We start from the raw sequence: 57,671 nt of genomic DNA on the forward strand, positions 1-57,671 counted from the left end.
TGAACTGGCCTAATGATTTTGGACACTTCAATCGGGCGCTATGATAGCGCCCAAATCTGAGGTGTTTGGTTATGCGTAAATCTTATTCGAGTGAGTTCAAGCTCAAGGCTGCCAGCATGGTGTTGGATGAAGGTCAGCCGGTTACCGAGGTGTGTGCCACCCTGGATATCGGCCCCACAGCCCTGCGCCGCTGGGTCGATCAAGTGCAAAAAGAACGCTTGGGCTCGACCCCGGTAGGGGCCAAGGCGATTACTGCTGATCAACGAGAAATCCAGAGGCTCAAAGCTCTGCTCAGAGAGAAAGACCTGGATATCGAAATTCTAAAAAAGGCCAGTGCTCTCCTGCTTTTGGACGCCAAAGATCATTCACGTTGATCGATGAGCTGGACGAGCAGTACGGCGTTAAAAGGTGTTGCCAGGCGTTTGGGGTCAACCGCAGTAGCTTCTACGCCTGGCGCCAGCGCCAAGGCAGAGCAAATCCTGAGAGGGATAAGCTCAAAGCCGCGCTGGTCAGGCACCACAAGGCGTCCAGAGAGTCGGCCGGTGCACGTACGTTGTCCAAGGAGCTACAAGCCAAAGGGCATCGTATCGGGCGTTATATGGCTCGCAGTTTGATGCGCGAAGCTGGCATCGCCAGCCGTCAGCGCAGGCGCCATAAGTACAGGTCGCCGGGCGTGGAGGCCTTGGTGGCGCCGCACGTGCTCAAGCGAAAATTTGATGTGACGGCGGTTAATCAGGTGTGGTGTGGCGACGTGACATATATCAAGGTCGGCAAGCGGTGGATGTACTTCGCCGCCGTTCTGGATTTGTACGCTCGCAGGATCGTGGGCTGGTCGTTCTCGATGATTTCTGATGCCAACCTGACCTGCGAAGCGCTACGCATGGCGGTTGAGCTACGCGGCCATCCCCAGGATGTGTTGTTTCATTCTGACCAAGGTTGTCAGTACACCAGTCATAAATTCCGAAACGAGCTGCTGAAACAGGGGTTTAGGCAGAGTATGAGCCGTAAAGGCGAATGCTGGGACAACGCCCCGATGGAGCGTTTCTTTGGCAGCTTGAAATCAGAGTGGGTGCCTGAAACGGGCTACAAACTGGAACATGAGGCCCGAGCAGACGTGCAGCGCTATGTCTCGCGCTACAACATCAGCAGGCCTCATAGCTACAACGACTACCGGTCGCCGGTCGTGAAGGAAAGGTTGGCGGCGTGAACCTTAATCAGTGTCCAAGATTACTTGACCAGTTCAAGCCCCCTCCCACATGTGGACCGAGGTGTAGCAGATGGGTAACCGTTGGTTGACAGGCCGCCATCGGCAGCAAGCCCCCTCCCACACTGAATCTGCATCCAGTCTTCAACAGTTCATTCACGCACGTTCATTTAGCAAACGCGTACTCGCCGCCCTGCTCTACCGCCTTGCGATAAGCCGGTCGCTGCTGGAGCTTGTCCACCCACGCCGCAAGGTTCGGATACGCCTGCAACTTGCCCTGGGCCTTGGCGATTTCGCCGATAAAGCTCATCTGGATGTCCGCGCCGGACAGTTCGTCACCCACCAGGTACGGCGTTTGCCCGAGTACGTCATTGAGGTAGCCGAGGTAATTGGCCAGCTCCGATTCAATGCGCGGGTGCAGCGGTGCGCCAGCTTCACCCAGGCGCCCGACGTAGAGGTTGAGCATCAGCGGCAGCATGGCCGAGCCTTCGGCAAAATGCAGCCATTGCACGTAGTTGTCGTAGGTGGCGCTGGCCGGATCGGGTTGCAGTCGGCCCTGGCCGTGGCGGCGGATCAGGTAGTCGATAATGGCAGCCGATTCGATCAGTACGCGGGGCCCGTCCTCGATCACCGGCGATTTGCCCAAGGGATGAATCGCCTTGAGCTCGGCTGGCGCGAGGTTGGTTTTCGGGTCGCGTTGGTAGCGCTTGATTTGGTAAGGCAGGCCCAGTTCTTCCAGAAGCCAGAGGATGCGCTGGGAGCGGGAGTTGTTGAGGTGGTGAACGGTAATCATAGGGGCACAGCTCCGTTGGGGTTAAGGAGAAGACTACACGACGGCGATGGAGTGCCCTCAATTCGCTTCATCCCAGTCGAAACCGCGCCGTGTTGTCGCTCAACGCCCGGCTGCCCTGGCTCAGGCTGTCGGCAGCCTGATTGACCGCCCGCGCGCCGTCGAGCAGACGTCCGGCAGCCTGGTCGACCTGCTGGATATTGCCGCTCACTTCGTCCGCCGTCGCAGCCTGCTCCTCCACGGCGGCGGCGATGTGCGCCAAGGTGTCGGTGACGTGCTGCACGGCACCGGCAATTTCCCCCAGGCGCGTGCCCAGGCCGGTGACGGATTCGGCATCGGTGAGCGCCTGCTCGCACGCGGCGCCCATCAGGCTGACGGCCTGGCTGACCGTGGCGCGCAGGCTGTCCACCGTGCCGGCGATCTGCGCAGTGGACGCCTGGGTGCGTTGCGACAGGCTGCGCACCTCATCGGCGACCACTGCAAACCCGCGGCCTTGCTCGCCGGCGCGGGCGGCTTCGATGGCGGCGTTAAGGGCCAGCAGATTGGTCTGTTCGGCAATACCACGAATGGTATCGACCACCGATTGAATCTGCTGGCCTTGTTGGCTGACCTGTTCCAACGCATTGGCGGTGTCGGACAGGCGCTGGTTGAGTTGCTGGATACTGGCCGTGGTGCGCTGGCTGTCGCGGCTGCTGTCTTCGGCGATACGGCGGGTGTGCCGGGCGCTGTCGGCAGCCTGCTCGCAGCTTTTGGCAACGCCCAGGGAGGTGGCAGCCAGTTGGGTGGCGGCCGCAGCGATCTGGCTGATCTGGTGCCGCTGGTCTTCGACGTCGGTGAGGGTACTGCCCGATTGCGTGCTGAGGGTAAGCACGGTGGCGCCCAATTGCTCGGTTTCATGATTGACCCCGAGCAGGCTGGTGCGCAGTTGCACCACGGCAACGTTGAGCGCCGTGCTGATGGCAGCGAGTTCGTCGCGCCCCTGCACCGCCACTTCGACGCGCAGGTTACCGTCACGCAGGGACTCGGCGAGCGTGGTGATGCCACTGGCGCTGCGACGGATCGAGGCTTGCAGGCAGATGAACAGGTACAGCGCCGCCAGCGCCAGCAGGCTGAACGTTGCCGCCACGGGAATGAAGTGCTGCAACGATCGCTCACGGTAATAACTCAAGCGTGCATCGAGCGAATGCAGCGATTGGCTGCGCAGCGCGCCCAGCGCCGCGAGCATGGCGTCGACACTTTGATCGAACGCAGCACTGTCGAGCTTGATGGTGCCGCCGAACACGCCGTCGTCCAGGGTTTTGAGTTCGCTGTCCAGGCGTTGCAGGCTGGCGTCGTATTGTTCGGTCCAGGGCTCAAGGCCGGGGTATTGCTTGGCCTTCAGCGCGGTGGCGGCCTTGACCAGTTGGTCCCGCGCATCGCCGATGCGGCCGCGCAGGTCACGCATCTGCAAGCGGCTTTGCAGGGTGAACTGGCCCGAGGCAATCGAGGATTGGCCGACGCTGGCCGTGCGGCCGATGCGCTCGATCAGGTCCGGTGCGTGCTGGCTGGAAATCTGCATCAGCAGATAGGTTTCCAGCCAGGGATCGAGGATCAGGCCGGTGTCCAGGGTAATCTGTTCGCGCAGCGACTGCATCGCGGTCAGCGCGGCGGTGAAACGGTCATAGCCATCCGGCCACCAGCCGACGGTGCGCAGGGCCGGGGTGTCCATGCCCTTGACCGCGGCCTGCAGCGTGTCGAAGCGCGCCTGGGTAGCAGCGCTGGCGTGATGGGTTTTGAGTGCGTCCCCCAGGGTTTGCAGCCCTTGCTGAATCAGCGGACTGCCTGCATCCACCCTGGCCATCGCGGCCTGAGCGGCAGGGGTCGGGGTATGCAGAATATCCAGGGCTTTCCAGCGGGCGGCCAGGTTGCGCTGGGCGCTCAGTTGCACATCGAGCGGGTCCAGCGCCAACAGTTGGTGCACGCCGGACTGTTCGCTGGAAATCACCGCGAGTTTGTCGTGGTAGTCCTGGCCGATCATCCACAGGCTGCCGGCGAGCGGCAGCATGAACAGTAAGAACAGCACCTGGAACTTACGCGCGAAACCGAACCGCCCGAGCAGACGGATACCGGGTGATAAAAATCTTTGCATGCCCTACAAACTCCCCTGAACAACCCCATACTTCACAGCCGGGAATGACTAACGGCAAAATGCCATGTCATTGATTATTCTGGCTCAAGCAAGATCTGGGCCGTGGGATACAAGCGTGACGACACGTGCCATGGCGCTAAGAAACCTTTGATCGGTGCGCGAAAATGGGGCGAAAGCACTCATTACCGGGCACGCGCCTGTAACCGCCAGGGACACGGTCTGATGCGAGAGCGGTCGAGCGTTGACGATCCCGGGCGGTCTTCAGGTCAACAGTTGAGTGATCCACTGAATATGCCGGGCGATCCCATGGATTTTTTCTTCCGGCACCGACTGCCTGGCTTTCTCGAAACTGGCCAGGGTCTTTTGTTTCTGGTGCAACAAGCGCTGCCACTTCGCCACGAACACCGGACTGCGCTCCAGCAAATGCAGCGGCCCGAAATACAGCTGTTTTTCGGTGTAGGACACAGGCCCGGTGCGTTCGGCGACGATGATTTCGTAGTAGAAGCGATGCTCGTGCAGCAGCTCTTCGCGCACGATTCGGTAGCCGTTGTGCATCAACCAGTGGCGCAACGCATACTCGCCGCCATTGGGTTGCAGGATCAGGCGCTCCTGGCCATTCAACTGCGCCTTGCCGCTGTCGAGAATGTCACGAATGGTCTCGCCGCCCATGCCGCACAGACTGAGGGCCGTGATGGCGTCGCCCGGCTCGATGGCCGCCAGACCGTCGGCCAGGCGCACGCTGATGTGCGCTTCAAGGCCGTTGTCGCGCACGGTGCGCCGGGCCGCATGAAAAGGCGTGGTCGCAGCCTCCCCCGCCACCGCGCTGGCAATTACGCCACGACGCATCAGCGCCACCGGCAAGTAACCATGGTCCGAGCCGATATCGGCCAGGCGCGCGCCGGCCGGTACGTGCGCCGCCACGCGCTCCAGGCGCATGGACAATGTGTGTGGGTTCAACGCGGGTTCCTTTTCATTCGCCGGAGAATCGATCCCGGCTATTGGTCAAATGCAGCACCATTGCCGCCCGCGCGGCATCCGGGTCCTGACGCTTGAGCGCATTGAAGATCGCCTCATGCTCCAGGCTCGCCAGTTGACCCAGCCTGGCAAAATCCGCTCCGCCGCGTTCGTCAGCCTTGACCTGGGTGCGAGGGATCATTGCGCTGCCCAGGTGCTGCATGATTTCACTGAAAAACGTGTTGCCGGTAGCCTCGGCGATGAGTTGGTGAAAGCGCTTGTCCTCTTCCACACAACTGTCGTTGTTGGCCAGGGAAGCCTGATAGTCGTCCAGCGCCTGGCGCATGTGGGCCAGTTGCGCGTCGGTACGGCGCAACGCGGCCAACGCCACCGCCTGCACTTCCAGACCCAGGCGCAGTTCCAGCATGTTGCGCACGCTGGCGACGGTGTCGACGTGCAGGCGCAGGCCCTGCCGGGCGTGTTGCTCCAGCACGAACGTGCCGATGCCGTGGCGCGTCTCCACCAACCCCGACGCCTGCAGCTTGGAGAGGGCTTCGCGTACCACCGTGCGGCTCACGCCATGCTCAAGCACGATGGTGGATTCGGACGGCAGTTTTTCGCCCGGCTTGAGCTGGCCGAGCAGAATGCGCTGGGTCAGCGCGTCGACCACGCCTTGGGCCAGGTTGGTGGAGCGTCTGCGCACAGGGGGTGCGTTTTCAATGGGCATCGCTAACGGGTCCACGGGGTTGGGCTGAGGGGAGCTTAACATCCTGCAGACGGACGGCGCCGAGTTGATTGACGAGGCGACCAACTTGTATGACAACCAACCTGATAGACCGGCATTACGCTCTCCCCCTCCTGCGAACCAGACAGGACTTCGCTGACACGCAAGCCCTTATAACGCTGGCAAATAACCAAAATCATCACCCCACAAGCGCGCTTATGAGAAGAAATACTCCCTGCACCGCATTGCGATTTATAAAAAACAACTTGTATGATGTCTGTTAACAAAACCCACAACCCGCATAAAAACAAATCAGGGGGCGTTTTCCATCGTGAACCATTCCAGTCGTGCATCCGCTGCACCAGAAACCGATTCGGTGCTCACCCGCGCCGTGAGCAAAGTGAAGGGCCATGTGCTCCCACTGTTCGTGGTCATGTTCATCCTCAACTACATCGACCGGGTCAATATCGGCTTCGTGCGTACGCACATGGAGCACGACCTGGGCATCGGCGCGGCGGCCTATGGCTTCGGCGCCGGCCTGTTCTTCATCGGCTACGCGATCTTTGAAGTACCGTCCAACATGCTGCTGCAAAAGGTCGGCGCGCGCATCTGGCTGACCCGCATCATGTTCACCTGGGGCATCGTCGCCACGCTGATGGCGTTCATCCAGAACGAAACCCACTTCTACATCCTGCGTTTTTTGCTGGGTGTGGCTGAAGCGGGCTTCTTTCCCGGGGTGATCTACTACTTCACGCGCTGGTTGCCCGGGGTTGAGCGCGGCAAGGCCATCGCGATCTTCCTCAGCGGTTCTGCGGTGGCGTCATTGATCTCGGGCCCGCTGTCGGGTGCGCTGTTACAGATCGAAGGTCTCGGCTTGCACGGCTGGCAATGGATGTTCGCCATTGAAGGCCTGGCCTCGGTGGCGCTGGGCTTCTTTGTGTGGTTCTGGCTGGACTCCAAACCTCATGACGCCAAGTGGCTGAGCCGCGAAGAACAGGACGCGCTGGTTGAGGCCATCGATCAGGAACAGCGTGACCGCGAAGCCCTGACCACGGTCAAACCGACCCTCGGCAAGCTGCTCAAGGATCGTCAGATCCTGCTGTTCTGCGTGTTGTATTTCTGCATCCAGCTAACCATTTATGCAGCGACGTTCTGGCTGCCGAGCATCATCAAGAAGATGGGCGACCTGAGTGATATACAAGTCGGCTTCTTCAACTCGATTCCCTGGTTGATCTCGATCATCGCCATGTACGCCTTCGCAGCGCTGTCAGGCAAGTTCAAGTTCCAGCAGGCCTGGGTCGCGGCAGCCTTGTTGATCGCAGCGGCCGGGATGTTCATGTCCACCACGGGCGGGCCGATCTTCGCGTTCGTGGCGATCTGCTTTGCGGCCATCGGTTTCAAATCCGCGTCTTCGTTGTTCTGGCCGATCCCCCAGGGCTACCTGGACGTGCGCATCGCCGCTGCAGTGATCGCATTGATCAATTCCATCGGCAACCTGGGCGGCTTTGTCGCGCCGACCACCTTTGGCTTTCTGGAGCAAACCACCGGCTCGATCCAGGGCGGGCTCTACGGCCTGGCCGGCACCTCGGTGCTCGCAGCCATCCTGGTGTTTTTCGCCAGGACCTCACCTTGCGCCGGGCTGACGTCGCCCAGCATTGCGCCCACCGCCAACGCCATCAGCAAACCTCTTTGAGCGTATTAAGGACCTTGCCATGAATACTCCCGTCATCACTCACTTGCACGTCATCCCGGTCGCCGGTCACGACAGCATGCTGCTGAACTTAAGCGGCGCCCACGGCCCCTACTTCACGCGCAATATCGTGATCATCAAGGACAGCAGCGGCAACACCGGCGTGGGTGAAGTGCCCGGCGGCGAGCGCATCCGGGAAACCCTGGAAGACGCGCGCAGCCTGGTGATCGGCCAGCCGATCGGTCAGTACCAACGCATCCTCAACCAGATGCGCAGCACCTTTGCCTCTCGGGACGCGGCCGGCCGCGGGCTGCAAACCTTTGACCTGCGGATCACCATTCACGCCGTTACCGCGATGGAGGCGGCGCTCCTGGATTTGCTCGGTCAGTTCCTCGAGGTGCCGGTGGCCGCTCTGCTCGGCGAGGGCCAGCAACGCGATGCGGTGAAGATGCTCGGCTATCTGTTCTACGTCGGTGACCGCACCGCCACGGACCTGGCCTACCGCAACGAGGCAGAATCCGACGACGACTGGTTGCGCCTGCGCCATGAGAAAGCCCTGACTGCCGACGCGGTGGTACGCCTGGCCGAAGCCGCCAAGGCCCGATACGGTTTCAACGACTTCAAGCTCAAGGGCGGCGTATTGAGTGGCGATGCCGAAATCGAAGCGGTCACCGCCCTGGCCGAGCGCTTCCCGGAGGCGCGCATCACCCTCGACCCGAACGGCGCCTGGTCACTCAAGGAAGCCATCCGCCTGTGCCGCGACCAGCATCATATTCTCGCCTACGCCGAAGACCCCTGCGGCGCGGAAAACGGCTATTCGGGCCGCGAAGTCATGGCCGAATTCCGCCGCGCCACCGGCCTTAAAACCGCCACCAACATGATCGCCACCGACTGGCGCGAAATGGGCCATGCGATCCAGTTGCAATCGGTGGACATTCCCCTCGCCGACCCGCACTTCTGGACCATGCAAGGCTCGGTGCGCGTGGCGCAAATGTGCAATGAATGGGGCCTGACCTGGGGCTCGCACTCCAACAACCACTTCGATATATCCCTGGCCATGTTCACCCAGGTGGCAGCGGCCGCGCCGGGCGAGATCACCGCCATCGACACCCACTGGATCTGGCAGGACGGCCAACGCCTGACCCGGAAGCCGCTGAAAATTGAAGGCGGCTACGTGAAGGTCCCGGCCAGGCCTGGCCTGGGGGTGGATATCGACATGGACGCCGTGGCCAAGGCCCACGAACTGTACAAAGGCATGGGGTTGGGCGCGCGGGATGACAGCGTGGCGATGCAGTTCCTGATTCCGGGTTGGCGTTTTAACAACAAACAGCCTTGCCTGGTGCGGTGAAACCGCTTTATGCAGGAGCGAGCTAGCTCGCTCCTGCCAATGGTAGGCGCGGCATCAAGGTCTGCGGGCATTTTTGCTCACAATCGGCTGCACCGTCAGCTCCACCCCCAATGCCACCATCAACTTCTGGATCGTTTCATAGCGCGTCTTGGACCCGCCTTTAAGGGTTTTATAAAGGCTCTCCCGATTAACCCCCGCCGCCTCGGCCACCTTGTTCACACCCTGGGCCTTGGCGACCTCAGCGAGTGCTTTCATAAGGATCTGCGGGTCTTGCGCCTTCATGGCCTGCGCAAGATAGGCGCTGATGGTCTCCGGGCTGTCGAGGAAGCGCGAAGCTTCGTAGACGCGGGTACCCGATGTATCAAGATCGAGGATTGGCATGTCCTCGGGTTTGAATGTCGATTCGCTCACTTCATCTACCTCTCAGGGCATCGAGGATCTCTTTTGCCCGTTTGATTGCTCTTTTTTGATCGGTTTTATCGCCGCCCCATAACATCAGGTAAGCGGCGATGCCCGTGCGTACAAAATAAATCCTGTAGCCTGGCCCGATAAAAACACGCATTTCGCTCAGGCCGTCGCCGACAGGCGCGCAATCGCCAAAATTGTTCTCTTCGGCTCGATCCAGCCGCGCCAGCACCGCCGTTTTTCCCCAGATATCCTTCATACCGTCGAGCCATGTGTCGAACTCGGGCGTCCTGCCGATCGTATTGGTCACAGATTCAAATGTAGCCTACTGGCTACTCCTTGTAGATGCCAGTGAATTTTTATTCCGTTGAGTGCCGCAAGAAAAAATCCTAGACCAGCATCCGCGCAGGCAGCCGAACGATACTATTAGCGCTTGTTTCCCTTGCGCTTAAAGCGCCCGGCCAGCCCTCCAGACAATTCCGACCTGAAGCTCAATCTGGCGACGCATCGCGATCGGGGCATGGGTATCTACACAACGTTGTAGCGCCCAACGCTAACCCGCTAACCACGATGCGCAGCGAGTTGATCTTGATCTTGATCTGGCTGTTGATCTTAAGCGCCCCGTTAAACCACGCTGGCCGAACGCAGGCGAGATGCCGAGTGGTGGGGCAAGAGCACTTTGCTTACTTTGGAGCTTTTTCCAAAGTAAGCCGCCGTCAGGGCGGAACCCTAAGTGGCTGTTACCTGAATAATGGATAGGTACTCAGTCTGATCCAGCATCCTGGTCGGCCCTGAGGCTGCCATCGGGGGCAAGCCCCCTCCCACATCGCGGCTTGCGCGCCCTTGGCCAAATCCGGGGCCGACCATTATAAGATATGGCCTGAGCCCGCCGCGCGGCGCCTACCGCCCTCTCACTCACTGGAAAAATTCTCCATGAAGCTCCCTGAGATCAGCACATTCATTGCGCAATGGCACTCGCTTGACCTGGGCCCTATCGCCGCCTGGCAGGTGACTCAGGACTGCGAAAACCACGTCCTGGCGTTGCTTTCACGCCTCGGCGCAGGCTACCGCCGTCACGGCAACTGCGCCATCCATGAAAGCGCCACCGTCGAAGAAGGCGCCGTGCTGAAAGGGCCGATCATCATCGGCGAAGGCTCGTTCGTCGCCGCAGGTGCCTACCTGCGTGGCGGCGTTTATCTGGGCAAACAGTGCATCGTGGGCCCAAGCTGCGAACTGAAAAGCAGCTTCATGCTTGGGGCAAGCAAGCTGGCGCATTTCAACTTCGTCGGCGATTCGGTGATCGGCGAAGGCGTCAATATCGAGGCGGGAGCGATCATCGCCAACTATCGCAACGAACTGGATGGGGCGGATATCAGGATCCGCTATGCCGATCAGGTCATTGAGACGGGGGTGAACAAATTCGGCGCCCTGGTGGGCGATGGCTGCAAAATTGGCGCAAACGCCGTTATAGCTCCCGGCGCACTGTTGCAGCCCAACAGCCGTATTCCGCGTTTGGGGTTGATTGATCAGTTCGCCTACGACTAAGCAGCGCCAGCACGATCTACCATGTGGGCGCGGAACAGGGATCACGCCACTTGCGCGCTACCCAAACGGCCTGTTTCAGATCATGCTGCGCCTCTCACTTCAAGGACGATAAAAAACAGTGAAAACCACCCTCGCCGCCTTGCTCCTGGTTGGCCTGGCCACTCCCGCATTCGCCAACGACAACCCCATCGGTTTCAAAACCACCAACCTGCCCGACGCACGCAACCAGCGCGCGCTGGAAATGGTCGTCTGGTACCCCACGGCAGTCCGGGCCGCTCCCCAGTTGATCCGAGACGACGCGGTGTTCTTCGGCGCTCTGGCAGTGCCCGATGCGCCGCCGGCCGGTGGTGAATATCCGTTGGTGGTGCTCTCCCACGGCTATGGCGGCAATTGGGGCAACCAGGTGTGGCTGGCGAGTGCGCTGGCACAGCGGGGTTATATTGTGGCGGCGGTGAATCACCCAGGCACCACCAGCAAGGACCGTAGTGCAGACGCAGCGGCGCAGTTATGGCAACGCCCCAAAGACCTGAGCCGCGCCATCGATGCAGTGCTTGCGCGACCGCAGCAATTTGGCGCGGTCGCGCAACACCGGATTGCGGCAGTGGGCCATTCTCTCGGTGGCTGGACGGTGCTGGAAATCGCCGGTGCGCGTTTCGACGCTGATCTGTTCGCCCAGGACTGCCTGGCACATCCCAAGCTGGGCGGTTGCATCGGCTACGCGCAGATGAACCCCACCGGAGCTGCAGATGGCAAAGCCCAACTGGCCGCTGACTTGAGCGACAAGCGCGTCGCCGCCGTGGTGTCTTTGGACCTGGGCCCGTCGCGGGGCATGACCGATGCCAGCCTGGCCGCGCTGCCCGTGCCGGCGCTGGTGATTGCTGGAGGCGTACCTTCGGAGGACATGGCTGTGGGGCTGGAATCTGCCGACTTGGCCAGACGGCTGCCGAAAGCATCCACGCAATACGTGGAGATCGGCGATGCGAGCCACTTCAGCTTTATGGCGCAGTGCAAACCCGGCGCGGCGGCGATACTCGACGAGGATGTACCCGGTGACAGCATGATTTGCCGAGACGGCGAGGCAGGAAGGTCCAGGGCGCAGATTCAGCAACAGGTGATCACGCTGATCAGCGCGTTCCTGGCACCTTGATCGGTGGCATCCTCGCCAGGTAAACCTTCCAATCCACGGTTTTTTAGCTGGTATCATTCGCGCCTTTACCTGCCAGGCCAACGCACATGAACCGCCAGAAAAAACTCCAGCAGCTTTTCAAGGCCAAAGCCAAGAAGGCCAACGCCAAGCTCGCGCCGAAAAGCAAAGATAAATACATCAGCAAGGCGGACCGTTTGAAGCTTGCGGCCGAGGGTGACCTAGAGTCCGTTACGCCTCCCGAGACGCCTGCTCAATAAGACGCATCGCCGAAGGCGTACCCGCTTCATATTTGCCCCAGATACGCCGCAGATGGCGCGCCGAACCAAAGCCTGCGCGCTCGGCGACGGTTTCGATGTCCAGGCTCGACGCCACCAGCAACTCGCGGGCCACCGCCAGGCGCAGACGGTGCAGGTAGTCCAGCGGGCTGATGCCGACATGCTCGTGGAACAGGCGCGCCAGGTGGCGGCTGCCGGTGCAGGCCAGGTTCGCCATGCGGGTGACGGTCCAGGCGTCACAGGGCGCGGCGGCAATGGCGTCCTGTACGCGATGGACAGCCGGGTGCAGGTGATTGCGTCCGGTGATCCACGGCGATAACTGCGGGTCAGTGCCGCTGCGGCGCAGGTACACCACCATATCCCGCGCGACGGCGCAGGCCAGTCGGGGCCCGGCGCGCTCGGCGACCAGGTGCAGCATCATATCGATACCGGCGGTGATCCCGGCGCTGCAACTGACCGGCCCATCGGTGACGTACAGCCGGTTTTCCAGGACCCGGGCCTTGGGTGCCAGGGCCTGGAGGGTAGCGCACAACGCGTGGTGCGTGGTGCACTGGCGTCCGTCAAGCAGCCCGGCGCGGGCGGCCGTCAGCGCGCCGGCGCACACGCAAATCAAATGCTCGGCAGAGGGCGCAAACACCGTTTGCAGCCACTGCACCAGGCTGTCGCTGGCGGATTCGAAGGCGCGCTGGCCGGCCTTGTCTACCTTCATGCTCGAGCCCACCAACACCACCAGGGTGCCGGGCGCCAGGCTGGCCGGCAAAGGTGCCAGGCCCGTTAACGGCAAGCCGATGGAGGTGTGCAGGGACGGCACCGGGCTGACGTACTGCAGCGCAAAATCCACCGCCGCCGGATCATCCATCTGCGCGGCCAGGCGCAGCACTTCGGCAGGCCCGGCCAGATCCAGCATCAGCACATTGGGCAACAACACGAACAGCACCGGCACGCTCATCGAGTCACCCCGCCAATGCCTGGGCGACGGTGACGATGCGCGCAAACCGGCCTTCCAGTACCAGCTCCGTACGCTCGCGAATCTCTGCCGGGGTGTACACGCGGCCGCTGCGGGCGTGGGTCATCGGGAACGTCAGCGTGGCCTCACTGACGAAATCGACGCTGAACCCGCTGTCCGAGGCCTGTCGCGTAGTGGTCTCGCAGCACTGTTCGGTCCGAATACCACTGATGATCAATCTGTTGACGCCCATCTCGAGGAGACGCGCGGCCAGCGGCGTACCGGCGAAGGCGCTGTGGTAGTGCTTATGGATGACCAACTGCGGATCGATTGAAAGCTCGCTCAATACCCTGACGTTACCCGATGCCAGCGAAAAGTGGTCTTGGTCCTCCACATGAAACACCTGCACCACCGGGATACCTTGTTGAACGCAGCCATCGATCAGGGCCTGCTGGTTTTCCAGGTAAGTTGGCAGGTCGTTTTCGGACCAGTAGGGTGCATGCCGAAATGAATGCTGGGCGTCGATTACGATCAGGGCTTTGCGGCTCATGGTAGGTCCTTTAGGCTTGGATTAGGGGCCGATGCTGCAAACCATGGTAAAGCCCTCAACAGGTTCGCAACAGGCGCAAGGCGGACTGGCTAAGGACCGATTCGGACATTCCAGGCAAACCTTGATCCGCTCGTTCAGCAACCGCTCAAGGCCACTTGAGGCCGTTCGCCAGCGAAGAACAACGGTCGCAGCCGCACGCCCACGCTATTGCCGATAAACGCAGCCACCAGCCACAGCCAGCCGTGCAGGCTACCCGAGGCGATGCCGCTGAAGTAGGCGCCGATGTTGCAGCCATACGCCAGGCGCGAACCATAACCGAGCAACAGGCCACCAATGACCGCCGCGATCAACGAACGCGCCGGTATCTTCAAGCTCGGCGCAAATCGCCCGGCGAGGCCCGCGGCCAACAGCGCGCCAAGCACGATGCCGATGTCCATGACGCTGGTGATGTCTTCCCAAACCGGTGCGGCCAGGGCCTTGGCGTTGGCCGGCATCTGCCAGAACGCCCAACTGGCTACGTCTACCCCCAGCCCACTCGCCACCTTGGCGCCCCACAGCGCGAACGCTGAAGTAATGCCCCACGGCCGCCCGGCCAGCGCCAGCGTGGCATAGTTGAGCAAGGCCAGGCCTATCGCCCCCCACACCAACGGCCAAGGCCCACGCAGGAAGCGGCGCAGCCCCGCGTGTTCGCTGGCCACGCCAGCCTCAAGCCCGCCATGACGACCCTTCTCCAGACGCACAGTCACCCACGCAATGAATGCGAACACCGCCAGGCTCAGGAGCAACGCCGGCAGTACACCGAAACTTTTGACGATTGAAACCGGCGGGAACGACGGCAAGGCAAACCACCAGTCGACGTGATGGGTAGCAATCAACGAACCGCAGATAAAGAACAGCAGGGTCACCAGCATGCGCGCATTGCCGCCGCCTACGGTGAACAGGGTGCCCGACGCGCAACCGCCGCCCAGCTGCATGCCGATGCCGAAGATAAACGCGCCGAAGACCACCGACACCCCGGCCGGCGCCACCAGCCCGACCACCGGCTGGCCGAACAGGGTCCCCGCGCCCAGCGCCGGGAAAAACAGCACCACCGCCACCGCCAGCATCACCATCTGCGCGCGCAACCCGGCGCCGCGCCGATCCTTGATAAACACGCGCCAGGCCGAGGTGAAACCGAAGGCGGCGTGGTACAGCGTCAGGCCCAGTGCGGCGCCGACGATCAGCAACCAGACTTGGCGCATGCCCACTGCGCTTTGCAGGAACAGGGCGCCTGCCACCAAGATGATAAAGGCCACCAAGGGCGCGACCGGCTTGCGTGCCGGCGTCAGGGAAACAGAGGTGCTCATGGGAATCTCGACGTGTTTGAAGGTGGCCAGTATAAACCCGGCGGGATGGCGGTCAGGCGCTGACGTTGCCCGCCTGGGTCTCGCGTGGGTTGATTGAGCTCCACGCGGCCTCAGCCAGCAGTTCACGATACTCCCAGGGGCTCATCCTGACCTTCGCCGACAACCACGCACGCGAGTAGCTTTCTGCCGCGCCAATGATCAGCGAAGGGATCAGTTCGGCGGGCAAGTGGCTGAAATGCTCCTTGCGCCCTGCCCCACTCAGCCAATCCTTGAACTGCTGGTTACGTTGTTTATTGCGTGAAACCAGCTCGTCACTGAACGGGCCATTGGACACGGCGAAGCGGCTCTGGAATACGAAACGCGCCCAGTCCGGTTGTTCAGTCACCCATTCTACGTAGCTGTACACCAGCGCGGTCACCCCCGCCTGGGCGGTATCCGCCGTTTGCAAATAACGTTCGCGCAAGCTGGCCTGGTCCTCCAGCGCGGCGAAGAAAAGCGCCGCGACCAACCCCTCTTTATTGCCGAAGTGGTGGTAGATGGCACCCACGCTGGTCTCGCAGCGGGCGCGGATGGTTTCGATATTCGTCGCTTCAATCCCCGCCTCGTTAAAACACGCCAGCGCCTCGCGCAGGATAGTGCGTTTGAGGTCGCTGCGCCGGCCCGGGAAGGTGCGCTCGATAAGGTCGATGGAATGCATGCACAGGGACGCCAAATGAACAGAGTCTATAGGTTCTGCGGGCGGCAGATAAAGCCTGGCTTGACACGCAGCGAATTGACGGAATATTGTTCCGTTACAGAATATTATTCTGTAAACCCATCATGAGGACACCCAATGAGCCAAGCACTCAGCATGTTCAACAGCGTAGGCCCTGCCGCGTTCAGCAACCTGGCCTGCCAAATGGCACCGTACTTCAGCACGATCACGCCCGAGATCGCTGAGTTGCGCCCCAACCACGCGGTGGTCAACGTGCCGTTTCGCAAGGAAATCACCAACCATCTGGCTTCGGTGCACGCGATTGCGTTGTGCAACGCCGCCGAACTGGCCGGCGGGATGATGACCGACGCGTCCATTCCCCCTGGCGCCCGCTGGATTCCCAAAGGCATGACCGTGCAATACCTGGCCAAGGCAAAAACAGACATCCGCGCGGTCGCCGATGGCAGTGCCATCGACTGGCAAACGGCCGGGGACAAAGTTGTGCCGGTGGACGTATTTGATGAGGGCGACGTCAAAGTGTTCACGGCCCACATCACCATGAATGTGAAACTCGCTTAACTCAGTGCCCCACCGCCGCAGGCCCATCGGCAGACCGCCGTCCCGGCTTGAAGCCATGGGCATGCGCCGACCACGCGATCACCAGCGCCACGCCCGCCAACAACAGCATTACCCAGGCAAACGAGGCCACACCCCAACGGTCAAGCAGTACGCCCCCCACCACCCCGCTGCCGGCAATCGCGCTGTTCCACGCCACGACATTCAGTGACAGCGCGACATCCGCACCCTCACCTGCGGCATCGGCCAGGGCGGTTTGCAGCAAGGTGGCGGCACCGCCGAAACTCAACCCCCAGACCGCCACCCCGAGGTAGATCACCGGCGGCTGGTTGCCTAGAAAACCGAACACGCCACTGATTGCCGCGAAGGTCGCCAGGCTCACCAATACCGTCTTGCGCAGCATCGGCTCGACCAGTCTGGCCGTCAGCCAGATACCCGCCAACGCGGCGATACCGAACACCAGCAGCACCAGATCCACCCGCTGCGCCAGCCCGGCCGGTGCCAGGAATGGCGCGATGTAGGTGTACAGAATGTTATGGGCAAGCATCCAACTGATGACCACGGCCAGCACCGGGCGTACTCCGGGGGTGGTCAACACCTTGACGAGGGAGAGACGCTGGTGCGCGGGCTGCGGCGGGTAATCCGGGACTTTCACCAGTACCCACACGATCAATCCCAGCGTCAGCGCCGACATCAGGCCAAAGGTGGTCCGCCAGCCCAGCAACCCGCCGAGCCAGGTACCCAGCGGCACCCCCAGGGACAGCGCAATCGGCGTCCCCACCATCGCCAATGCCAGCGCTTTACCCTGTTGCCCGGGCGCGACCATGCGCCGTGCATAACCGGCCAGTAGGCTCCAGGCCAACCCTGCCGCCACACCGGCAAAAAAGCGCGCGACCAGCGTGACGCCATAGTGGGACGACAGCGCCGTAATCGAATTGAACAGGAGGAAGCCGACGATGGTCAGCAACAGCACATTGCGTCGGCGCCAGCCACGGGTGGCGATGGTCATGGGGATCACCGCCAACACCGAGCCCAGCGCATAGGCGGTGACCATTTGCCCGGCCATCGACGGTGAAATCGCCAGGCCCTTGCTGATCAACGGCAACAGCCCGGCGGGAAGTGTTTCAGTGACGATGCAGATAAAGCCGGTCATGGCCAGGGCGAGCAAGGCGCCGATGGGCAGACGTTCGGATGACGCCGATAAACTGAGTGAGGGGGTCACGAGGGAAACTCCTTGGGCGAACTTAAATACTGATCGATACAAATGTTGCAGGCGAGTACAGTCGTTGTCAACGACTTATGTATCGACTAGTATTTATATAGGTATTCAGAGGACTCTCGCTATGGCACAAATGGGCCGGCCCCGTACCTTCGACCGTGAACAGGCCGTGGAACAGGCCATGCACCTGTTTTGGCAACACGGCTACGACGCCACGTCGCTCGCCCAGCTCAAGGACGGCCTGGGGGGCGGCATCTCCGCACCGAGTTTTTACGCGGCATTCGGTTCCAAGCAAGCGCTGTTCGATGAGTGCGTGCAGCGTTACCTGGCGACCTACGCCCAGGTCACCGAGTGCCTTTGGGACGAAACCCTGCCACCGCGCCAGGCCATCGAGACTGCATTGCGCCAGTCGGCGCGCATGCAGTGTGACAACGCCCACCCCAAGGGCTGCATGGTGACACTCGGTGTGATGAGCGCGCCGAGCCCCGAGAACGCCCGCGTGGCGGATGCGCTGACCCAGTCACGGGCACGCACGCGGGCCGGGATTGTGGCGTGCGTTGAACGCGCAATCAGCGGCGGATACCTGCCGGACACCCTTGACGCCGCGTCGATGGCGACGGTGTTTGACAGTTTCCTGCAAGGGCTGTCGATCCAGGCGCGGGACAACGTTCCTCATGCCGTTATCGATGCAGCCATCGGCCAGATCATGCAGACTTGGGATATCGCCGCCGCGACTGTCCCGCCCCATCGCAACGTTGCGTCATAGGGAAACCCAGCGGGTATCCGGTTATAAAGGGCAATGCTGATTCAGCTCAGCCGTCAGTCGATATTTCGGTTATGGAGAACGCATCATGTTCGCAGTAGGCGTGGCGCTAGTCGCAGTAGGCTTGGGCACCGCAAACCCTGGTTTTTGGATACCAGGCTGTGTCTTCATGGCGATTGGGGCCGCTCGAAGAGGCAATCGTCGAGACTGATGGCAGGGGTAAGTGAGGGCCGCATGACTCTGCACTGGATCAAATTAATGATTGTCGCTGTGTACTTTGGTTGACGGGGCAAATCCCACGCAAAAAAAAGCCTGCATCGCTGCAGGCTTTTCTCTATCTGGCTCCACGACCTGGACTCGAACCAGGGACCCAATGATTAACAGTCATTTGCTCTACCAACTGAGCTATCGCGGAATGCGCCGTATGTTACTGATTAAAAAGAAGAAGTCAAGCCTCCTCTGACATTTGTCACGACTGAACAGGCTGGCCGGTCGAAACCGCCTGCTCCCCGGCCAGCTCCAGCCACGCCCGGGCTGCCGGTGGCAGGTGGGCACTGGCACGCCAAGCCAGGGCGATGTGCCAGTCGGTGTGAGGTTCGTCCAGGGGGATCAGGGCAATGCCAGCATGCTGGTGCTTGTGCGCCAGCATCCGTGGCAGGAAGGCCACGCCCAGGCCGGCGGCGACCAGGTCGACGATAAAATCGATCTGCCCACTACGTGCCGTTACCTTGGGCACAACGCCCTTGCGTTCGCAGGCGGCGAGGATTTTCGCGTTGAGGGCGAAACCGGCTTCGAACAGGATGAACGCAGAGTCCGCCAGGTCAATGAAGTCGATGCGTTCGCGGCGCGCCAGCGGGTGGTTGATGGGCAGCACGGCGATCAGCGGTTCGTTGCGCACGGGCTGGTAGTCGAAACACTCGTCAACGGGCAGCAGCAGGGCCGCCAGGTCGACCTCCCCCGCTTCCAAGCATTCGCGCAGTTTTTTGCTGCCGTACTCGGTGAGTTCGATGTCGATGTCGGGGTAACGCGTGCGGTAGGTGGCAAACATTGCGGCAAACAATACGCCGCAACCCACCGGCGGCAGGCCGATGCGCAGCACGCCGCGCTTGAGGCCGCGCAGGTCGTTGATCTCGGCTATCAGGTCGTTGCGCTCAGCAAGCATAACCAAGGCACGCCGGTAGGCAATTTCGCCAGCGGCAGTGAGTTCGTTCCTGTGGCCGAGACGATCAAGCAATGGGGTGCCCAGTTCCTCCTCCAGCGTCTTGACCGCTTTGCTGACCGTGGACTGGGTCAGGGACACCACTTCAGCCGCCTGGGAAAAACCGCCCTGACGCACCACTTCGACAAACGCCCGCAGTGTTCGCAGATTCATCAGTATTCCTTTTGCGACTCGATTGCAGCGATAAAAGTTGTTTTTATCATGACAGAATTTTGCTTATCGTAGAGCGCTTCGCCGAGTGGAGCCCCTCTACATGATCATTTCGTCCGCATCCGATTACCGCGCTGCCGCCAAGCGCAGGTTGCCGCGCTTTCTATTCGACTATATCGATGGCGGCGCCTACGCCGAGCACACGCTGCGGGCCAACAGTTCGGACCTGGCCGAGATAAGCCTGCGCCAGCGCATCTTGCGCAATGTCGATAACCTGAGCCTGAAAACCTCGTTGTTCGGCCAGGAGCAGGCCATGCCGGTCATCCTCAGCCCGGTCGGCTTGACGGGCATGTATGCACGGCGCGGTGAAGTGCAAGCAGCCAAGGCTGCAGCGAACAAGGGGGTGCCCTTCTGTTTGTCGACGGTGTCGGTGTGCTCGATTGAAGAAGTCGCCTCGCAAAGCCCGCAGTCGATATGGTTCCAGTTGTATGTGCTCAAGGATCGCGGCTTCATGCGCAATGCGCTGGAGCGCGCGCAGGCGGCGGGCGTGACGACACTGGTGTTTACCGTCGATATGCCGACCCCGGGCGCGCGTTATCGTGATGCCCACTCCGGCATGTCCGGCCCGTATGCGGCGCAACGGCGGATGCTGCAAGCCATGACCAAGCCGCAATGGGCGTTCGATGTGGGGTTGATGGGCCGTCCCCATGACCTGGGCAATATTTCCAGGTACCTGGGCAAACCCACCCATCTGGAGGACTACATAGGCTGGCTGGCCAATAACTTCGATCCCTCGATCAGTTGGAAAGACCTGGAGTGGATTCGCGACTTCTGGAAGGGGCCGATGATCATCAAGGGCATCCTCGACCCACAGGATGCCAAGGATGCCGTGAGCTTCGGTGCCGACGGCATCGTGGTCTCCAACCATGGTGGCCGCCAGCTGGATGGCGTGTTGTCTACCGCCAAGGCGTTGCCGCCCATTGCCGAGGCCGTCGGCGATGACCTCACCGTGCTGGTGGATTCCGGCATTCGTTCCGGGCTCGACGTGGTGCGCATGCTTGCCCTGGGGGCCAAGGCCTGCCTGCTCGGGCGCGCCAGCGTGTACGCATTGGCCGCCGACGGGCAGAACGGTGTGGAAAACCTGCTGGATATCTTTGCCAAGGAAATGCGCGTGGCGATGACGCTGACCGGTGTCACGTCGATCGAACAAATTGACGGTTCCACGCTGGTCGCTACGTAATCCTTCAACTGCCCCAGCCAGATAAATGACGCCACGCGCTGTCGACTGTTTTTCGAGTCGAGGCAGTCAATTGATTCATATCGCTATTTATTAAATAAAACGATTTGGCACGAATCTCGCTCTAACACCCTTCAAGCAGGTCAAGCGATGACAAGACGTGTGGCAGTGCCCCGGCCTTATAACCCGGCGTAAAGCGGTTTAAACTGATCCTTACTGTTTTACGGAACTGAAGGAGCAGTAAGACGCCTGGCACTTGCCACTCTCATCCGCCTGTAAGACAGTCATGTGCTTAGAGGCCGTTCACCTATGAAAACACCCACCCAGACCAACGCAATTGACTTTGACAGTGCCAAATTGCAACGCCTGGGATTTGGTCAGCCCGCCCTCCGTTCACCTCGCCCCGCCACCCTTGGCCAGCTTCGCCAGCAACTTAACCAGCAATTGCAAACCAGCCTCGAGCCGGAACGCATCCTTGGCCTGTTCTTTCGCGAAATCCAACGCCTGGTGCCGCTCGATGCCTTGCAATATCGCCACGTCACCAGTGACCTGCGCCTGGAGTTCGGCCATCGCGGCCATCATTCGATGAGCTACACCTTGAGCCATGACGGCGAGCACCTGGGCGAGTTGGTGTTCCGCCGCAACCAGCGCTTTACGGAAGAGGAACTGGGCCAACTCGAATCCCTGCTGGCAGCCCTGCTGTACCCGATGCGTAACGCCCTGCTCTACCGCGCCGCCACCCGCAGCGCCCTGCGCGACCCGTTGACCGAAACCGGCAACCGGATCGCCATGGACCAGACACTGCAACGGGAAATCGACATGGCGCGGCGGCACATGCACCCGCTGTCCCTGTTGATGCTGGACATCGATCACTTCAAGCGCATCAATGACACCCATGGCCATACCGCCGGCGACAGCGTATTGCGCGCCGTGGCGGCGGCGATCAAAGGCCAGCTGCGCAACGTGGACATGGTGTTTCGGTTTGGCGGCGAAGAATTTCTGATCCTGCTGTCCAACACCGGCCGCGATGCGGCGCGGATGGTCGGCGAGCGCCTGCGCCAGGCGGCGCAAGCCCAGGACTACTGGGTAGAAGGGACGCGAATCGAATTGACGGTAAGCCTCGGCTGCTCGACGTTACTGGCGGCTGAGTCGGCTGAAAGCCTGCTGCGCCGAGCCGACAATGCCTTGTACGTGGCCAAGCGCGAAGGCCGTAATCGCCTGGCAATGGCGGGGTAACCCCCGCCATTGCCTGTGCATCACGCCTCGCTGGCGACTCGGGCCTGGCGCTCACGCACGAGCGCGGGGGCCTTTTCTTTCTCTTGTTCCAGTTGCATGCAACTTTCCAGGAACAGATACATGTAGTCGTAGCTCTTGCACACGGCCTGGCGCAACTCTACCTGCAGGGGCCTGCTCGGGTTCGTGCCGGCGAGGGTACAGATGATTTCCAGCGCTTCCCAAGGGTGTGCGTCATCATACTGGGCGTGCATCTTCAGCCATTTCATCGCACGCTTGCGCTCTTCCTCGGGGAAGGCAGCGGCATACACGCCAGTGGAACAGACCACGGCGGACCACTCCCCTGTCGCGCCCTCGATGGCGTAGTTGGTGGCGGCAATCGCGACGATCAATGAATCAGACGAGCTGGTGTGCCAGCACCAATGACTCAGTGCGTGCAACTCCGGTGGCACGTCCTGGGCCTGCAGGTCGTCGAGACTGACACCATGGGCACGCGCCCAATTCACCCAATAATCGGCATGGTTCAATTCAACGCGAATATTGCGCATCAGCCAGCGTCGCGCCATGTCCTCCCCAGGATGACGGGCAAATTTGGTCTTGGTGAGGTTCTGCGCCATGTACAAGGCAAACTGCTCCACCACAGGCCAGCCGCCGATCAGGTAGTGGCGCATGGTCCTGGCGCTGAGCGTGTTATCGCGCATGCGGTGGTACAGTTCGTGTTCGACAACTCGACGCTTGCTCTCGCTACAGTCCTGGATCAGTTGCTGGGCCCAGGCGGGGTAACTCGAGGCTTCCATAAGCGGGCCGGTTCTGTTGAATGTGTCGATCACTGTAGGGCTCCTTTTTAAGTGTGATGTACAGACCGGCAAGTTTCAGCGGAATGTACCGGGCGCCTTGAATAACAGGGGCTGCGGCCGCACGGGTCGGCACTGCAGGCGATCACAGGTAAACAATTGCGGGCGCTCGATCAGATAGCCTTGAGCGTAGTCCACACCTATCTCAAGTAACGCCTGTTCGATCTGCGACGTTTCAACAAACTCGGCAATTGTGCGTTTACCCATGACATGGCCGATGTGATTGATCACTTCGACCATGGCGCGGTTAATCGGGTCGTCCAGCATATCCTTTACGAAACTTCCATCGATCTTCAAGAAGTCTACAGGTAAATGTTTGAGATAGGCGAATGAGGACATTCCGGCGCAAAAATCATCAAGGGAAAAGTGGCAACCTAACGCCTTGAGTTCATTAATAAAACGAATTGCACTGCCTAAATTGGCGATAGCGCTGGTCTCAGTTATTTCAAAACAAATCATTTCCGGGGGAATGCTGTAAGTGCCGAATTTTTCACGCAAAAACCCGAGAAAATCATCATCGCCAATGGTTATGCCTGACAGATTAATCGCACACATGGCCATGGGTCGGCCCGGACGCTCGTGCATGCAACGGGCAATGATCTTGAATACGTTGTCCACCACCCAGCGATCCAGGGAAGTCATCAAGCCGTAACGCTCGGCCGCCGGAATGAAACTGTCAGGCAGGATGATTCGCCCCGCTTCGTCGTGCAGGCGCAAGAGTATTTCGATGTGACCGGTGCCCGCTTCGGTAGGGCCCAGAGGCGAAATTTCCTGGGAGTAAAGGCAAAAGCGGTCCTCCTCAAGGGCCATGTGCAGGCGTTGCACCCACGCCATCTCGCCAAAGCGTATGGACAGCTCCGAGTCATCGGCGTGATACACCTGCACCCGATTACGCCCCTTCTCCTTGGCCATGTAGCACGCCATGTCGGCGGCGCGCAGCGACGTCTCCAGGGTGGTGGGCGCTTGTGAGATATGCACCAGGCCGATGCTGACGGTGGTCATGAACGGCCGGCCCTTCCACACAAAGTGCAGGCTCTGCACGGTGTGGCGCAGGCTCTCGGCAATCTTCTCGGCCACGGGTGCCGGGCAGTGCTCCAGCAGGATGCCAAATTCATCGCCGCCCAGCCGCGCCAGGGTATCGCCTTCGCGCAAGTCCGATTGCAGCAGCGCGCAAATGTGTCGCAGCAACTCGTCGCCCGCGGCGTGGCCGCAGGTGTCATTGACCAGTTTGAATTGGTCCAGGTCGAGGAACATCAAGGCATGCCGGCCGTTTGGCTGGCGCACCACCTGCTGCAGCACCTGCTCCAGGCGGTATTCGAATTCACGCCGGTTGGCCAGGCCGGTCAAGGCATCGTGGGTCGCCTGCCAGGAAAGATTGGCGATGTACTGGCGCTCCTGGGTCATGTCATGCAGCACCAGCACCGCGCCACTGACCTTGCCCGCGCTGCGAATCGGCGCGCCCACCAGGGTCACCGAGACAGTGCTGCCGTCCAGGCGCTGTATCAGCTTGGAATGCTCACTGCCGCCACTGAGTTCGCCCTTGATGATGTGCTCGATCAGGGTGAAGCCGTCCGGCTCGGCGTTCTCATCCAGCAATTTGAACAACGCCGCCAGCGGCAGGCCCTGGGCTTGGGCCGACGTCCAGTGGGTCAGTGCTTCGGCGGCGGGGTTCATATAGGCAATCGAACCGTCCACGTCGGTGGTGATGACACCGTCACCAATCGACTCCAGGGTGATCTGCGCCCGCTCTCTTTCCGCTTGCAGGGCATCGGCAAACGCATGGCGCTGGGCCAGCAACTTGTGCGTGCGCAGCAGCGCCAGAACGATCAGGCCCAGGGCCGTGGCGAGGTTGGTGATCAACAGCAGGCGCAGGATCATCCGCGAACCTTCGCCCAAGGCATCGCTGAACGCCTTGGCGGCCGGTGTCACACCTTCGTTGATGGCTGTGATACGCGCTTTCCACCGCCGCACATCGTCGGCATTCACCCGATCGGCAGCAATGGCGTCATGCATTTGGCGAGCAAGGTCGTCCAGTTGCAACAGGTAGCCGTCGCCCACCGTCCAGAGTTCGATGGCTTTTTCCAGGTAGCTGAAATGACGGAAGTTGAGGTACAGCCAGATCAGGCTGGAGACGTCGTCCGGGTGGTTGCCGCCCTTGATGATACCCAGGCGCGCAGCGGGGATATCAGGGGTGGGGCTGTCCAGGGCGATGCGCAACTCGTGCCCGCCCTGAGGCACCGCAATGGCTTGCTGATACTTGAGGTAGGTGGCGGCTTCGCGATTATCGGCGTAGAGGGTCAGGTAATAGATAGCGTCTTTCTGGCCCTTGGACCACAGACTTTCACCTGCCACATAGCCACGCACCGCCGAGAGCACGTAGAGACTGACGCAGCCTAACAATGCCTGGAACAGTACAACGGCAATAAAGGGCCAGACAATGCCCAGCAGCCGTGGCGTTCCGAGAGTCCGCTTTTGCTTCATGAAGTCCCTTGCACATGCACAGCTCAATACGCACGCGAAAATCCGCTCCCGATAGCACAGCCTAAGCTAAATCAACGTACTTGTTGCAGGTGTCCATACAATTTGGCGTACAGCCCGCCATCGGCAATCAATTGCTGATGGTCGCCATCCTCGGCGATATGCCCGCCATCGAACACCAATACACGGTCAGCCTGTTTCACTGCCGAGAGCCGGTGGGCGATGATCAGTGTAGTACGCCCACTGAGAAACCGCGCCAGCGCCTGATGCAGGTTGTACTCGGTGGCCGCGTCCAGCGCCGAGGTGGCTTCATCCAGAATCACGACTTTGGGCTCGGCCAAGACCATGCGCGCGATAGCCAGGCGTTGCCGTTGACCACCGGAAAAACGCACGCCGGATCGCCCCACTATGCTGTCCAGGCCCAACGGCAATGCCTTGACGGTAGCATCCAGCTGGGCGATTTCCAGTGCCTGCCAGCAGGCCTGGTCCGTACGCTCGCGGCCCATCGTCAGGTTGGCGCGCACGGTATCGTTGAACAGCGCCGGGTGCTGCAGCACCACCGCGACGTTTTCACGGATGGTCGCCAGGCCGATCTCCTGCTGGCTCGCGCCGCCAAAACAAATGCTGCCAGCCTGCGGTGTGTAGAGACCCAGCAACAGTTGCACCAGGGTACTTTTGCCGCCGCCGCTGGCGCCGACAATCGCGACCTTCTCCCCCGGTGCGATGGCCAGGTTCAATTGGTCGAGCACCAGGTCGTCACCGTAGCCGAAGTCCAGGCCGCGCACGTCGATACCGACGGTCGCACGCCCACTGAAGGGGTCGGCGCCTCCCGCGTATTGCGGCTCGTCGGCGCGGGCCAGCAGTTCGTTGATACGCGTCAACGCGCCGCCTGCCGCGTAATAGGCGTATTGCAGGTTGAGCAACTGCTCCACCGGGCCGATCATGAACCACAGGTAACTGAACACCGCGAGCATCTGGCCGATGGACAGGTCGGAAAACAGCACGGTCAACATGGCTGCGGCGCGGAAGATGTCGATACCGAACTGGAACAGCAAGCCACTGGCGCGGCTGGACGCGTCGGTTTTCCATTGCGAGTGGATGGCATAGTCCCGCACCTCACGGGCACGCTGGCCCAGGCGCCCGAGGAAGAAACCCTGGCGGTTGCCGGCGCGCACTTCCTGGATGGCATCCAGGGTTTCGGTGAGCGCCTGGGTGAACCGTGAGGTGCTGTCGTTTTCCAGTTTTTTCAGGTGTTTGACACGCTTGCCCAACTGCACCGTGGCATAGATCACCAACGGGTTGAACAGCAGGATCAGCAACGCCAGCTGCCAATGCATCCACACCAGGATCGCTGAGGTGCCGACCAGGGTCAGCATCGCCACCAGGAAGCGGCTGAGGGTTTCGCCGACGAATTTGTCCAGGGTGTCCAGGTCGGTGACCAGGTGGGTGGTCACCGTGCCGCTGCCCAGGCTTTCATATTCGCCCAGGGAGATGCGCTTGAGCCGCTCGATCAGGCGCACGCGGATGCGGTAGACGATGTCCTTGGCCAGGCGTGCAAACAGCCGCGCCTGTACCACGTTGAACACCAGAGCACCGCAACGCAGGGCCAGAGTCACCATTAACATCAGACCGATATAGCCGGCAGCTTTCTGCCAGCCCAGGGGCAGCGCGTGGTTCATCACCTTGAGCGCGGCGTCGCCATGGCCCAACAGCACTTCGTCGACCAGCAGCGGTAACAGCAAAGGGATGGGTACGCTGCACAAGGTCGCCAGCACGGCGACGCTGTTGGCGATCCACAGGGATTTTTTGTGACGCAGGGCCAGGCGGCGGATTTCCGCCCAGGTCAGGCGGTCGCCGGTTTTTGACTCATCCTGCACAGGTGGCTCGCTCCAGCCATCGGGCGAGCAACGGTGACAACTCGTCCAGCGGCTGGTAGCCATTGGTGAGCAGCGCCAATTGTCCGTTGCGCTCGGCCAGCAAGGTCGGGAAACCGGCGATGCCCAGATCCTGCACCCAGGTGAAATCCGCTGCCGTGGCCGCGTGCTGCTCGGCACGGTCGAACTCGCCGGCAAACTCGATACGCGGAATACCGGCCTGTTCGGCCAGCTCCACCAGCACATGGGCATTGGTGACGTCGCGGCCCTCTACATAGAACGCCTGCTGGATCAGCCCCAGCAGCTTCCAGGCGCAATCGGGCGCCAGGCTGCGCGCAGTGACGATGGCCCGGCACGCAGGCTCGGTGTCATAGACAAACCCATCGGGCAACGCGCCTTCGCGCTTGAACGGCTGGCCGGTGGCGTCGGTCACCGCCTGCCAGTGCTCGAGGATGTTACGCCGCGTAGTCGGTTCCAGCGCCGCGCCACTGCCGGTGCGCAATCCGCCCACCACCAGGTGCAACTCCACGCCGGCCGCCCGGGCCTGCTCAACCAGCGCCTGCGCCACCGGGGCAAAGCCCCAGCACCAGGAACACATCGGGTCCATTACATAGAGCAGGCGCGCGGTCATGGTTCAAGCCTCGGAAGGGGTTTGCTTGTAGTTGAAACCAATCGGATGCGGCATGTTACGGGCCTTGGCCAGTTCGATTTGCTTCTGCCGGTCGATGGCGCTGCGACGGGTTTTCTCCGGCAGCTTATCCCAGCAATGCGGGCAACTGATGCCGGCCACGTAGTGCTCGGACGCGCGGTCTTGCACGCTGACCGGTGTGCGGCAGGCATGACATTGATCGTAGTCGCCTTCGCTCAAATCGTGGCGCACGGTGACGCGATTGTCGAACACGAAGCAGTCGCCCTGCCACTTGGTCTCTTCCTGCGGCACCTCTTCGAGGTATTTGAGAATACCGCCCTTGAGATGATAGACCTCGTCGAAGCCTTCGCTGAGCATGTAGCTCGACGCTTTCTCGCAACGAATGCCGCCGGTACAGAACATGGCGACCTTCTTGTGCCTGGCCGGATCGAAGTTGGCTTTGATGTAGTCGGGGAATTCGCGAAAACTGGTGGTCTTCGGGTCGATTGCGCCTTCAAAGGTGCCGATCGACACTTCGTAGTCGTTGCGGGTGTCGATCAGCAGCACTTCGGGGTCGCTGATCAGCGCGTTCCAATCCTTGGGGTCGACGTAGGTGCCGACCTTTTTGTTCGGGTCCACGCCTTCCACGCCCAGGGTCACGATCTCTTTCTTGAGCTTGACCTTGGTGCGGTAGAACGGTTGGTCGTCGCAGTAGGACTCTTTGTGGTCGATATCGACCATGCGTGGATCTTTCTTGAGCCAGGCCATCAGGCCATCGATGCCTTCGCGGCTGCCGGAAACGGTGCCGTTGATGCCTTCTTCGGCGATCAGCAAGGTGCCTTTGATGCCGTTGTCGACCATCGCCTGCAACAGTGGCTCGCGCAGGGCGACGTAATCTTCAAGGGTGACGAACTTGTACAGTGCCGCCACGACGATAGGTTGAGTCATGGGTAATCTCTCCAGGTGGCTACCCTCGTAAGGGGTGAACCGGATGCAAAATGACGCCGACCAGGCGACGCGGCGCGCATTCTAGCAAAACCACGCCGCCACCGCACCGACACGCAGCCGCTGATATGCCCTCAGCGGTGTGGGTTGCGTACGCCCTCCACTCGGTACCGCCGGCCACCCTGATGGCTGAGCATCAAACGATAGACACCGCGTCCACGCGCACCGGCGTAGCCGTGCAAATCAGCGGACCACAGTTGATCTGCGTGAAGATGCCAATGAACCGCAGCGAAACGCCCTTCACGCAAGTGGCCGAGGGCAAGGGCAATACTGCGGCGCTCGCGGCCCGATAGCTGGGTATCTGCAAGCCTGGCGGTGTCAATCATCATCGGCGGGGCAGCGGCTCTCGCTGCCGCCGGCGGCGCCAACGGCACCTGCGACTGTGCTTGCCGAGCACCGCGGGCGCGACTTGAACCCGCCACCTGCGTGGTCGCCTCGACCTCAAACGCACTTGGCCCTGCCTGCTGACCACGCGCGCCAACGGATTCAAGCCCAGGCCTTCGCAGCACTATTTCGTTATAACCCATGCGCCTCAACTCAGGCATCGGGTTACCACTCCCCTCCAATACGCGTTCGACAGCGGGCCGTTGGTCCATAGGTCCCGCGTAGCCATAGAGGGTCCCCTGACGTTCATGGACTCCAAGGAAAATGCCTCCTTCAGCAGGGCGACGCGCATAGGCAAAATTCACCAGCCGCTCTGTTTCTTCGTCACTCAACGACCCCTGCTGCGCCAAATTGATCGCCATCTCCGTAGTATCCCTGGCGAACTGCTGTTCCACTTGTTGCGCTGCACTGGCCACGGCCTCCGGCTGCATTTGTCGATAGGCACTCAGGCGGCTGGCACCAAAGAGTGCACCTCCCACCAGCGCGCCCACGGCAGCCCCCAAGTTTGCATTCCCCAGCAACGCTCCCACACCCAGGCCCAGCAAGACTAAAAACAGCAAAATTACAATACCGCCCTGTATCCGGGTATTTTCCACGGAGGCAGGCTGCAGCCCCATTGAATCAACGAACGTGACCGGGTTATTGAACGCCATGAGATAAGGATTGAGCTGCCCGTCATCCCCTGCGGGGTCAGGGCTTATCCAGCGTTGCAACCACGGGGCGTAATAGCGGAAACCGTAATAATACAAACCACCGCCGTCCCGCTCCTTGCCCGAATATCGGCGGGTTTTGTAGCTGCCCTCTACCGCGCTGCGTGAGGCCCACCACGCCGTCCCCCCATACGGAAAATAACTCTCCTGGCTCAATAACTCGGCTTGCTCGCCCAGCTCCAGACCATGACTCGATTGCTGATCCTTCAGGCAAAAACGCAGGGTTTCATCGGCGGCCCCCTCATCGAGTCCCAGCTCCCATTGCAAGACCTCAACCGTGCAACACGCCACTTCAAGGCGCACCACGTTCAACCGACGCAACGGCCGTTGGCGCAGTTCCAGGCCTGGCAGGTAATACACACGGGCCGTTTGCCGGCTGCCGGCCACCTGCTGGTGAGTGAGCTTGAGCGCACGCTGACCGTCGCCTGCATACACATAAGCCTCCTCATCCGAGGCCCCGCCCTCGCGCAAAATTGACGTAACGCGGGCCAACTGATTACGCACATTCCACGTCATTGGCACGCCGCGCTCCAGCTGTTGCTGATTGCCATTGGCATCAAAGCCCTGCGTCAGCTCGGCTACCGGATGCTCGCTCGACAATCCTCGGTTACTGCCCGTCGCCACTTGCAGGCTGCGGGTGTAGCCGACGCCACTGGACGGCACGTGGCGCAGCCGGGTCAGGTTGCCCCCCTCGTCATAGGCATAGTGCTGGGTGTAGTTGCGCCATAAACCGGTATCGGTGGAACCGAACGAAATACGCGCGGGCAGTGCCGGGCCGATGGCGGCGGCGGCACTCTCGCGACCGCTCGCCTGGGTCAGTTGGTACAGCGAGTCGTATACATAGCGAGAGCAAGCCTCCACTTGCGTGTTGTGACGCCATTGTGTCGGTTGCGCCCGATCCCGCAGGGCTGAAATATTTCCCACCGGGTCATAGTCGTAATTCAAATCCTGCAGCGGCGCGGCCATCTCATTTTTACGGTAAGCCATCAGCCGATGCATACGGCCATCTTCAGCCCGATAGGCGGACAGGCTGCTCACACCATTGCCCAGCAGGGCCGCCTCCACCTGACCGGCGGCATTGTAGTCGTAGCGTTCTATGACGGTCTTGCGCACACCGCTTTTCAAGGCGAGGTAGATATGTTTCGCCTGGCCATCCAGACCATAGGCAAAGTGGCGGCCATTACCCTTGGCGTCGACCTGTTTCAAGGTGCCGCCGAGGGCGTCAAACGTCCAGCGTGTGGTGTAACGCGCGCGCTCCAATTGCTGGTTCTGATCGGCTTGGGCAAGTGGCCAGTCAACCTCGCCGGCGGGCTCGCGAAACCCCCGCGTTTGCTGCAGCACCTGGCCGGTAATCCCGTACTCATCGTACACCTGTGTGCCCACCGGATCGGCATGGCGGACCAAACGGCCGCTGCGGTTGAGCGCACGGTGCTCAGGGGTTGGCAGGGCATACACCAGGCGTTCGACACAGTGGGGTTGCGCTTGGTCGGCAGGTTGTTCGAACACCGCCACCGGGCGCTGAAAAGCATCGTAGTCGTGGCGCTGATACGCACCCCGCCCGTCCCAGGCATGCAGCAGTTGCCCGGAGGGCGCCGACAGCATCAGCCGCATGCCGGCATCCACATCGTTGCGGCGGATCAGCGTGCCGGACAGGCTGTACACCGACTCCTGGTTCGCCTCGGTCAAGGGCACGCTCAATTTAAGGGCATACAGGCGTGGGTCCCACTGCTGCAGTAGCAGGCCGCTGGCCCCATAGACCTGGCGCCTGACACGGGCCGTTGGCGCAGCCTGGGGGGTATCGCGCAGGTAAGCGACGCTGCGCACGGTCAACCCACGGGGGTCGAATGCCGCAAGCGAGGGCGTGTTTCGATGAAGTGAAGCAGACATGATCTCATGACCTCAATTGCACAAAGGTCAGCAAAGCCTGGGCTCGTTGCCCTGGATAAAGGTGGTATCGGCGTATGGGTGCCGGCGATGCCTGTAAATACCTATACCTGGCCCCGTTAATCTGCGTGATAGCGTTTTTCATTGCCCGCCGGACCCGTCGGCGGACGTGAAGGAACGTATGAATATGCAAGCCGACAGCAGCTCCTTGCTCGCTCAACTGATTGATCACTCACGCCCTCCCGCCCCCGGCCGGGACGATTTCAAAACCGCGCTGCAGCGCCTCGACATTCGCTCGGTATTCGACATTGTGCGTCTCGGCGAAAAGGCATTTGCAGAGCAATTGGCCACCTGCAACGACGACGATGCCCGCGCGGTGTACCTCAAGGCCCAGAACGCTGCAGCGCAGCTGGAAACGCTGTTTCGCGAACAACAAGTCTCATCTCCCCCTCCTTCACCGCGTGATAAACGCAGTGTCGCCCCCGAAACCAGCGCCACCTACCAAGCCTTATTCAACGAAAACTGGCATCAGTTCTGTGCCAGTTCTTCCATCGCAGCGATCGATTCGCCGGCGGCCTACCTACGGGCGCTCTATCTGTTCGCCCTGCAACTGGAACAAAACGCCAAGGGCGCAAATGCGGTCAAGCTGTCGGAGCGACGCCCGGACCTCGGGGCATTGACGATCAACCAACACAGCGTGTCGGGCCAGGTGCCCATGTTGTCGATCGTCAACCAGATCCTGCTCGAAAATATCGCGCCGGGCACAGACGAAACGACCTATGAGGTGCTGAGTAAAACCTGGTACCCGTTTTCGCTGCCCTATCACTTCCACCATCAGCAATGCCAACGGCGCCTGGTGGGAGACAGGCCGGCGCTGGAGGAGTTGAGCTATCGCATCAGCCGCCAACTGCCCCTGGCGGGAGAAACCAGCCATTACGGGCAGGTCAGCGAACAGAACAACGAGGTCCAATGTCAGTTATCGGGGTTGAGCCCTGAACTACAGACGATGCTGAAAGATAGCTGGGTAGCCGCAACGGATGCGCAAAAGTTCTATCTCAAGTACTACAACTGGAAAACTGATTTGCTGGGACCGCAGGCGCTCACTGACTTTCTGCACCATACACAAATGGATGCCGGACAACTTCAGGCGCTGCTCGCACAACAGACGCAATCACCGCGCAAATCACCTCACTGCCAGCAGGACACCGGCCTCACTTACGGTGCGTGCTACATCAACGGCACGGCAACGCCCACTATCAGCCTGGACAACGGCACGCCCGCCAAGCTGGTCAACGTCAGCCTTGAACGCTTCGACAGACTGCAACGCATGATTCGCCTACAGCGCTGGCTGGGCGTGCATTTCGCGCAATTGGACACTCTGATAGTCAGCGCCATGCGCTGCGAAGGCACCAGAAACAGCGCGCTGCGGATCACCCATAACACCCTCCGGGCACTGGGGGTGTTTTGCTATCTAAGCAAGCGCTACGGGTTGCAAGCCGAAGAGTTTGCCGCCTGGCTCCATCAATTGCCCGTTCATGCCTCAGGCGACCGCATGTCGTTGTTCGACCAGGTATTCAATCGCGCCGGCTCTGCCCTGCGCCCCCTGTATCTGGACAGTGCTACGTTCGACGCTACCACCCGGCAACAACTGTGCACCGGGTTGGGCCTGCAAGACACTCAGGAGTCGCTGCAACTACTGATCAGCCCCGACCAGCCTGCAACCCGTACGATCGAGACGGTCAGCGAGATCTATCGACAAGCGCGCATCGCCCGCCTGTTTGGCGTGTCGGTCATGGAATGCCGACAACTGGCGCAAATGCTCGGGAAAGCAAACTTTCTCATGCAGTTGCGCAACCCAACGTTACGAAACAAGCCGAAAGGTGTGTCTGACTTTCTCGATATGCTCATGCACCTGGAATGGGCCAGCCGTTGGTTCAAGGAAAACGGCAGCAGCCTGGCGCTGTTCAGACACCAGTTATTGCTGGATCACAAAGCCCAGGACCCGGCCATCAACCTGCTTTTGAAGGAGTTCGCCAGCTATGACCAGGCCTCTCTTTCCAAACAGTTGCAACGGCTCACCCTTCCCAAGCAACCCGATGACGAACCAGCCAGCCTGCCTGTCGTTGACTGGAAATCCTTAGCCTATACAGCGTTGCAACGGATGCGCCTCGACACAACCATCGAGGCGGCGCTCGATGAAGTGCTCTCTTCCGTTAAAGTCAGCATTGACGCTACACGTACGAAACACTTGATCGACCAAGCGAAGTCTGAACTCAGCAATCTGCTGAGCACGGTGCGTAATGAGTTGTGGTCGTTGTATGGACGCCTTAAAAAAATCATCCAGGACGTCCCCCATGCGCCAGGCAACGCCAACGGCTATAAAAAATACGACTTTCACCACCATTTCTTGCGCTTACATGCCCCCGATGACCCGCCGCTGCAAACCCTCGCCTACTTGATACTGCGGTTGCCTCACGCCGCCGGTTTTCTGCAACTGCCCCTCAGCCCACATGCGCTTCATCAGTTTCTGGTCAACCCGCACTGGCTTGCGCGCGAGTACAAAGAGTCTTCGTTGCTGGAACTGACCCCGAACAACCTCTACCTCATGCAGCAGTTCAAACATTGCATTGACCGCAGTGGTGTAACGGAAGAACAGCTTCTCAACTATTTCGAACAAGCCAATACCCTGCCCAACAGCGCTGCGCAGAACGACAGTGACGAAACAAACGAGCGTCTCGCTCAACTTTTAGACTGGAGTGCCAGTGAAATAGATGCCTTCAGCAGCCAACTGAAACCGCCACGCATTACCTCAATGAACCGCCTGGACTGGGTACTGCGCTGTCGCCAAGCCAGCAAGGACACAGGCCTGCCCGCCAAGATGCTGATTAAAGCCAGCGAACTGAAGGCCGACTCGACATTTGCTGACTGGAAGACCGTCGGAGAAGCGGTCGTAAGTGCGCATCCATAACCTATTGACCCCTTATCCGCTTTCGACCTGCTCAAGGACTGATCATGTCTCACTCGTTTAATCAATTGCTCAATGAAAGCCTGCGCGACGCCATGCTCGCGTACTACCTGACCCACAAGGTACCTGGCAAACTAGAGAACAACATCACCCAGGCCGCCGACCTATACGAATACTGGCTGCTCGATGTACAAGTCAGCCAAGCCGTGCAGACCAGCACGGTAGCCTGTGCCATCTCCAGCCTGCAACAGTACATCACGCGCATCCAGCTGGGCCTGGAACCGGGCTATGAAGAGCGGCGCATGACCCCGGCACAGGACAAGTTATGGCGCGAACAGTTGCACACCTACGCACTCTGGAACGCCAGCCAGCAGTTGCAGTATCACCCCGCCAACTACTTGGACCCGACATTACGGCATGCCAAGACCGACAGCTTTGAGCAGTTGGAAAACGACCTGAGCCAGTATCGAATTCAAGCGGATACCGTCACCACGGCGGTTCACAATTACCTGGCCAGGTTCGAGGAAATCGCCAACATACGCACGATCAACGGTTATATCGACGCCGGCTTGAGCGACCTGTATAGCGGCACCTATTACTTCGTCGGTAAATCGAGTTCCGAACACACCTATTACTGGCGCTCCCTCGACCTGTCCAAACGCGCAGGCTCGGTACTTTTTCAGGACGCTTGGACAGACTGGGAAAAAATCAACGTGTCGGTCTCCGACGCCACCGCCGAGCAAAGTATCCGGCCGGTGTATTTCAATAACCGGCTATTTCTCATCTGGGCCGAATGCATCAAGCCCGCCGCCACCAGTTCCGTCAAACCGACGCAACCCGATCCTGCGGAAAAAAAACAGCAGACCGAATGGATCAACAGTCGCTACGTCAAATTTCGCCTCAATTTTTCTTATAAAAAGCACGACAGCAGTTGGAGTGCACCTAAATCCTGCATCGAGCAATACTGCGCCACCGAAGACGTCAACGCATTGACTGCAGCCTTTCTGAAAACCATTACACAAACGGTGGCAATCGTCGACAGCAACGGTCCCCCTGTACTGTTTTTAAGTGTGCTCGCCACCAGCCGTAAAGACCCTAAACAGCAGGAGCATTTTATTGGGAAATTTTTCCAGGCTGTCCATATCGACCAGTCCTTCAACATCACCACCATCGCCGACGGCGGCAGCCCCGAACGCTACAGCGTGCTGCCCGGCTCACAGGTGGCCGAGGAGATAAACCGACTCCTGGAATCCTTCGATCCGTCACAGAAGACAAAAGTGCAGGCTGTAGCAAAAGGTGAAGATCAAAGCGTCAGCGGGTATTACAGCGAGTTACTGCCTGACCGCGCTCGGCAATACCTCACGTTCTTCGCTCACAAAAACCAGGGTAACTTGCAGTTCAAGGTGACGCCCGCAGCCAGGCATTCGCTGACCATCACGCAGGAAACAAATATCGAAGACAACAAGGATTGGAACCTGGAAAAAGCTCGAGAACAGATAAAAGACACCGAACCCAGTGATGTTTCTTTTGATTCAAACACCAACGAGATTGTATTTTTCTCCACCCTCAATGGCGATTTCAAACAGTCCTACAGTGTCACATTAAAAGCAAAAGCGCCCAGGGACATTACGATCACGCTGAAAACAGACGACGCACTGGACAATCCGAAAACCACTCAGCTCAAACTGGCCTCTGGCTCTTACATCACCGGCACGACTGACGAATGGAACACGGACTTTTACAGCCTTTATTTTAAAAACCCGGTCACACACGAGGAGTTCCCCAACGCTGTACATGCCGAGAACGGATCACTGATCAGCCTGACGAACAACAACCAGATCGCAGGCGGCTTCTCACTGGCAGGTAATTTCATCGACAAGACGGCCTTCATAAATTTATACACCAGTGGAGGTAAACACATCGCTGTCGCCCTCAACCGCTACAGTCGATACACAGGGCTCAATAAAAAGAACTCGCTGCACGCACAAAATACATTGATCATCAAAAAGGCCGAGGTGACCACGTCCACATTACGTGCCTATAAGCACATCATCATGAGTGCAAATTTCAAAGACTATCCATTTACCGAGTTCATCAGCGCCAACTCACATCAAATCATCAACTATCAGAACACTGCCCACGAAAGCCTCCACGGATCGACCCCCGAATTAACCAAGGGGCATCGGGTCACGGCTCGTATTGCACTGACACAGGAGCAGAAAGAGTCCGGCATCACCCTGATACATGGGGTGGCGACGCTTGAGCCTGCCAACCTGGACTCGACAATCCTCGGTTATGCCCTGAAAGCGACAACCCTGAAACCGGCCGCTTCCGACGCTGACGCAACGCTCAACCAGCAACTGGCGCCGACGATCAAAAGGCATACGTCAGGAATACTCGGCACCGCCGAATTTATTGATTTCTCCAAGAGCGCCTCCACCCCACCGGCCAACATGCCCGCCACCGTTCGCACAAATACCTGTATTGCCGGCAAGCTGGCCCAGGCGGCCAATGACAGCCTTGATACGTTGTTCTCGTTAACGCCGAAAACGTGGCAAGAACCTCCACTCACACCCAGCGGAGCAGCAGCAGACATTGATTTTAACGGGGCTAATAGCAAGCACTTCTGGGAGCTGTTCCTGTACGTGCCCTGGCTGGTTGCCCATCGCCTGAATCAGGAGCAGCAGTATGGCCAAGCACAAGCCTGGCTCAAATACCTCTTCGACCCAGGGCGGTTGGCCGATCAGGCCAGCGAACACCCTGCATTCTGGGGGTTCAAAGAGCTTGTTCGTACCGACCTGCGCCCCGGTTCCGTCACCAACGACCCACACAAACTGGCGATGCGCGCACCCGTGCATTTTCGCAAAGCAATCTACCTGTTTTATCTCGATATACTGCTCAATCGTGGCGATGCAGCCTATCGACAGCTCACCCCCGACAGCCTCACCCAAGCCAAACTCTGGTACACACGAGCCAATCATTTTCTCGGGCCACGCCCCCGCGTCACCACCACTGAACCGTGGGATGAAATTACCCTCGAACACCTGACGAAGGAGCGCTCTAAAGCCCTGGTAAAACTGGAGCAGCAAACCCCATCAATCACTGTCAACCCTGCGACCGAAGCTACCGCACTGGCGTCGCTCACAGACACCGATAATCTGTGCCTCCCCTTCAATACCGAGCAAGTCGCACGCTGGGACAAGCTCGAAAGCCGTCTGCATAACCTGCGGCATAATCTCGATATCACCGGCAAGCCCTTGCGCCTGTCGCTGTACGCAACCCCGCTTTCCCCTCTCAAACTATTGGCCAGCCAGAGCAAAGGTGCCTTCGGCGAAGGAGGCGTGGCGACGTTCATTGACGCGCAAGTCGGTCATTATCGCTTTCAGACCATGCTGGGCCACGCCCTCACAGCAACTGAAGCCGTGATTCAATTGGGCAACACGGTGCTGAGCCTGATTGAGCGCAAGGAACAGGCTGAATACCTGGAGTTGCAGCAACAACAAGCCTGGGACTTGGCCAATATCGTCGTAACCCAACAACACCAGGCGTTGTTGATCGACGAAAAAAACCGCCAGGCACTCGGCGCCAGTCGGAGCATGATCGAGTCCCGGATGCGCCACTACGAACGCCTGCTCACCGAAGGCATCAGCCTCGCAGAAGCGAACGCGGGCCAACTCTACCTGATCAGCAGCGGATTCGAGACCGCAGGCTCCGTCGCCGCCGCAGCGGCCGGCATTGCGATGATGGCGCCGAACATCTTCGGTACAAGTAGCGGCGGGTGGCGTTGGGAAGGCCCGTTTTATGCCGCCCAAGCCGTGGCCCAAGGCATTGCGACGCACTTGCGCAGCACTGCCGCGGACCTGGACCGTACCGAGCAATTCAACCGCCGGGCGCAAGAATGGACGCATGCCCAGGATCAAGCCCAACTCGAACTGGCCCAGATCGATGCCCAATTACACGCCTATGCGGAGCAGGAAAAAGCCACGCGCCTGCAATTACGCCTGGCCGAGACCTCCCTGGCCCAGGCCTGGTCGAACTACCAATTACTGGCCAAGCGCTTTACCAAGGCGCAACTATATGACTGGCTCAATGCACAACTGAGCAAGTTCTACTACCAAGTCTATGACCTTGGCCTTTCCCTGTGCCGTACCGCGCAAGCGTGCTGGCAGTACGAAATAGCAGATTATGAGCGCACGTTTATCCAGCCCAGTGCCTGGAACAACAACTACCGCGGTTACCTGGCAGGTGAGGCCCTGAAGCTGTCGCTGTTGAACATGAATGCAGCTTACCTGAACCAAAACGTGCGAGACCTGGAGATCGTCAAGACCATCTCCCTGCGTCATCGCCTGATCGATTGCGTAGTCACCACGCCCCCCACCCGTACAAACGACACTCAACCCTCGACTACGCAAGACAAGTGGGCCGAGCATAAAAAACAATTGGTCGCTAAAGGCACGCTGTGCTTCAAATTGACCGGGACGCTGTTTGACGAGGATTACCCCAAGCACATCCTGCGGCGAATCAAAGGCATCAGCGTGTCGTTGCCCGCGACCCTGGGGCCCTATGAGGACATCAAGGCGATACTGACCCAGACCCACAACGAAATCGTACTGCCCACGGGCGCTCGACGCAGCGACATGCGTGCCCATCAGCAAATCGCACTGTCCACCGGGTTGGATGACAACGGTCTGTTCACGCTCAACTTCGAGAGCAACGATCGCTACTTGCCCTTCGAATACACCGGGGCCATTTCCGACTGGACCCTGGAGTTTCCCAACCCGGACCGGCAGAAAGCCGTGCTGGAATCCATCAACGATATTGTCATTCACCTGCGCTACACCGCCAGGGTGGCCGCTGCCGGCGGGGGTCAGGCATGAGCGACGACACTCACAACCTGCAGGTCAATACCCCGGCCCTGCCCAAGGGCGGTGCCGCTATCCAGGGCACCGGCAAGGGCTGGGGCGATATCGGTTCCAGTGGTACGGCAAGCTTTGAAATTGCGTTGCCGATCTCGCCCGCGCGCGGCTACACGCCAGCCATGTCGCTGACCTACCAGAGCGGCGCCGGTAACGGCCCCTTCGGCCTGGGCTGGGGCGTGCACCTGGGCGCCGTCAGCCAACGCACCTCCCATGGCGTGCCGGGGTACACGGTGCACGATGCGGTGCTGGGCCCCGACGGGCAAATCTGGCTACCGGAACGCGACGCCGAGGGGGCAATCATCCGTAGCAGCCTTGCATCCTTCAATGGCTTGCCACTGCCCCGCGCATATACGGTTACCCGCCACTTCCCCAGGGTCGAGACCCGCTTCGACCGTATCGAACACTGGCAATCGGCAGCTGACACGGCGGGCTTCTGGTTGCTACGCGGTGCCGATGGCAGTCAGCACTTTTACGGGAAAACCCCACTGGCCCGAATTGCCGATCCGGACCACCCGCACCATGTGGGGCAATGGTTGTTGCAGGAAAGCCTGAGTGCCCACGGCGAGCATATTTATTATCACTACAAAAAAGAAACCGATCGCTCACGCTACCCGAGGGACTGTCGAGCCCGGCATTACCTGGAGCGCGTCTGCTACGCCAACTTCACCGCCAGGGAGCAGGAACAGCTTTACCTCTGGCAGACCGACGATGAGCCGGACATGGGCTGGCACTTTCACTTGCTGTTCGATTACGGCGAACGCGCCCTCGCACTGGATCAGCGGCCGACGTACCGGAGAACCCGGGACTGGCCGGCACGACCCGACCCCTGCTCGGACTTTGCCTACGGCTTCGAGTTGCGCACCCTACGCCGTTGCAGCCAGATCCTGATGTTTCATCACTTCCCCAAAGAAGCGCGAATGGGCGCTGACCCGGTGCTGGTCAAGCGTCTGCTGCTGGAATACCGCACCTCCAGCCATGTCAGCCTGTTGAGCGCGGTGCATGAGCAGGCCTACGACAGCGCGGGCAATAGTGTGAGCCGCCCGCCGTTGGAGTGTTTTTACCAGTCGAGCCAGCTCAAGGTGGACCCGAGCCGCTATCAACCCTTCAGTTCACTGCCCGGGCTGCATGACAGCGATCGTTATCAACTGGTCGATCTGTATGGCGAGGGCATACCCGGTGTGTTGTATCGCGCTGACAAGAGTTGGTACTACCGTGAACCCCTCAGGCCGCAGCACACGAAGACCGGCGACGAGGTGATTTACGGCGCCGCCCGGGAGTTGGCGCGGGTGCCGGTCGCCGACAGCACCCGGCCCATCCACCAGGCGCTGGCCGATGTGGACGGCGATGGCCGTCTGGACTGGCTGGTTGCCCAACCTGGGATGAGCGGCTTTTTCAGCCTGGACGAACAGCGCAACTGGTCAACCTTCACGCCGTTCGACGCGTTCCCGTCGGAATTTTTCCATCCCCAGGGAATACTTGCCGACTTGATGGGCACGGGACGCCCTGACGTTGCCATGATCGGCCCGCGTAGCGTGCGCCTGTATGCCAATCGCCGAAAAAAAGGCTTCGAACCCTCCATCGAAGTGCCGCATACGCTCGACGACACCTTGCCGATCGTTTCTGACTCGCCCAATGAACTGGTGGCGTTCAGCGATGTGCTCGCCACAGGCCAGCAGCATCTGGTACGTATCCGTCATAACGAAATAAAATGTTGGCCAAACCTGGGTCGCGGGCGTTTTGCCCAAGGGTTTGTGTTGGCCACGTTGCCGTTGCGTTATGAAACATTCAAGGCGGCCGATGTACTGCTCGTCGACCTGAATGGAGGTGGCGCTACCGACTTGCTGTATTTGAGCAACACTCACCTGTGTATTTTTCTCAATAAAGGGGGTAACGGCTTCGAAGCACAGGCGATCAAAGTCCCATGGCCGGAGGGCGTGCGGTACGACGACCACTGTCAGGTCAACGTCGTCGACGTGGACGGCCTGGGCTGCCCCAGCCTGATCCTGACCGCCGCCCACCAGACCCCCGTACATTGGCGCTACGACTTTTTCAGCCAGAAGCCCTGGCTGCTCCTGGGAACCGACAACAACATGGGTGCTCAGGCCTTGATCAAGTATCGCAGCAGTGCCCAGGAATGGCTGGATGAAAAACGTGAGCGTCCCGCCAACGGCCAGCCTGCTGTCAGCCAGTTACCCTTTGCGCTGCTGCTGGTCAGCCAACAAACCCAACAGGACGCAATTACCGGCAACCAACTGACCCGACACTGGCGCTATCGCCAGGCTTATTACGACCGCACAGACCGCGAATTTCGGGGTTTCGGGCTGGTACTGCAAACCGACACCGAAAGCAACAAAGACGAACAACACTCCCAGGGTTTCAGCGCACCTGTGCGCACCAAGACCTGGTTTCATACCGGGCAATCCATCGACATGCCCACCCTCGGCCATAGCACTCACGACCCACAGGCCAAGGCCATGGGCCGCACGCTGGTCAGCCGATACAAGGCGACGTCCGGGGCACAACCGCTGGACCATCACGACGACTTGATCAGCGATCCTGCGCCATCGCTGGCACGCGAAGTGGCACGCGCACTCAGCGGCAGTGTGCTACGGGTGGAGGTGGCAGCGGCGGATCCGGCACAAGGCACCGTGCCCTATTGCGTCAAGCAACAGCGTTATCTGATCCGCGAACTGGCGCCGAACAGTGCCCATACGCCCTATGCCCGGCTACTGCCATTGGCCCTGGAGTCGATCACCTACCAATATGAAGGGGTGAAAGACGATCCCGTCTGCCAACACCAGATCAACCTGCGCTGGGATGCCTATGGCTGCCTGGTGCATGGCGTCACCCTGCATTACGCCCGCCGTACGAGCGCCTCCAGCTTACCGCCCGCCGTGCTGGTCGATGAACATCACAAGCGCTGGTGGCGCGACACCCATGACAGCGCGCAGCAGTTCTATTACCTGAGCGAAACGCTGGCACAGCACATTCATCTGGACGACGCACAAAACTGGCGTCTGGCGTTACCGTACCGTCAACGAAACAATGCCCTGGTGCTGGGCAAGGCACCGGCGGCCGGCGGGCTAGACCTTGGGCGTATCGCCTATGAAGGGTTCATCGACAACCGCGACGGGCCATTGGCCGCTGGTGCCAAACGCGAACTGAGCGGCTTGTCCGTGCAGCGTTATCGACAAGCCGGTGGCTTGGGTAAAACCCTGGAGCCCGGCGACGCTACAGCCCAGGCTTTGACCGATTACCTGGAAACCGCAGAGCTGGATGACAACGCCCTGAATGCCTACAAGGACATACCGGCGATGCCCAACCAACCTGCAGTTGATCTGGTAAAAAAGCTCAGCGACAGCGGCTATCACACCCTGGAGCTGTTTTTTCTATTCGACGGCGAAGTGCCGCCCAAGGAAAATCGCTTATGGTCGATTCGCCGGCACTTTCCCCGCTATGGCATGGCCACCCAGTTTTATCGGTTAAGGGCGCTGCGAGCCACCGAGGCCCATGGTGAAACAACGCTCAGCTATGACGCCTGCGTGTTGCAAACCGTGCGTGTGAAAATGCCCGATGGTTGTGTGACCAAAGCCGAATACGACTATCGATTGCTGCTGCCGACAAAAATCGTCGACCCCAATGGCAATATTCAAGAAGCACTTTATGACGGTTTCGGGCAACTGCTCGTCAACACCTTTCACGGTCACGAACACAACCGCAAAGTAGGTTTCGCCGCCTTGGAGAGCTACCGCCCGCCCAAGGATGTAACGCCCGGGTTTGCCATAGAACACGCGCAAAGCGTGTTGCAGAGCATGGCCAGCCTGCACTGCTATGCCCCATTCAGTTGGATGGGCACGGTCGACATGGCCCTGGTCAAGCCAGAGTGGGTCGCCGCAGCCTATTTGCTCCCCAGCGGGCATATCCGCGCGAGCGCGAGGATGCGTCTGGGCCCACCGGCGCGCCAGGGGCTCAGCGACAGCGACAAACAACTCAAGGCGTTGATCGACAAAGCCAGCCGGACACCGGTACATGGGCTCATGTTGCAAGCCGACCGCTACCCGGACGATGCCGCCCGACAGATCCGTATGACCTTGACCTGTTGGGATGGCTTCAGCCGTACCTTGCAGACCAAGCAAAAGACTGAGCCAGGCCTGGCCAATGCGGTTGATGACAAGGGCAATTTGCTGGTCGACAGCCTACCCGATACGGTACCCGGCACCTTCAAGAAACAGCTGCGCCACGTGCAAGCCGACCCCCGCTGGCGCGTCAGCGAGCGTGTCGAATACAACAACAAGGGCCTGGTCATTCGCGTCTACCGCCCCTACTTCGCCGACAAGCACGCCTACGTCAATGATCAATCCATGCGCGAGCTGGGCCACAGCGACCGACAGTTCTACGACCCCCTCGGGCGCCCGACAAAGACACTGACCGCAGGAGGATTCATGCGGCGTACCACCTATTGGGCCTGGTACACCGTCAACGAGGATGAAAACGATACCTACGAAGAACTGCAAGCTGCCGCCTCCAAAGCACTGACTGACGAGCGATAAGGGCCCGGCTGATCGGATAGGTGCACTCCAGTTTTTGATCGTTCCCACGCCTGGGAACGATCACCGCAGGCTTGAATCCGTGGCCGCCCGGCAGGACGGCGGCCCATTCATCCTCCTACCTGGACCGCGGGCCTCGGCGCCAGCCCATCGCCAAGGCCGAGTACCCGCCCCTGGCAAACTGCACGAAAAAGCCACGCCATTCGGTCAGCGCAGAAAACACGCCGCGGGCCGCCATCACAAGGTTTTGAGTGACCCGACCTTGGGCCGCCATGGGCAAGCCCGTCAACGAAACAGCCAATGCTTCGACACCGCGCGCGGCCCAGTGCGTCCACACCTGATTGAACATTCGGCTCAGCCCACCGTGCGCCGTCGCGGCGGGGTCCGGCAGCTGCAGGGTTTGACCATGGATATCTTGGCTGGCCGTCGGGTGACCGCCACGAATCATCGTTCCCATTGCTGCATCGTAGGCTTCTATCAGAGGTGAGACATTGGGTTGCATCAGGGCGGGTACTTCCCCGCCGTACATCGCATTGGCCACGGTTGCAAGGCCATAGGCCGCCGTCGCTCCGGCGGTGCGCGTAACCCTGCCCCGCAGCGGCGTGCTGCCCCAGGAGACGCCGGTACCGTGGCCACGGATGATCTGCTGCACAAGTTCCCTGGAGAGCGCGCGGACATGCCCGCCCAAGCGCTGGACTGTCACCGGGTCCCAGCTGTGCTCGGCTTGATCGCCTATCGAGTCGCCATACATGGCATACCCCATACCTGCGGCACCTGCAAAAATAGCACCGATATGTGGCGCATATTGCGTCCAATTACCGGCGACACCCGTACTCATATGCGCCGTGGACACTGCATCCAGCGCCGCGACGGTAATGCGCAGGATTTGGTTGCGTTGCGCCGTCGGTTGGATAGTGCTGAAGACTGCCAGATCGACGCCCGTCCATAAGGTATTGGAAATATAGGTGGATAAACCATCGCGAATCGCGGCCGATGCACCCGCCTGCATCCTGGGTCGAGCAATACGCGCTATATGCGCGAGCCTGCGACTGATGGAAAGCCTGCGCAGTTGTGTCTGCCGAGGCTGCTCCAAGGCCGGAGTCGACGTCAGCCCATGCTCATCGACTTTCGTGACGGGGTTACCGCCCACCATGGCGTACGCATTCAAACCATCGGCATCGCCGGCCGGGTCCGGGCTGATCCAGCGACACAACCACGGCGCGTAATACCTGAAGCCGTAGTAGGACAGCCCACTGGCATCGCGTTCCTTGCCCGAATAACGGATGAATTTATAGCTCGCCTCGCTGGCGCTTTTCGCCGCCCACCACGCGGTACCGCCGTAGGGATAATAGCTTTCCTGACTCAATAGCTGCGCCTGCTCGCCCAGCTCCAGTGCGCTGCTGCCCAAGTGGTCCGACAAACCGTAACGGATCTGCACCGCCTGGCTGTCGCCCGAGGGGTGACGATCCCAGGACAGTACCCGGATGGTGAGCGTACCGACATCGATGTCGAGTACATTCAATTGCTCCCCCGTTGCACTGTCATGGCGGATCTCCAACCCTGGCAAGTAACGCACCTGCGCCGTATGCACCACGCCCCTGGCCTGGGTTACCCGGCGCTTGAGGATGCGCCTGCCGGTCGCATCGTATGCGTAGCGTTCCTCATCGTCGTTTCCTCCCTCGCGCAGCACCTGCGTGAGGCGCACCAGCTGATTGCGCACATCCCAGCCCATGCTTTGCCCGCCCTCCAGTGCTTGCAGATTGCCATTGCGGTCAAAGCCCTGCCCCAACCCCGGCACGCCCCTGCCATCGGCCTGCGGCACGAAATGATTGCTGTCGGCGGCCACACTCATCTGGCGCGTGAACCCCGTGCCGCTGCTGGGCACGTGCTGCAACTCAAGCAAATTGCCGGCCTCGTCATAGCTGAACTGCTGGGTGTAGCGACGCCAGACGCTGTCGTCAGCCGAGCCGAACGCCACCCTCGCTGGTAACGTGGGGCCACCCTTGTTGCCGGCGGTTTCACGCCCGGTGGCCTTGATCAATTGCGATAACGTGTCGTACTCATAGACGCTGCCCGAACTGATCCGGGTGTTGCTCGACCATTGTGTCGGCTGGGCAAGATCGTCGATCCGCACAACGTTGCCGATGCCGTCATAATCGTAAGTCAGATCTTGCAGCACTGTGCCCGTCGGCCCTGGCACACGGGCACTCATCTGCCGCAAGCGACCATCGACTTCACGGTAATGCAGGGTACGCACAACGCCGTTCCCGGCATGTTCGCTGATCACTTGGCCCGCCGCGTTGTAGCGACGCTGGCCCATCAACTGCGTACGCACGCCGCCCGTGGGCGAAACAAAGACGCTCGCCGGCTGGCCGTCAACGCCATAGGCATACTCCAGGCGATTGTCCTTGGCATCCGTGTGATGCAGGCGTTCGCCCAGCGCGTTGAAACCCGTTGATGCCTGGAAACGCTCGGGTTCCAGGCGTGCGTCGTGTTGCGCATCGGCAGGCGGCCAATCCAGCGCAGCCGTCGCCTGCCGGAAACGTCGAGTCTGCTGGACGACGTCTCCATGCAGCCCATAAAACTCGTGGAACAACGAACCGCCACCGTCATCATGCCGAATCACCTGGCCACAGCGGTTGCGTACGGCCTCTTCGTACGAGTGGGGAGCATAGACAATACGTTCGACACAGAGTGGTTGCTCGTCATTGGCCGCTTGCTCGAACACGGCGACGGGCCGCACGTATTGATCGTAGTGATGAGCCTGATAAGCGCCCCGCCCATCCCACTCTTCCAGTAACTGCCCAGCCTCACCCGGCAACATGAGCCGCCAGCCGGCATCCGCGCTGGCAACGCGCAACGCATGCCCGCCAAGGCTGTAGACCGTGTGTTGACTGGCCTGAGTGCCGGCCTGTGAACGCGACAATTGCCACAGGCGCGGATCCCACTGCTCAATCATCAAGCCGGAACTGCCAAACACCTGACGATGAATGCGCGCCTGCGGTTCAACCTTTGCGCTTGAGCGGTGGTAATCGACGTTACGAACAATTAACCCACGCGGGTCGATGGCGACCAGGGACGGCGTGTGTCGATGGAGGGAATAAGACATGACCTCAAGACCTTATTGCTGAATAAGTAGTCCTGAAAGCCTAAGGATGGGGGGTTGAGCAAGGTGGTGCTGGAGGATGTTTTGTGTGTCCGGGTACTGGCATCGCCCCGACCCACTCACGCGGGTCGGGGCCACACTCAATGCCCGCCGGCGCAGGTCGGCGAAGGCGGTGCCGCGTCGACCTTCGCCCATTCCTCAGGCGTGTAGGTGTGCAGCGCCAGCGCATGAAACTCGCTCATCAGGTCACCCAGGGTGGCGTAGACCTTCTGGTGGCGCTTGACGCGATTAAGCCCCTCGAACTGCTGGCTCACCAGCACGGCCTTGAAGTGGGTCTGCAACCCACGGCTGTGCATGTGGCTCTCGTCCAGCACATTCAAGTGATCCGGGGCCAGGGCGGCAAGCGCCGTTTCGATACGCTGTTGCATGGTCATTCCTGCTTACTTCTTCTTGGCCGGTGCGGCGGCTTTTGGCGCCAGCTCGTTGGTCATGTCTTCCAACAGCTTGTTCACCACCGGTACCGCGCTTTCCAGCTTGGCCTGGGTCATCTGGGCCGATTGCTGGGTCAGTTGCGGCATTTTTTCCAGGACTTTCTTGCCCAGAGGCGACTGGTAGAACGCGACCAGGTCCTTGAGCTCGGATTCGCTGAAGTTGGTGGTGTAGAGCTTGACCATGTCCGGTTTCAGCTTCGGCCAGCCGATGGCCTGGTCCAAAGCGGCGTTGGCTTTGGCCTGGTAGCTGTCGAGTACGGACTGCTTGGCGGCAGGCGCCTTGGTCTGTTCGAAACGCTGGGCGAACATTTGCTGCACTTGCATGTACACCGGGGTCCCCAGCTTGTCAGCGTGGGCCAGGGTAAGGAAGGCTTCGGCACTGGCGTTGTGGCTGGCGGTATCGGCAAAAACCTGGCCGCTGGCGCAAACCAGAGCAACCGCGGTACAGATGGCACGAAGACGAGTCATCGAGTTTCCTTTTCTAGCTGGCGAGGTCTTACCCCCAAGGGCGACCATTCTGCGCCTAAAAAACCTCGCGGCTCAACCCCGGGCCGTGTCAGGTGTGGTTTGATCGATGAAACGTCTTTTATGGAACCCCCTTGGCCAATCACAGCCTAAACTGCGCAAACGAACCTGAAGGAGTGTGCCCGATGAGCCGTATCGAAACCGACAGCCTGGGAGAAGTCCACGTCCCGGATGACGCTTACTGGGGCGCCCAGACCCAACGTTCGCTGGTGAATTTTGCCATCGGCGAGCAGCGCATGCCGCTGGCGGTCCTGCATGCCCTGGCGCTGATCAAGAAGGCCGCTGCACGGGTCAACGACCGCAACGGCGACCTGCCCGCTGATATCGCCCGCCTGATCGAACAGGCCGCCGATGAAATCCTCGACGGCCAGCACGACGACCAGTTCCCCCTGGTGGTGTGGCAGACCGGCAGCGGCACCCAGAGCAACATGAACGCCAACGAAGTGATCGCCGGCCGTGCCAATGAACTGGCCGGCGGCAACCGCGGTGGCAAGAGCCCGGTGCACCCCAACGACCACGTCAACCGCTCCCAGAGTTCCAACGACTGCTTCCCCACCGCCATGAGCATTGCCACCGTGAAGGCCGTGCACGAGCAGCTGTTGCCGGCCATCACGGTGCTGTCCGGCGGCCTGGCGGAGCTGGCGGCGCGGCACATGAAGCTGGTCAAGACCGGCCGCACCCACATGATGGATGCCACGCCGATCACCTTCGGCCAGGAACTCTCGGCGTTTATCGCCCAGCTCGACTACGCCGAACGCGCCATCCGCAGCGCCCTGCCCGCCGTGTGCGAGCTGGCCCAGGGCGGTACGGCCGTTGGCACCGGGCTCAATTCGCCCCATGGCTTTGGCGAAGCGATTGCCGCCGAGCTGGCCGCACTGTCGGGCCTGCCGTTCGTCACCGCGCCAAACAAATTCGCCGCCCTCTCCGGCCATGAGCCGCTGGTGACCTTGCACGGCGCGCTGAAAACCCTGGCCGTGGCCCTGATGAAACTCGCCAACGACCTGCGCCTGCTCGGCTCCGGCCCGCGCGCGGGGTTGGCAGAAGTCAAATTGCCAGCCAACGAACCGGGCAGTTCGATCATGCCCGGCAAGGTCAACCCGACCCAGTGCGAAGCCCTGTCGATGCTGGCCTGCCAGGTGCTCGGCAATGACGTGACCATCGGCATCGCCGCAAGCCAGGGGCACTTGCAGTTGAACGTTTACAAGCCGGTGATCATCCACAACCTGCTGGAATCGATCCGCCTGCTGGCTGATGGCTGCAACAACTTCCAGGAACACTGCATCGCCGGCCTTGAGCCTGACGCCGAACACATGGCTGAACACCTGGAACGTGGGCTGATGCTGGTGACCGCCCTCAACCCGCATATCGGCTATGACAAATCCGCGCAGATCGCCAAGAAGGCCTATGCCGAAGGCCTGACGCTACGGGAGGCGGCGCTGGAGCTGGGCTACCTCACGGACGCAGAGTTCGACCAGTGGGTACGCCCGGAAAACATGCTGGAGGCCGGGCACTAAGCGCCAACGGTTACCGGTGATCAAAGGTGGGAGGCTTGCCCTGATACCCATTGTAGGAGCGAGCTTGCTCGCGAAAAACTCACAGGCACCGCGTTCGTTCAGAAAGCACGCGTTATCGTTAACGTTTTTCGCGAGCAAGCTCGCTCCTACAGAGGGCACATTTGCACCGGGCTCGGCACAAGATGCCGGCCGGCTCCAAGGCCGCCGCGCTTTTGCTTTTGATCTTAGGCGCCCGGTCAATGGCCGTTACTGAATAATGGATATGTACTCGGTCTGATCCAAAATACTGGCCAGCCCTGAGGCCGCTATCGGGGGCAAGCCCCCTCCCACATTTGGCTCTTCATACCCCTAGACCAACCGCGCACGCCGAGCCTTGAGCCCCGCCACCAGCGACGGCGCCAGCGCCACCATCGCCGAGCCCATCACCACCACCAGCGCGCCAAAATAGCCCAAGGCGTTGATCGCTTCAGCCTGCACAAAATCCGGCCACAGCCACGCCGCCAGTGCCACCGCCACAAAGGTCACCAACGGCGTCAGGGCCAGGGTCGCACTGACCCGCGACGCCTCCCAATGCGCCAGCGCCTCGGCAAAGGCGCCGTAGGCCACCAGCGTGTTCATGCAGCACGCCAGCAGCAGCCAGCCTTGCAGCGGGCTCAGTTGCAGCGCTTGCAGCGGATGCGCCCACGGCGTGAGCAATACCGCACACGACAGGTAGATCACCATCATCACCTGCAGCGAATTCCACACGGTCAGCAACTGCTTCTGGCCCAGGGCGTAGAACACCCAGATGCTGGTCGCCAGCAGCACCGTCAACACGCCGGCGGTGTAGGTGCCCATCGAGGTCAGCAACTCAGCCAGGCGCTGGTTGAAGAACAACCCGAAGCCAATGATCAGCACCATCAGCCCCACGCCCTGCCCAAGGCTGAAACGCTCCTTGAACACAAATACGCTGGCAACCATCAGAAAGATCGGCCCCATCTGCACCACCAGTTGCGCGGTACCGGGACTCAGCATCTTCAAACCCACCAGATACAACACATAATTGCCCACCAGCCCGCACACGGCCATCGCCACCAGCCAGCCGCCCTTGGGGCCAAGTACCTTGCGGCTGGGCAAGCGCCGGGTGAACGCCAGGTAGATAAACAGGCAACTGCCCGCGACGATCAGGCGAAACCAGGTCACCGTGATCGGGTCCATCACCTGCAATACCTGTTTGAGCTTGATCGGTAGAATGCCCCAGAGCAGCGCGGTCAACAGGGTCAGGAGAAAACCGTAGACCCAGCGGCCCGAAGAGATGTGCATGAGTGCCCCAGATGCCAGAGGAAGTGGAACGGGCATTCTAGGGGCATGCGGTGCGCTTTGGGTACCGCGCTGTGTTCAGGGCACGCCCATCACCAGTATCCCGCTGCCGCTGACGGGGCCGGCGGCCGGCAACGAGCCCGCCCGACGAACCAGGGAAAACGTCACGTCGTCGGCGCCCGTGCTGTTAGTGATGCGGGTCAGGAACGAACCGTTGACCGGTACGGCGGACCCATTGCGCACCAGGGCTGTGCCCACATCGGCATTGTTCATCAACAGCAGGCGAGAGTCGAAACCGGTGCGGGTGCCTTTGTACGTGATGGTGATGGGTGTATTGATCCCGCCATCCGGGCATGAATAGGTGAGCCTGCGGTTACTGACGATGGACGATGTCAGCGGGTCGGTGCCTATCCCTCGCTGGTGCACGTTACCGAAGTTGATCTCGATGGGGTGGTTGTTGTTGATCGTGCAGGTTGACGGGGAGACGGTGAAGTCGTTTTTGGCAAAGTAAGTAACCCTGAGGTTTGCAGTCTCCGAGCTGTAGTTGTTCGTGGCGATCAGGCGTAGTACACCAAGATTGTCCCCTGCTACAACATTGATGGGGTTGGAAGGAAAATTACGCACCAATATAAAGGGGACGACATTGATCAGGTAACCGACCCCGTTGTTGGGCATGGTCGCCACCCTTATGCCCGAAGGAACCGGGGTGTTATAGAACGCCCCGTTGATACTCAAACCCGTCTGTTGACCGCCGAATGACGGGCCGGGCGTCCAGGGGGTACCTGAAGCGTTACCCGTCGACCAATAGTCCACCCCCCACCCCGGGCCCTGCCCAGCGGAGTAACGACATTCCAGCCTCGCCCCTTCCATCATGATGCGTGTACGGTCCGCGTTGAGGGTGACCGTAACGGGGACCTGTAGATTGGGGTTGCCGGTTTCCCAGTTCCCTCCATTGACACGGCAATGGACAGCTTGCGCGGTCGTAGCAAAACCCGTCAGAGCAAGAAGCACCAAGGCTCCAGATAGTCGTTTCATTCTGATCTCTCTCGAACGCCTGATAAATAGAGCGTGCCACCCTGTGCGAGCGGGCTGGATCTTATGCATCAGGGCACCCCCATCACCAGCACACCGCTGCCGCTTACGCCCCCCGCGCTCGGTAGCGCCCCGTTGCGCCGAACGAGAGCAAACGTCACATCGTCCCCGCCTGTGCTGTTGGTGATACGGGTCAGGAACGCATCGTTCACAGGTACCACTGAACCCGCGCGGACAAGCGCCGTGCCCACGTCCGGATTGTTCATCAGCAACAAACGTGAATCGAACGACGACGGGCCGCCTTTGTAAGTAATGGTGATCGGTGTAGTGATCCCGCCATCCGGACATGAGTAGGTGAGCCTGCGGTGGCTGACAATCGAGGTTGTCAGCGGGTCAGTGCCTATGGCCCGTTGATTCACGGTGCCGAAGTCGATATCGATGGGATTGTTGTTGTTGATCGTGCAGGTCGATGGAGAGATGCCGAAGTTGTTATCGGCGGTGTACGTCAGTACGAGCCTGGTACTTCCCGAACTGTAGTTGTTGGTCTGGTGAAGATTCAACGCGCCCAGGATGTCCCCTCTTCGAACGTCGATAGGGTTGCTCGGATCGTTTCTCAGCAAGATATAGGGGGCTACGTTGATGGGGTACCCCAGACCGTTATTAGGCATGGTCGCGATCCGGATGTTATACGGCACAGGGGTGTTATAAAACGCGCCGTTTATGCGTAAGCCAGTACCTTGCGCGGAAAATTTCGGGCCGGGCACCCAGGGGGAACCGGCCTGCGCAGAGGTTCCCCAATAATCTATGCGCGCAGGGTGAGCGGGGGATGGAGTAAATCGGCACTCCAGCCATGCACCTTCAAGGATCAGACGGGTACTGTCCGAGCCCACTCTGACCGTGACGGGGACCTGCAGATTCAGGATCCCACCGTCTCCAACATATCGCCACGCTCCGCCATTCACGCGGCAATCAGCTGCTCGAACGGCCGTGTTGACACCCAGCAGGACGAGAAGCGCTATAACGCCATAGAGTCGTTTCATCTTGATCTCTTGTTGCTCTGCTCTACCCGGCCACAGCCTAGGGATAGTCCAGCGTAAAAGTTGAGGTCACCGTGTACGCACCGTGCCCGATGGTCTGATCCTTGATGGCGGTCGGCTCGCCCTGCACATAGGCCTTGAGCTCGATGGCATTGCTGCCGTCGCTCAACACCTGTCTGTCGCTGACGGTATTCAAGGGCAAGGGTTTGTCGCTCAGCGTCTCCATGCCGACGCCAATGCCCGAGGCGCCGCTGCCACCGTCCAGTGCGAGCAAGCCGGGAAGCTCTCTGCTCTCGGCGCCGCCGAAGGTGATGGTCACCGAGTTGCCGATCGTGGTATCGCAGTCTTCCAGGTGCAGCTTGAAACGCTTGCCCACCGAGCGCGTGTTGATATACAGGTACTTGCTGGTGAGGTCCCAGAGTTCCAGCGTGACGGCCTCGTCGCCGGGGCGCAGGGTGCAGGCCTCTTCAACCAGGTTGCCTTTGAAACGCAGATTGTCCGCCGCCTGGCCCAGGGGGATCAGGCCGATGGCGAGCAGAACGGCCAGGCCTGCCGTTTGAACCCTTTGATATCGCATCGATTCAGCTCCTACTGGTATTCGGCCAACAACGTGGCCACCGCCGTGAACCTGGCCGGAGGCAGCGTTGCACCGGGCTGCTGCACGGGCACTACCTCCAGGGTCGGCGGTGACGACAAGGTGATGTCCAGGGGCGTATTGAGTGGGAATGGCAGGTTGTTCTGAAACACCCGAATGCCCAGCGCAGGCACGCTGGTCTGCACCGCTGAACCGTCAAACGCCGTGGGCGTGCCGTTGAGACTCAGTTTCAATGCCCATGGCAGGGTGTCGGTGCCGCAGTTGATCGCGTAGCCGACCGCTCTGCGATACCTCACCCCATCGACGCGTTTTACCCCGACATCGCCAAAATCGACCTCAATGGTGTTGCCCGCATCGATCGTGCACGGAGGCGGCTCGTTCAGTGTCCCGCTGAACGTCAAGTTGGCCGACGCTCCACTGCACAGGCCGATGACGCACAGAGCGAGCAAGGCTCGCGGCTGCCAAGCTGTCATGGGTCGTTCCTCTCTTTATCGGTAACCATCATTGGTAGTCGACCACCAGGGTCGCGGTGGCATCGAAGGCCCCGCCGGTCAGCGTGCTGCCCGCACGTTTGACCGGCACCGCCTGCACCACGGGGAAATTGGGATAGGTAAAATTCACCGCTGTATTGAGCGGCCAGTCAGCGCCATTCACAAACAGCCTGACGCCAAGGTCCGCCTTGCGGGTGGCGAGCGCGCGGTTGTCAAACGACGCCGCCGTGCCCTTGAGTTCCAGGCTCAACGCATTGCTGAATGGCGAATCACAGGTCACGGTATACGGCACCCCGCGCCGGTAATTGACCCCATCGACCCGTGACGTCAGCAGGTCATTGCCGAACGGTACATCCAGCGTGCTGCCACCGTTGATGACGCACGGCGGGGGCGCGATGATCACCGCGCGAATGGTCAAACTGGTTTCGGCCTGCAAGGCCTGGCTGACCGCCATCCACACGCCGCCGGCAATCAAGCCGATTGATTTAGCCATCGTTGCACCCCTACTCATAAGTCAGCCTGAAATCCACCACGGCCCTGAATGCCCCGGCGGTCAACGGCGCAGCGGTGCGCGTGGGCCGTACATTCCAGGTCTGGGTATTGCGGCCCACGGGCAAAAACAGCGGCTGACCCCTTGAGCCCAACTGCACGTCGCGACCGAGGGCATCGGTCAACTGCAGGCCCATGCCGGTAATGCCCTGCACTTTGACCAGCCGCGGATCGTCGGCATCGGCCGGCGCCTCGAATGTGACCGACAGCACCGGTTGGTAAGCACTCCAGGTCAGGTTGCCGGTACGTTCATTGCGGATACGGCCGGCGGTGCGCAGGCAATCGGTGAACCGCAGCTGAAAAGCCTTGGGGGTCGCCTGGTCACCGGGCCGTTGCAACTGGCTGGTCGACACGGCGTCCAGGTCGACGGTCTGGTGCAGCGACGTCATCTCCAGGCTGCAAGGCGACTCATGCATGGACCCGAGCACATTCAGCATGCCGCTCATGCCTTCGATATCGTCCTCATCCGCGGCCTGCGCGCCCATCGCCAAGGCCCATAACAGGGCGCCCAGGACCTTCACTTTTTGCGACTTCATGACGTTCTCCAGCACCATTACTCATTCGCCGGCGCGGCCTGCCGGTCCACGGTGCAAGTGTCCCCCGTGCAGGTGAAGGCCAGGAGCGGGCGACCGCCGTAGTCGTTCACGTAAGCCAGATAGGGGCTCGTGCCCAGTGCCTTGGCGGCAGGCCCCAAGACCAGGGAGCCTTTGGGGGGAACCATCAGTGGCACGAAACCCGGCACGGTTGTGCTGTCCTTGCTGCTGCGTGCATCCACCAACGTCACGTAATAGGGCGTGGGGTTACTCACCCGGTATTGATCGCCTTCACGGGTCAGGGTCAGTTTTTCCTGCCACGGGTTGGACAAATCCTGCTGGCTCGGCTCGATGGCCTGCGGGCGGTAGAACAACTTGATACGGGTTTGCAGCGCGATCTGCAGGGTGTTGGACTTATCGCTGCGCGGCGGAATTTCCCTCAAGTTGAAGTAGTAGACCGTCTCCCGGTCCTGAGGCAGCGACTTGGCCGCCGGCAACGCCTGGACCTTCACCTGGCTTTGTTTACCCGGCTCCAGGCGTTGAACCGGTGGAAGCACGATCAACGGCGTGGTGATTTTCTTACCGGTTTCATCCTCGATCCAGCCCTGGGCCAGATAGGGCAACTGGGTGTTGTTGTTGGTGATATTCACGCTGGTGGCCTCTTTGCCACCGTCGAAAATCACGCGGGTACGGTCCAGGCCCACGGCAGCGTTGGCAGTCTGGGTCAAGGCCAGGGCCAACAGCGCGAAGGGTGGGAATAGGCGACGTGTATTGGGCATCATGAGGCTGTGTTCTCCGTATCGATAGGCGTGCCGGACAGCCCGGCGGGCTCGGGCAAGGATGGATCGGCGGCTACCGGCTGGCAGCGCAATTGCAGGGCATCGGTCAACCCATCGGCAGGCAACGTGGCAGGCAGCGTGAGCAGGCAGCGTGCGCCGCCGCCCCAACTGACGGTCATCTGCTCGCCGGCCTGGATGCCGCTCAGGTAGACCTCGCCGCCATCATTCACAATGCCGGTATCCTGTTGCTTGAGGTTCTGCACCGTCGCGCCGAAGGGCGGCGAGCTGCCATCCGCCAGGCGCAGTACCGCCATGGCTTTTTCACCGGCAATCACATCCAGCGAGCGATAACCGATTGCCCCTTCGGTGAGCGTCAATTGCGTGACTGATTGAGTGGCTTCGACATTGCTCGGCAAGCGCTCCAAATCAACGCTGGCGGCGGTGCGCTGATAGCTGCTGATATCCGAGATCACGGCTTTGCCAAAGGCATTGCTGCGGGTCGGCGCGCCATAACCGCGCACCGGCACATCGGGCACACCGGCGGTATCGACCATCAGGCGGGTGCCGCCTGTACTGGTGGTTCGATGGAGCGCCGCACCGTAGGCCGTGAGCGTGGCACCGCCGCGTGCGGAGACACCGAGGTTGCTGGAACCGCCCTGCTGCCTGCTGGCACTCACGTCGATGTCGACGTTGTCGCCCATATGGCTCAGGTAACCGCTGGCGGAGGTGTCGCTGGCACTGAGCTGGTAGCTGTTACGCTCATCGAGGCGGTCGCTGTAGCGCGAGGCAAAACCGTTTTTGCCGGCGGCTCGATTGGCGTCCAGCGACAGCGTGCCGGTACGCCCCAACGGCAGGCTGACCGTCAGCGCCATGCCGTTGTCCTTGTAGTTGTATTCCTGGGTGCGGTACATGTTCAGCGACAGGCTCATGTTCTTGACCGTGCCCACATTGAAGTAGCGCGACAGCGACAGGTTCCAGCGATGCGTGTCCGGCCGGTCCCAGTAGGTTTGCTTGTTGTAGCTGGCGTAGACAGTGGCGCCCAGGTCACGAAACTGCTTGTTGACCGTCACCGTATACAGCGCTTTGCTGCCACCGATGGGCCGCCAACCCTCGTTGGGATCGCGGTAGTCCCCTCGCCCGCCAAGCTCGCCGTTCAACCCGTAATGCCGTGCATCCAGGTACTCACTCATGCTCAGGAAGTTCTTCTCGGAAAAGCGGTAGCCGGCGAAGGTCACCTGGCTGTCGTACTCTTCGAAGTTCTTCGAGTATTGAAGGCGGTAGGATTTACCCGAGAGCGTCTCGTTCCAGACGTTGGCACGCGACTGCGTG

At 60.4% G+C, this 57,671-nt stretch carries 45 protein-coding genes and 1 tRNA gene (1 of these 46 running past the window's edge); 15 read left to right on the forward strand and 31 right to left on the reverse strand.

Annotated elements, in window-relative coordinates; translation table 11 throughout:
* Positions 1–71: 71 nt before the first annotated feature.
* Complete coding sequence (locus tag BFQ04_RS30345) at positions 72–374, forward strand: transposase (RefSeq protein ID WP_065949522.1); 303 nt, start codon at positions 72–74, stop codon at positions 372–374.
* Complete coding sequence (locus tag BFQ04_RS07080; RefSeq protein ID WP_065949523.1) at positions 371–1,207, forward strand: IS3 family transposase; 837 nt, start codon at positions 371–373, stop codon at positions 1,205–1,207. Before BFQ04_RS30345 ends, BFQ04_RS07080 begins: the two co-directional genes overlap by 4 nt.
* A 163-nt stretch (positions 1,208–1,370) precedes the next feature.
* Here BFQ04_RS07080 and BFQ04_RS07085 read toward each other — a convergent pair whose 3' ends face one another.
* The 4 genes from BFQ04_RS07085 to BFQ04_RS07100 all read right to left on the reverse strand — a co-directional run bounded on the left by BFQ04_RS07085 (position 1,371) and on the right by BFQ04_RS07100 (position 5,803).
* Positions 1,371–1,997: a glutathione S-transferase family protein gene (locus BFQ04_RS07085; RefSeq protein WP_065950189.1), complete on the reverse strand. Its 627-nt coding sequence runs from the start codon at positions 1,995–1,997 to the stop codon at positions 1,371–1,373.
* A 67-nt stretch (positions 1,998–2,064) separates the two neighbouring features.
* Positions 2,065–4,122 carry a methyl-accepting chemotaxis protein gene (locus BFQ04_RS07090; protein ID WP_065950190.1) on the reverse strand — a complete coding sequence of 686 codons (2,058 nt, stop codon included), beginning with the start codon at positions 4,120–4,122 and terminating at the stop codon, positions 2,065–2,067.
* 261 nt (positions 4,123–4,383) lie between these two features.
* Complete coding sequence (locus BFQ04_RS07095; RefSeq protein WP_065950191.1) at positions 4,384–5,079, reverse strand: tRNA (adenine(22)-N(1))-methyltransferase; 696 nt, start codon at positions 5,077–5,079, stop codon at positions 4,384–4,386.
* 13 nt (positions 5,080–5,092) lie between these two features.
* A complete protein-coding gene (locus tag BFQ04_RS07100; RefSeq protein ID WP_065950192.1) occupies positions 5,093–5,803 on the reverse strand; it encodes a FadR/GntR family transcriptional regulator in 711 nt (236 codons plus the stop codon).
* 328 nt (positions 5,804–6,131) lie between these two features.
* Between BFQ04_RS07100 and BFQ04_RS07105 the strand changes: the two genes are divergently transcribed.
* Both BFQ04_RS07105 and gudD read left to right on the forward strand, forming a co-directional pair.
* The gene (locus BFQ04_RS07105) at positions 6,132–7,493 is read left to right on the forward strand and encodes an MFS transporter (protein WP_065950193.1); all 1,362 of its coding nucleotides are present in this window, start codon (positions 6,132–6,134) and stop codon (positions 7,491–7,493) included.
* Positions 7,494–7,512: 19 nt separating this feature from the next.
* A complete protein-coding gene (gudD, locus tag BFQ04_RS07110) occupies positions 7,513–8,838 on the forward strand; it encodes a glucarate dehydratase (protein ID WP_065950194.1) in 1,326 nt (441 codons plus the stop codon).
* Between the two features lie 54 nt (positions 8,839–8,892).
* On the opposite strand, the gene BFQ04_RS07115 is transcribed toward gudD, so the two are convergent.
* Complete coding sequence (locus tag BFQ04_RS07115; protein WP_175413257.1) at positions 8,893–9,219, reverse strand: addiction module antidote protein; 327 nt, start codon at positions 9,217–9,219, stop codon at positions 8,893–8,895.
* A gap of 31 nt (positions 9,220–9,250) precedes the next feature.
* Complete coding sequence (locus BFQ04_RS07120; protein WP_065950196.1) at positions 9,251–9,553, reverse strand: type II toxin-antitoxin system RelE/ParE family toxin; 303 nt, start codon at positions 9,551–9,553, stop codon at positions 9,251–9,253.
* Positions 9,554–10,176: 623 nt separating this feature from the next.
* Between BFQ04_RS07120 and BFQ04_RS07125 the strand changes: the two genes are divergently transcribed.
* The 3 genes from BFQ04_RS07125 to BFQ04_RS07135 all read left to right on the forward strand — a co-directional run bounded on the left by BFQ04_RS07125 (position 10,177) and on the right by BFQ04_RS07135 (position 12,192).
* Positions 10,177–10,788 (forward strand): transferase, encoded by a 612-nt coding sequence (locus BFQ04_RS07125; protein WP_065950197.1) that lies wholly within the window; start codon positions 10,177–10,179, stop codon positions 10,786–10,788.
* Between the two features lie 118 nt (positions 10,789–10,906).
* Positions 10,907–11,935, forward strand: a complete 1,029-nt coding sequence (locus tag BFQ04_RS07130; protein WP_065950198.1) for an alpha/beta hydrolase family protein — start codon at positions 10,907–10,909, stop codon at positions 11,933–11,935.
* Between the two features lie 86 nt (positions 11,936–12,021).
* The gene (locus BFQ04_RS07135) at positions 12,022–12,192 is read left to right on the forward strand and encodes a DUF2986 domain-containing protein (RefSeq protein ID WP_065950199.1); all 171 of its coding nucleotides are present in this window, start codon (positions 12,022–12,024) and stop codon (positions 12,190–12,192) included.
* Here the strand turns inward: BFQ04_RS07135 and BFQ04_RS07140 are convergent.
* The 4 genes from BFQ04_RS07140 to BFQ04_RS07155 form a co-directional block, all read right to left on the reverse strand.
* The gene (locus BFQ04_RS07140; RefSeq protein WP_065950200.1) at positions 12,164–13,159 is read right to left on the reverse strand and encodes a GlxA family transcriptional regulator; all 996 of its coding nucleotides are present in this window, start codon (positions 13,157–13,159) and stop codon (positions 12,164–12,166) included. The genes BFQ04_RS07135 and BFQ04_RS07140 overlap by 29 nt on opposite strands.
* Positions 13,160–13,163: 4 nt before the next feature.
* A complete protein-coding gene (locus BFQ04_RS07145) occupies positions 13,164–13,706 on the reverse strand; it encodes a cysteine hydrolase family protein (protein WP_065950201.1) in 543 nt (180 codons plus the stop codon).
* A 134-nt stretch (positions 13,707–13,840) separates the two neighbouring features.
* Entirely contained in the window at positions 13,841–15,052 is a 1,212-nt protein-coding gene (locus tag BFQ04_RS07150) for a YeeE/YedE family protein (protein WP_065950202.1), read from the reverse strand.
* 52 nt (positions 15,053–15,104) lie between these two features.
* The gene (locus tag BFQ04_RS07155; protein ID WP_065950203.1) at positions 15,105–15,749 is read right to left on the reverse strand and encodes a TetR/AcrR family transcriptional regulator; all 645 of its coding nucleotides are present in this window, start codon (positions 15,747–15,749) and stop codon (positions 15,105–15,107) included.
* A 135-nt stretch (positions 15,750–15,884) separates the two neighbouring features.
* Between BFQ04_RS07155 and BFQ04_RS07160 the strand changes: the two genes are divergently transcribed.
* Entirely contained in the window at positions 15,885–16,325 is a 441-nt protein-coding gene (locus BFQ04_RS07160; RefSeq protein WP_065950204.1) for a hotdog fold domain-containing protein, read from the forward strand.
* A 1-nt stretch (position 16,326) separates the two neighbouring features.
* Here the strand turns inward: BFQ04_RS07160 and BFQ04_RS07165 are convergent, their stop codons facing one another.
* Positions 16,327–17,544 (reverse strand): MFS transporter, encoded by a 1,218-nt coding sequence (locus tag BFQ04_RS07165; RefSeq protein WP_065950205.1) that lies wholly within the window; start codon positions 17,542–17,544, stop codon positions 16,327–16,329.
* A gap of 121 nt (positions 17,545–17,665) precedes the next feature.
* On the opposite strand from BFQ04_RS07165, the gene BFQ04_RS07170 reads away from it, so the two are divergent.
* A complete protein-coding gene (locus BFQ04_RS07170; RefSeq protein ID WP_065950206.1) occupies positions 17,666–18,307 on the forward strand; it encodes a TetR/AcrR family transcriptional regulator in 642 nt (213 codons plus the stop codon).
* Between the two features lie 336 nt (positions 18,308–18,643).
* On the opposite strand, the gene BFQ04_RS07175 is transcribed toward BFQ04_RS07170, so the two are convergent.
* Positions 18,644–18,719, reverse strand: a tRNA-Asn gene (locus tag BFQ04_RS07175).
* A gap of 54 nt (positions 18,720–18,773) precedes the next feature.
* Positions 18,774–19,676, reverse strand: a complete 903-nt coding sequence (locus BFQ04_RS07180) for a LysR family transcriptional regulator (RefSeq protein ID WP_065950207.1) — start codon at positions 19,674–19,676, stop codon at positions 18,774–18,776.
* A gap of 100 nt (positions 19,677–19,776) precedes the next feature.
* Here BFQ04_RS07180 and lldD point away from each other — a divergent pair, with 100 nt between their 5' ends.
* Together lldD and BFQ04_RS07190 are read left to right on the forward strand one after the other, a co-directional pair.
* Positions 19,777–20,913: an FMN-dependent L-lactate dehydrogenase LldD gene (lldD, locus tag BFQ04_RS07185; protein WP_065950208.1), complete on the forward strand. Its 1,137-nt coding sequence runs from the start codon at positions 19,777–19,779 to the stop codon at positions 20,911–20,913.
* Positions 20,914–21,219: 306 nt separating this feature from the next.
* Positions 21,220–22,146, forward strand: a complete 927-nt coding sequence (locus tag BFQ04_RS07190) for a GGDEF domain-containing protein (RefSeq protein ID WP_065950209.1) — start codon at positions 21,220–21,222, stop codon at positions 22,144–22,146.
* Positions 22,147–22,166: 20 nt separating this feature from the next.
* Here the strand turns inward: BFQ04_RS07190 and BFQ04_RS07195 are convergent, their stop codons facing one another.
* The 6 genes from BFQ04_RS07195 to BFQ04_RS07220 all read right to left on the reverse strand — a co-directional run bounded on the left by BFQ04_RS07195 (position 22,167) and on the right by BFQ04_RS07220 (position 31,963).
* Positions 22,167–22,940 (reverse strand): TenA family transcriptional regulator, encoded by a 774-nt coding sequence (locus tag BFQ04_RS07195; protein WP_194733330.1) that lies wholly within the window; start codon positions 22,938–22,940, stop codon positions 22,167–22,169.
* Positions 22,941–23,015: 75 nt separating this feature from the next.
* Positions 23,016–25,478, reverse strand: a complete 2,463-nt coding sequence (locus BFQ04_RS07200; protein WP_065950211.1) for an EAL domain-containing protein — start codon at positions 25,476–25,478, stop codon at positions 23,016–23,018.
* A 71-nt stretch (positions 25,479–25,549) separates the two neighbouring features.
* On the reverse strand, positions 25,550–27,352 hold the full coding sequence (locus tag BFQ04_RS07205; protein WP_065950212.1) for an ABC transporter ATP-binding protein: 1,803 nt from the start codon (positions 27,350–27,352) through the stop codon (positions 25,550–25,552).
* Positions 27,342–27,980, reverse strand: coding sequence for a DsbA family protein (locus BFQ04_RS07210; RefSeq protein WP_065950213.1), 639 nt, complete (start codon positions 27,978–27,980; stop codon positions 27,342–27,344). Before BFQ04_RS07210 ends, BFQ04_RS07205 begins: the two co-directional genes overlap by 11 nt.
* 3 nt (positions 27,981–27,983) lie before the next feature.
* The gene (locus BFQ04_RS07215; protein WP_065950214.1) at positions 27,984–28,925 is read right to left on the reverse strand and encodes an oxygen-dependent tRNA uridine(34) hydroxylase TrhO; all 942 of its coding nucleotides are present in this window, start codon (positions 28,923–28,925) and stop codon (positions 27,984–27,986) included.
* A 131-nt stretch (positions 28,926–29,056) separates the two neighbouring features.
* On the reverse strand, positions 29,057–31,963 hold the full coding sequence (locus BFQ04_RS07220; RefSeq protein ID WP_065950215.1) for an RHS repeat-associated core domain-containing protein: 2,907 nt from the start codon (positions 31,961–31,963) through the stop codon (positions 29,057–29,059).
* Between the two features lie 184 nt (positions 31,964–32,147).
* On the opposite strand from BFQ04_RS07220, the gene BFQ04_RS07225 reads away from it, so the two are divergent.
* From BFQ04_RS07225 to BFQ04_RS07235, 3 genes are all read left to right on the forward strand, one after another.
* Complete coding sequence (locus BFQ04_RS07225; protein WP_256544563.1) at positions 32,148–34,928, forward strand: Tc toxin subunit A; 2,781 nt, start codon at positions 32,148–32,150, stop codon at positions 34,926–34,928.
* 65 nt (positions 34,929–34,993) lie between these two features.
* The gene (locus BFQ04_RS07230) at positions 34,994–39,802 is read left to right on the forward strand and encodes a Tc toxin subunit A-related protein (RefSeq protein ID WP_256544559.1); all 4,809 of its coding nucleotides are present in this window, start codon (positions 34,994–34,996) and stop codon (positions 39,800–39,802) included.
* Positions 39,799–44,394 carry a SpvB/TcaC N-terminal domain-containing protein gene (locus BFQ04_RS07235; RefSeq protein ID WP_065950218.1) on the forward strand — a complete coding sequence of 1,532 codons (4,596 nt, stop codon included), beginning with the start codon at positions 39,799–39,801 and terminating at the stop codon, positions 44,392–44,394. The genes BFQ04_RS07230 and BFQ04_RS07235 overlap by 4 nt, the downstream gene beginning before the upstream one ends.
* A gap of 115 nt (positions 44,395–44,509) precedes the next feature.
* On the opposite strand, the gene BFQ04_RS07240 is transcribed toward BFQ04_RS07235, so the two are convergent.
* From BFQ04_RS07240 to BFQ04_RS07250, 3 genes are all read right to left on the reverse strand, one after another.
* Positions 44,510–47,500: an RHS repeat-associated core domain-containing protein gene (locus BFQ04_RS07240; protein ID WP_065950219.1), complete on the reverse strand. Its 2,991-nt coding sequence runs from the start codon at positions 47,498–47,500 to the stop codon at positions 44,510–44,512.
* Positions 47,501–47,637: 137 nt separating this feature from the next.
* The gene (locus tag BFQ04_RS07245; protein WP_065950220.1) at positions 47,638–47,931 is read right to left on the reverse strand and encodes a BolA family protein; all 294 of its coding nucleotides are present in this window, start codon (positions 47,929–47,931) and stop codon (positions 47,638–47,640) included.
* Positions 47,932–47,937: 6 nt separating this feature from the next.
* Positions 47,938–48,456 (reverse strand): DUF2059 domain-containing protein, encoded by a 519-nt coding sequence (locus BFQ04_RS07250; protein ID WP_003175221.1) that lies wholly within the window; start codon positions 48,454–48,456, stop codon positions 47,938–47,940.
* Between the two features lie 182 nt (positions 48,457–48,638).
* On the opposite strand from BFQ04_RS07250, the gene BFQ04_RS07255 reads away from it, so the two are divergent.
* Positions 48,639–50,027 (forward strand): class II fumarate hydratase, encoded by a 1,389-nt coding sequence (locus BFQ04_RS07255; protein ID WP_065950221.1) that lies wholly within the window; start codon positions 48,639–48,641, stop codon positions 50,025–50,027.
* A gap of 348 nt (positions 50,028–50,375) precedes the next feature.
* Here BFQ04_RS07255 and BFQ04_RS07260 read toward each other — a convergent pair whose 3' ends face one another.
* From BFQ04_RS07260 to BFQ04_RS07300, 9 genes are all read right to left on the reverse strand, one after another.
* On the reverse strand, positions 50,376–51,329 hold the full coding sequence (locus tag BFQ04_RS07260; protein WP_065950222.1) for a DMT family transporter: 954 nt from the start codon (positions 51,327–51,329) through the stop codon (positions 50,376–50,378).
* A 75-nt stretch (positions 51,330–51,404) separates the two neighbouring features.
* Complete coding sequence (locus BFQ04_RS07265) at positions 51,405–52,361, reverse strand: fimbrial protein (RefSeq protein WP_065950279.1); 957 nt, start codon at positions 52,359–52,361, stop codon at positions 51,405–51,407.
* 68 nt (positions 52,362–52,429) lie between these two features.
* Positions 52,430–53,398 carry a fimbrial protein gene (locus BFQ04_RS07270; RefSeq protein ID WP_065950223.1) on the reverse strand — a complete coding sequence of 323 codons (969 nt, stop codon included), beginning with the start codon at positions 53,396–53,398 and terminating at the stop codon, positions 52,430–52,432.
* A 37-nt stretch (positions 53,399–53,435) separates the two neighbouring features.
* A complete protein-coding gene (locus tag BFQ04_RS07275; RefSeq protein ID WP_065950224.1) occupies positions 53,436–53,972 on the reverse strand; it encodes a fimbrial protein in 537 nt (178 codons plus the stop codon).
* 11 nt (positions 53,973–53,983) lie between these two features.
* On the reverse strand, positions 53,984–54,463 hold the full coding sequence (locus BFQ04_RS07280) for a fimbrial protein (RefSeq protein ID WP_065950225.1): 480 nt from the start codon (positions 54,461–54,463) through the stop codon (positions 53,984–53,986).
* A 28-nt stretch (positions 54,464–54,491) separates the two neighbouring features.
* Positions 54,492–54,974, reverse strand: coding sequence for a fimbrial protein (locus BFQ04_RS07285; RefSeq protein ID WP_065950226.1), 483 nt, complete (start codon positions 54,972–54,974; stop codon positions 54,492–54,494).
* 10 nt (positions 54,975–54,984) lie between these two features.
* Positions 54,985–55,566, reverse strand: a complete 582-nt coding sequence (locus BFQ04_RS07290; protein WP_065950280.1) for a fimbrial protein — start codon at positions 55,564–55,566, stop codon at positions 54,985–54,987.
* A 17-nt stretch (positions 55,567–55,583) separates the two neighbouring features.
* Entirely contained in the window at positions 55,584–56,345 is a 762-nt protein-coding gene (locus tag BFQ04_RS07295) for a fimbria/pilus periplasmic chaperone (RefSeq protein ID WP_065950227.1), read from the reverse strand.
* Positions 56,342–57,671: the 3' portion of an outer membrane usher protein gene (locus tag BFQ04_RS07300; RefSeq protein WP_157829686.1), read on the reverse strand. Its footprint extends 1,274 nt past the window's final position; only the last 1,330 of its 2,604 coding nucleotides appear in the window; the start codon falls outside the window, past its right edge; the stop codon is at positions 56,342–56,344. Before BFQ04_RS07300 ends, BFQ04_RS07295 begins: the two co-directional genes overlap by 4 nt.

This window comes from Pseudomonas sp. 37 R 15, assembly GCF_900004865.1.
Classification (GTDB): Bacteria; Pseudomonadota; Gammaproteobacteria; order Pseudomonadales; family Pseudomonadaceae; genus Aquipseudomonas; species Aquipseudomonas fluorescens_AM.

Bases quoted from the DNA above. Each gene is read 5' to 3' on its own strand.
- BFQ04_RS30345 (WP_065949522.1), top strand. From the start codon at position 72: ATGCGTAAATCTTATTCGAGTGAGTTCAAGCTCAAGGCTGCCAGCATG.
- BFQ04_RS07085 (WP_065950189.1), bottom strand. From the start codon at position 1,997: ATGATTACCGTTCACCACCTCAACAACTCCCGCTCCCAGCGCATCCTC.
- BFQ04_RS07090 (WP_065950190.1), bottom strand. From the start codon at position 4,122: ATGCAAAGATTTTTATCACCCGGTATCCGTCTGCTCGGGCGGTTCGGT.
- BFQ04_RS07100 (WP_065950192.1), bottom strand. From the start codon at position 5,803: ATGCCCATTGAAAACGCACCCCCTGTGCGCAGACGCTCCACCAACCTG.
- gudD (WP_065950194.1), top strand. From the start codon at position 7,513: ATGAATACTCCCGTCATCACTCACTTGCACGTCATCCCGGTCGCCGGT.
- BFQ04_RS07115 (WP_175413257.1), bottom strand. From the start codon at position 9,219: ATGCCAATCCTCGATCTTGATACATCGGGTACCCGCGTCTACGAAGCT.
- BFQ04_RS07125 (WP_065950197.1), top strand. From the start codon at position 10,177: ATGAAGCTCCCTGAGATCAGCACATTCATTGCGCAATGGCACTCGCTT.
- BFQ04_RS07135 (WP_065950199.1), top strand. From the start codon at position 12,022: ATGAACCGCCAGAAAAAACTCCAGCAGCTTTTCAAGGCCAAAGCCAAG.
- BFQ04_RS07140 (WP_065950200.1), bottom strand. From the start codon at position 13,159: ATGAGCGTGCCGGTGCTGTTCGTGTTGTTGCCCAATGTGCTGATGCTG.
- BFQ04_RS07145 (WP_065950201.1), bottom strand. From the start codon at position 13,706: ATGAGCCGCAAAGCCCTGATCGTAATCGACGCCCAGCATTCATTTCGG.
- BFQ04_RS07150 (WP_065950202.1), bottom strand. From the start codon at position 15,052: ATGAGCACCTCTGTTTCCCTGACGCCGGCACGCAAGCCGGTCGCGCCC.
- BFQ04_RS07155 (WP_065950203.1), bottom strand. From the start codon at position 15,749: ATGCATTCCATCGACCTTATCGAGCGCACCTTCCCGGGCCGGCGCAGC.
- BFQ04_RS07160 (WP_065950204.1), top strand. From the start codon at position 15,885: ATGAGCCAAGCACTCAGCATGTTCAACAGCGTAGGCCCTGCCGCGTTC.
- BFQ04_RS07170 (WP_065950206.1), top strand. From the start codon at position 17,666: ATGGCACAAATGGGCCGGCCCCGTACCTTCGACCGTGAACAGGCCGTG.
- BFQ04_RS07180 (WP_065950207.1), bottom strand. From the start codon at position 19,676: ATGAATCTGCGAACACTGCGGGCGTTTGTCGAAGTGGTGCGTCAGGGC.
- lldD (WP_065950208.1), top strand. From the start codon at position 19,777: ATGATCATTTCGTCCGCATCCGATTACCGCGCTGCCGCCAAGCGCAGG.
- BFQ04_RS07190 (WP_065950209.1), top strand. From the start codon at position 21,220: ATGAAAACACCCACCCAGACCAACGCAATTGACTTTGACAGTGCCAAA.
- BFQ04_RS07195 (WP_194733330.1), bottom strand. From the start codon at position 22,940: ATGGAAGCCTCGAGTTACCCCGCCTGGGCCCAGCAACTGATCCAGGAC.
- BFQ04_RS07200 (WP_065950211.1), bottom strand. From the start codon at position 25,478: ATGAAGCAAAAGCGGACTCTCGGAACGCCACGGCTGCTGGGCATTGTC.
- BFQ04_RS07210 (WP_065950213.1), bottom strand. From the start codon at position 27,980: ATGACCGCGCGCCTGCTCTATGTAATGGACCCGATGTGTTCCTGGTGC.
- BFQ04_RS07215 (WP_065950214.1), bottom strand. From the start codon at position 28,925: ATGACTCAACCTATCGTCGTGGCGGCACTGTACAAGTTCGTCACCCTT.
- BFQ04_RS07220 (WP_065950215.1), bottom strand. From the start codon at position 31,963: ATGTCTGCTTCACTTCATCGAAACACGCCCTCGCTTGCGGCATTCGAC.
- BFQ04_RS07225 (WP_256544563.1), top strand. From the start codon at position 32,148: ATGCAAGCCGACAGCAGCTCCTTGCTCGCTCAACTGATTGATCACTCA.
- BFQ04_RS07235 (WP_065950218.1), top strand. From the start codon at position 39,799: ATGAGCGACGACACTCACAACCTGCAGGTCAATACCCCGGCCCTGCCC.
- BFQ04_RS07240 (WP_065950219.1), bottom strand. From the start codon at position 47,500: ATGTCTTATTCCCTCCATCGACACACGCCGTCCCTGGTCGCCATCGAC.
- BFQ04_RS07245 (WP_065950220.1), bottom strand. From the start codon at position 47,931: ATGACCATGCAACAGCGTATCGAAACGGCGCTTGCCGCCCTGGCCCCG.
- BFQ04_RS07250 (WP_003175221.1), bottom strand. From the start codon at position 48,456: ATGACTCGTCTTCGTGCCATCTGTACCGCGGTTGCTCTGGTTTGCGCC.
- BFQ04_RS07255 (WP_065950221.1), top strand. From the start codon at position 48,639: ATGAGCCGTATCGAAACCGACAGCCTGGGAGAAGTCCACGTCCCGGAT.
- BFQ04_RS07260 (WP_065950222.1), bottom strand. From the start codon at position 51,329: ATGCACATCTCTTCGGGCCGCTGGGTCTACGGTTTTCTCCTGACCCTG.
- BFQ04_RS07265 (WP_065950279.1), bottom strand. From the start codon at position 52,361: ATGAAACGACTATCTGGAGCCTTGGTGCTTCTTGCTCTGACGGGTTTT.
- BFQ04_RS07270 (WP_065950223.1), bottom strand. From the start codon at position 53,398: ATGAAACGACTCTATGGCGTTATAGCGCTTCTCGTCCTGCTGGGTGTC.
- BFQ04_RS07275 (WP_065950224.1), bottom strand. From the start codon at position 53,972: ATGCGATATCAAAGGGTTCAAACGGCAGGCCTGGCCGTTCTGCTCGCC.
- BFQ04_RS07280 (WP_065950225.1), bottom strand. From the start codon at position 54,463: ATGACAGCTTGGCAGCCGCGAGCCTTGCTCGCTCTGTGCGTCATCGGC.
- BFQ04_RS07285 (WP_065950226.1), bottom strand. From the start codon at position 54,974: ATGGCTAAATCAATCGGCTTGATTGCCGGCGGCGTGTGGATGGCGGTC.
- BFQ04_RS07290 (WP_065950280.1), bottom strand. From the start codon at position 55,566: ATGAAGTCGCAAAAAGTGAAGGTCCTGGGCGCCCTGTTATGGGCCTTG.
- BFQ04_RS07295 (WP_065950227.1), bottom strand. From the start codon at position 56,345: ATGATGCCCAATACACGTCGCCTATTCCCACCCTTCGCGCTGTTGGCC.